This window comes from Paenarthrobacter sp. UW852 (assembly GCF_024608385.1).
Classification (GTDB): domain Bacteria; phylum Actinomycetota; class Actinomycetes; order Actinomycetales; family Micrococcaceae; genus Arthrobacter.
This window is the reverse complement of the sequence record NZ_JAMSGY010000008.1, coordinates 171,307-228,977: the sequence shown is the minus strand read 5'-3', so window position 1 is coordinate 228,977 and position 57,671 is coordinate 171,307. Positions and strand designations below refer to the sequence as shown.

The window sequence follows — 57,671 nt, the reverse complement described above, 5'->3', positions numbered from 1 at the left end:
TGTCCCGTCCGGGGAACCGCGACATCGACATCGAGACTCACGCGGACATCCAGCGCAGGATGCGGGCTAAGAACGTCACCGTGTGTGGACAGTTCACTGCCGAGGAAGCGGCCACCCTGACAACACAGGCTGAGTTCGTGGTCGCCAGCCGCTATCACCCCATCGTCTTTGCGCTCGGAGCGGGCGTTCCTTGCGTCGCCCTGGCCGTGGATTATTACGGAGAGGTTCGCCTCGGCGGCGCCTTGGCGAACTGGGGCCTGGGCCACACGATGCGGTCGCTCCGGCATGTAGTCACTCCTGAATTCAATGAGTTCGTGGACGAACTGTGGCGTCGTCGCCGTGACATCAGGGATTACCTGAACACCATTAGCCCATCACAAGCCGACTTCCAAAGTGCTTGGTGGGACACCGTCGTCGAAACCTTGAAGGGAGCGACACCGGTCGCTCCGATTCTTGACATCCCCGAACCGATTTTCCCGGAGCTTCACTCTGGTGAACACCCCGAAGCAGCGAAGCTCACGGCCAACAACGAGGCACATATCGGGCACCAGTCCGTGGAGCTCTACCGACTGACGCACGCTCTGGAGGACACCACGGGAACCCTGGCCGCGGCTGAGGCCGAGCGTGAGCGTTTAAGGCAAGCGTTGGAAGACATGTCCTCGGCAATATCTGCTGTGGAACGCGAGGTTGAGTCCCTGCAGGGCCGGCTGGGCAACCTTAATTCCTCGATGTTGGTGCGGATAGGCCGCCGGTTGGGCCTGCTTCGCGCTTAGGCATCTTAGCGGTGGCTTCCTAGGCCGAATCCCTGTTGAACTGAGTGCTCGGCGCGCTGTGGAGTCAAGTCATAAACGGCGTTCGTTGCCTTCCGCGGCCTCCGGCTTGTTACATTCTTCTCAGTCTGCGTCCGCAGGCAATATGGGGGGCGGCGCGCTGTCGTGGCCCGGGGAAAAGGGTCTTCAATGTTCAAACGGAACAGAACATGGCGGCTGACTACCGCCACACTTGGAATTCTGGTAGCACTCATTTTCGGCGGGGTTGTATCAACCCCTGCGATGGCGGCTCAGACGGCCTCCATCAGTGGAACGATCTCCGCGCCAGCTGGAACGGACCTCAAGGGTTTTTTCATCTCGGCCAAAATCCAGGACGGCAATGCTGAAAGGGTCTACGGAACTATAAACCCAGATGGAAGTTATGCGATTACCGGCCTGCCGGCAGGAACGTACGAGGTCTTGGTCTACGGCTCCGACGAATTTCTCCAGAACAGCAAGGTTGCTGCTGTGGCCGACGGACAAGCCCTCAACGGAATCGATTTTTTGATGGTTAAGGGCGCCTTCATCAAAGGCAAGGTGGCAGTTCCGGCTGGAGTGAATTCAACGGAGGTCCTGGTCACGGCCTTCGACACTAAGAACGGCAAAACGGGCCCAGCGGACAAGTCATTCTTCGTTGGAAGCGATGGCCAGTACACCTTATGGGGCCTCCCGGCGGGCACATACAAGGTTCGCTTTAGTCACAATGCCATCAATAACCGCACGTTGGCCACGCAGTGGTACACAAACAAGTCTAGTTACGAAGCGGCGACAGCCGTTCAGCTGAGGGCTGGTCAGACTGCTGACGGGATAGACGCCACTATGGTGGTTGGCGCCAAAATCAGCGGAAAGATCACTGGGCCGGATGCATCCTTACTGCCGCATATCTGTGTAGGCGCTTTTCCCGAGGACGTGCCTTTACCAGCGATCAACTCAGTTCCCGAAGAACCTGCAAGTGTTCAGCCCTTGGCGGCAGTGGGCTGGTCATGCCCGAACTATTGGTTCGCCAACGTAGTTTCCTGGACGTACCCGGCGCCCGATGGAACCTACACGATTCCGGCACTGCCAAGCGGGAAATACAAGGTTGTTGCCCTTCCGACGAAGACCTTCGAAGGGGCTACCACCACTCCCGTTCCTTTTGCCGCCAAGTGGTACGCGAATAAACTGCTCCGAAGTTCTGCGACGTTGACGTCGGTGACAATGCCACAAAACCTTACGGGAGTAGATTTCGCCCTGGCGAAGTTCAGTTCGTTCAAGGACGTGGCCGTGGGCGCGCAGTTCTTTGACGACATCACATGGCTGGGAACAACTGGAGTCAGTACCGGCTACGCCAACGGCGACGGCACCTTCAACTATTCACCCCTCAGTTCCGTGAATAGGGATGCCATGGCGGCTTTCATGTACCGGTTGGCAGGGTCCCCGTCGTTTACTCCACCCACGGTTTCCCCGTTCATTGACCTTGCTCCCAGCAGTCAGTTCTACAAAGAAATCACATGGCTGGCAGCGCAAAATATTAGTACCGGTTGGACTGAGCCGGGCAACACAAAGTCCTTCCGGCCACTCCAGGCCGTAAATCGTGATGCCATGGCCGCCTTTCTCTACCGGTTTGCCGGTAGCCCAGCATTCACTCCGCCCGCGGTGTCTCCTTTCGCAGACGTAGCCACCGACAACCAGTTCTATAAGCAGATCACCTGGTTGGCCGGTACGGGTATCAGCACGGGGTGGGCCCAATCAGATGGCACGAAGCTTTTCCAGCCCGTGTCGCCTGTCGCTCGTGATGCCATGGCAGCGTTCATGCACCGCTACCAGTACTTGGATAGCCCGGAACTAAGAATCCCCTAGCGGAGATCCATGTGGCCGGAGGGCACGCGAAGGCGTTGTCCTCGGCCACATGGGTTTTTTGGCTGTCAGCCTCCCCGACCGCAGCAAGCCGTTCTGCTGTTTCACAGCTTCCCGTGGGTAGAGTAGAGGCCTGAACATCGCCGGATTGCATTGGATACGGAGAACGCATTGTCAGCTTGGCTAGAACTCGGACCGGACAACTACGTCTTGAAAACCGAGGGTTCGTTACTCAATACCGGGCTCGTGGTGGGCTCCGAGCTCGCTATGGTCATCGACACCGGCTGCGGCCCGCGCCAAGGCCGCGAGATCCTTAATGCCGTGCGGGAAAAGACCCAGCTGCCGCTGGTAGTGGTGAACACCCACGCCCACTACGACCACTTCTTTGGGAATGCAGTTTTTGCGGACGACGGCGTTACGGAGTTTTGGGCCCACGCCAACTGCGCGGCGGCCATTGAAAAAGACGCCGACAATCAACGCCGATTTGTCGCCACAAACGAACCGGAGATGGCAGCAGGGGAGGGGGACGCCGTCGAGGTCGTTGTCCCTAATGCACTTGTTCATGACCAGCCCGTGCTAGTTGACCTCGGTGGGATCACTGCGACGCTGTTCTACTTGGGCAGGGCCCACACGGATGGTGATTTGCTGGTAGGCACCAGCTCGACGTTGTATGTTGGCGACGTTGTGGAACAAGGCGCCCACCCGTCCTTCGAGGATTCATACCCGGAAGAGTGGGCGGACGCCTTGCGTCACATATCTGCGCTGCGGCACCGATACGAACACCTGGTTCCGGGCCACGGTGAGCCCGCGAGCGACCAGTTCGTCAAAACCATGGCCAACACCATGAGCACCGCCGTACGGCAGGCCACCCAGTCGATTCGTGACATGCCCTCGGACGCAACCAAAGCCATCCCCGTCCTGCCGTATGGTCCGGAACAATCCCGCTGGTTCATCAAGCGGCTGCAGGAGACCAACGCTGCGGGCCGTAATACTCTGGGTACCCCTGACTTCGGACCAGGAAAAACAGGCTCATACCCTTCCTGAGATAGCGCGTAGCCAATCTAGCGATAGAAGGAACGGTCCGTCACCTTGGTTGGTGACGGACCGTTCCTCGTTTTCGCTCCAGTAGCTATGGGTCTTTGGCGACTACATACGCCTAGAGTGCGACTCCCGTGCTGGAATAACCCACCCAGGCAGCCCGGACTTCAGGACTTCGACACGGAGCGCCGTGGTCGATACCCGATAGGCGCCGTTGACCAAGCGCTTATCCTGCCCGTTCAAGGTAGTCTTGCCAACCGAACCAACCAACGGCACTGAGAGATCCAGCGCCGTATTAGCGCCCGGGTTGGCCCCGACCGCGATGCCCAGAACCTTCAAGTCAGCAATGGTCGTCGTGTTCGTTCCAGCGTATGCGTCCGCGGTGTCCTTATCTGCAGAACTCTCTGACGAGATGGCGCCGGCAATGATCAACCCGCCCAAGAGGTTGGCTCCGTTGATGGTCGATTTGCTTTCGATCCGCTTTCCCGTGGCGGTCAGCAAGGTCTTGACACTGGTTGACGCCGCGCCCACATTTCCCACGGCAGGGACGGTTAGTTAGTGCCGCAGCGGTGCTTGATGACGTCTTTTCCTGTGGCACCGGTGCAACTGATGCTTGAACTCGCTGTAGGACCAGACGTCAGAGTCTTGTCGGCATTGAAAATGTAAGAACCATACGCGGTGCCGGAAAATCCGGTGGTTACCTGAGCTGGTGTAGTGGCTGCAAGAGCCGGCGAGACCGGCCCGGCAAGTGCGAGTGCTAACGCCCCCATTAATGCGACGTGCGAACGCTTCATGCAGATATCTCCCCGGAATGTCTTACACGATCTCGTAAGGTGCTTACGATTGCGCTCACGGCACAGCCCCTAAGTAGGCTAAAACAATAAATTTGTCGAATTCGGCAAAGAGTTCGCTTCGTGTTTAACCGCGCTAGGTGCTGGTGCTGCGATCATGTGCGTGTCCAACCACGGATGTTTAAGATTTCTTTACTACCAGCCATGGACTAATTGGCTGGGTGCGTCCTAGGATGAAGGCGACCGTTGGTTCGCGACTACCTGGGGGTGTCGAGATGAAGGGTTCACGCGTTTTCCCGCGTGCTACCAGCATTCTCCGCTCTGTCATGGTCGCTGGAGCCGGCACCGCCATTTGGATGGCTCTCTCTGCAACCGCGGCAAGTGCCGACTCAGGCCAACAAGACAACCATTCACTTCTTGGCGAAGTCAGCTCAGCGGTGTCGTCAGTGACAGGCACTTTGGACAGCGCCACCGCAGAGGTGAATAAGTCCCCGGGTGCAACGGCGAAAGCCGCCCCTATCGCCGTCGGCTCGGTTGCGGAAGCAGTCACGCCGAAAACTTCACCGGCCACCATTAGCATTCCGGCGCCGAAAGTGCCGTTGGCCGCAGCCGTCAAAACCGTGATTCCGGAGAAATCCATTTCTGTTCACGTGCCTGCTGTGACGCCTATCGTGCAACAGGCTGGGTCATCACTGGATGGGATCATCAGGACGATCCCGGTGGCCAATCAACTCGTCCCCGGCGACACAACTGGCGGCATCGTTCACGCCGTGATTGTGCCGATCACGGGAAGTGTTGACGACGCAGCTGAGGTGCTCGTTCCACCTGTAAACGACGTTTTGAAGCCGGTCGAACTGGAACCCGTAACGGACGTAACTGCTCCGGTTCTTCAACCGATCGTCGATGCAGTGGACAACGTTCTTCCGACCAACGGAGCCGTCATTCCGCCCCTGCTAGGCGGCGTCGGTTCAGTTTTGCCAGGAAACCCAGCCGGAAGCATGGCACCGGACTCCGCTGCAAACCCAAGTTCCGACGTCGTTGCCCCACCGCCCGTAGGTACCGGAACACAAGTGGGGCTCCAAACATCAGCGCCCACTCCTCAGCCTGTTCGTGCTTCCGTCCCGGGGGCCGCAGGCATCCCACCGGTGTTGTCGATATCCCGCGTGTTCGATTCGGCGGGGAGTGTCCCAATCAGGGAGGGCCGGCAGTCCGCTGTGCATCCTGTAGCTCCTGCTGATCTGCCGCTTGATGTCGAAGCGGTACCCGCCGGGGTTGCTGGGGCCGGATCCAATAGCTCCCAAAATGGCCCACCAAGCCCCGCCGCTGCTTTCTTGCACGACGCAATGATTGTCCCCGTTGGCGCTCTACCTGGTCTTTCTGCGGCCGGCGATGAGCAGCATCCCGAGCCGGTTTGTTTTGACCCCGGCTCCTCTCCTGACTAGTTCCCGGACCTGGCCGCGCCACTCTTCGCGGCAGACGGCTGTAAGGACGTTCGTCAACGGACGTCTCTGGGAACAAGATCCTTCAGGAGAAGATCACAATGAACACGACCATTCGCAAATGCCTTATCGGCACATGCTTTGCCGGGGGCATGATTGTCCTCAGCGCCACCGCGGCAAACGCCGCGGACACCACCAGCGGCAAGGACGGAGTCCTTTCCGGAACGCAGGTGGCAGCGCCTATAACAGCACCAACCAATCTCAGCGCCACCTCGCTGGGACTGCTGGGAAACTCAGCAGCCACAAAAACCGCGCCGTCACACGCTGTAGGTTCCGGCGCAACACCCGCCGCCAACACCAGCGGCTCCAACAGCATCGGTTCCGGGACCCAAGTGGTCGCTCCGGTCACGGTGCCCATAAACCTGGGCTCGTCGTCAGTGGGTCTGCTGGGGGGTTCCACTGCGACGAGCTCAGCTACACCTGCCGCTCCGGCGGCAACAAGCTCGACGCCGGCAGCCAGCACCAGCGGAGCTGGCGCGATTGCGTCCGGCACCCAAGTGGTTGCACCGGTGACGGTTCCCATCACGGTGGGGTCGACGTCGGCCGGTGTCCTGGGGGACTCAACCGCCACCTCATCATCAGCTCCTGCCCCGGCAGCTTCGGCGCCAGCGCAGGCAACTACGTCGGGGGGAGAGAGTCTTGCGTCCGGCGCTCAGGTAGTGGCTCCGATATCGGTTCCTGTTAACGTCGGAGCCACTGCTGTGGGTGTCGGCGGTGATTCTTCCGCCACCTCCGGTTCCCCTGCTGGCACGACGCATGGTGGTTCGTCGTCGGGTGCGTCGAGGAGTGGCTCCGATGGTGTTGGTTCGGGGACGCAGGTTGTTGCTCCGGTGACGGTTCCGGTGAGCCTGGGTTCGACGTCGGTTGGTGTGTTGGGTGATTCTGCCGCCACCTCCGGTTCCACTGCTGGCAGGACGCCTGGTGGTTCGTCGTCGGGTGCGTCGACGAGTGGCTCGGATGGTGTTGGTTCGGGGACGCAGGTTGTTGCTCCGGTGACGGTTCCTGTGGGCTTGGGTTCGACGTCTGCTGGTGTGCTGGGCGACTCGACGGCCGCTTCCGGTTCGTCTGCTGGTGCTGCGCCTGGTGGTTCGTCGTCGGGCGCTTCGACGAGTGGGTCGGATGGTATTGGGTCGGGCACGCAGGTTATTGCTCCGATTACGGCTCCGGTGAGCTTGGGTTCGACGTCTGCTGGTGTGCTGGGTGATTCTTCAGCCACGGGTACGGGCACCACAGGCGGGACCGCGCCGGGCACGACCACCGGCGGTACCACCAATGGTTCTGGGGGCATCGGTTCGGGCACTCAGCTGATCATCCCCATTACGGCTCCCATCAGCACTGGTTCCACCTCGGTGGGCGTTGGGGGCGGTTCGGTAGGCACGGTCACCCCTCCGGTTGTCACCCCGCCTGTTGTGACCCCGCCTGTTGTGACCCCGCCTGTTGTGACTCCTCCGGTTGTGACTCCTCCGGTGGTTACCCCGCCTGTTGTTACCCCTCCGACGTCCGGTGGCCCCGATAACGGTGGAGAGAACACCTCGGGTACTCCGACAACCGGTATCAATACCGCCGGTCTCATCACCACCGGCAGCGCTGGCACCCAAGCCGGCAACGTCTTAGCCGCCGTTGTAACAAAGGGTGCGACGACCACCGCGGTTCCGACCGCCGTCGGAGGCCCAAGCGTGCTGGCTAAGACGGGCCTGAACGAGACTTTCGTTCTGTCAGCGGGAGCCATGCTCCTGATGGGCCTGTTCCTGGCTGCAGCTGGGCGTCGGAAGGCAGTAGCCAGCCGCCGGTAGTCTCGGACGATCCCGCTTCGCATGTGGGTGTTGCGGTTCCGGAGCCCGGAACCGCAACACCTCCGAGGTGGTCAGTGTGCAATCGCATTGGTGCGTGCATTGCGAAACGTCATGCTGGCCCGGCTTGCGGCTACCGCAGTCCTAGGATGAAAGGGATGACCAAAACCCAGACAAACCAAGCTTTCAGCCTGCGCAGCATCGCACTCCCGGCCTTCGGGCCCGCGCTGTTGTTTTGTATTGGCGAAGGTGCCGTCCTCCCGGTCATTGCTCTCTCTGCCCGCGACCTCGGCGCCTCCGTTGCAGTATCGGCGTTGGTCGTAACTCTCATTGGCATAGGCTCCTGGCTCTTCAACATCCCGGCGTCGATCATCACGGAGAAGTTCGGTGAACGATGGTCCATCGTTGGAGCCGGCGCTTTGGGCGCTATTGCCTTGGGCGCTTCAGCTTTCGCACCGCAGGTGGAGAACGGTCTCTGGTTGTTGGCAGTGTCCATGACGTTGGTGGGTATGTCGGCGAGCGTCTTCAACCTCGCCCGGCAAAAGTTTCTCACCGAAGCCGTGCCGGTCATCTTCCGGGCACGAGCCCTCTCCACCTTGGGCGGCGTGACCAGGATTGGTATCTTCATCGGGCCTTTCGTCGGCGCCGGCGTGATGCAGTTTGCCGGCATCAGTGGGGCTTACTGGGTGGGCTTCGCGGGCATGATGGCGGCCGCGGCCTTGTCGCTCACCATCCCGGACCTGGTCGCCCCTGAAACGTCAGACGGCGGCCCCCGCCCTCCGGCGTCGACGTTACGGAGCGTCGCGGTTTCGCACGCGGGCGTGTTCCTGACTGTCGGATTTGGGATCCTCTTGCTGAGCGCGTTGAGGGCATCACGACAAGTGGTTATCCCGCTGTGGGCGGATCACCTGGGGCTCGACGCCACACACGCGTCGCTGCTCTTCGGGCTCTCCGGGGCGATCGACATGCTGGTGTTCTATCCGGCGGGAAAGCTCATGGACAGGAAGGGCAGGCAATGGGTAGCTGTCCCGTCCACGCTGATCATGGGCACAGCGCTGATATTGATCCCCTTCACGGGCGGATTCGTATCCTTGCTGCTGGCAGCCCTGCTGATCGGATTTGGCAACGGCATCAGCTCGGGGCTGATCATGACGTTGGGTGCCGACTTCTCCCCGGATAACGGCCGCAGTCATTTTCTTGGCATTTGGAGGTTCATCGCAGATTCGGGGGCAACTGGGGGACCGGTGCTGCTGTCCGGGTTGACGGCCGCGGTGTCCTTGTCCGTCGGCGTCTGGGCCACCGGAATACTGGGGTTCGCAGCGGCGGCGGTCTTCGCCGTCGCGATTCCGAGGCTGAAGCACCGCCGGAACTACTAGTGAGGTCAGCGTTCGAACTGATTCAGGGCTGAACGGATGTGACGGCTAGACTACCGGGGTGCCAGATAACCAGCCCGCTGATACACCCGTCCCGACTTCCTTCCCGGACCTTCAAGCGTTCTTGTCGTCGGAAGAAGTGCCTGCGGGGCTGTTGGAAATTCAGCACCAGGGCTTGCCCATCGAGATCCTGAACCTACCCACAAACTCGGATACAACGCTCGTGTGTTTCCACGGCGCAGCTGAAAAGGATGTTCGTCTGCCGTGGTTCCTGGGTAAAGGCGTGACTTCCGGGCTGCCCGTTAACCGGATTTTCATTTCTGACCCCAGCCTTCGGAAATCTTCAGACCTCAATCTCGCGTGGTACGCGGGATCGAGCGAACAGCCAGACCTCCAGGAAACGTTGGCGGACGTCATCAGACGCATCCTCCGGGCGACGGGAGGGTATAACGTGATCTTTTTCGGCAGCTCTGGCGGCGGTTACGCCAGCCTGGCATTGTCGAGGTACTTCACGACGTCGCTTGCGCTGGCGGTCAATCCCCAGACTTCAATCTCACGTTTCTATCCTGGAGCTGTAGGGAGATACATGACCCATGCCTGGGAGATGGAAGGCCAAGACATGTCTGAGCTACCGGGAAGTGTGGCTCACGACCTACTACCCTCATATGCTGCGGGTTTTGGACACACTGTCGCCTTGATCCAGAACGCCAAAGATTGGTTCCATATCCAAAATCACCAGATCCCTTTCTTGGATGTCGTGGGCGAATCGGCGAACCTCTTTATGCTGATGGATCGGTGGGGACCTGACGCTGGCGACGGTCACACTCCACCACCAAAGGAGCTATTGAGGGCTTGCTTCGAGGAGTTGGCTGCGTGTCGGGGGGACTGGCCAGCGGGATTGTCAGCTTGTGGGTTCCAAACCGAAACCACCCGGCATGATGTGAAACGCCGTGTGGTGGACACCGCGCCGGCTCCTGTCAAATAGCTCGCATGTAGGGCTTTTACAACCGTTACAGGGTGCGCATGTTCCCCACATCGGTGTAATTCTCAGGAAATTCACAGAAACCTTGAATTAGTAGCTAGACTCGTGCTCGCCGCACTCAGGCGGCCAATTTTGCGCTCTTTGGGGGGCGTACTAAACAGAGGGCGCAGTTTATGCAGAACCGATGGGGAGCCCACGTGCGCTCTCGAATAATCCTTTTGGGCCTGATTTCCCTCGTCGGAGTTGGCTTACCGGCTGTTCCCGCCGCCGCCGATGATGCACCCGTGCCGGCGCTTAGCAGCGCCCCACGTGCCATGACCACTGACGCCAGTGTTGCTCCCACGGATCAGTTCATTGTGAAATTTGAAGAGCGGGCCGGCATTCAGTCGGCAGACCGGCAATCGGCCTTCGGGTCGGCGGCCGAAGCCGTGGGCATTTCGCTGGAGTCTGTGCGCACTACTGCTTCGGGTGAAGAGGTGGTCAAAACAAACCGCAAGCTCGGGGCGGACGAAGCGGGGGAGCTTGTTGCTGCCCTGGCTTCTAACCCGAACGTCGAGTACGCAGAGCCGGACGTCATGATGCGGCCCTTCGCTGTGGCCCCCAACGACTCTTATTACGATGTGCAGTGGCCGCATCGCGCATTGGGTGTCTTGGAAGCTTGGGACATTACCCGCGGTGCCAACAGTGTGGTCGCCGTCGTCGATACGGGAATCGTCAGCCACAGCGATCTTGATGCCAACATATTGCCCGGCTACGACATGATCAGCTCTGCCGAGAATGCCCGGGACGGCAACGGCCGCGACCCCTACCCACAGGACAAAGGTGACGCGCGGGCAGAAGGCCAGTGTGGTGAGGGAGTGCCGGCAGAGGTATCGTCCTGGCACGGTACACACGTTGCGGGCATTGTCGCAGCGGTTGCTGGAAATAATGAGGGCGTGGCCGGAGTGGCCCCGAAGTCCAAGGTAGTCCCCGTCAGGGCACTGGGTATTTGCGGCGGCTACAGTTCCGACATCGCGGACGCCTTGGTTTGGGGTGCCGGCGGGGCCGTCGCCGGTGTTCCCGCCAACGCCAACCCCGCTAAAGTCGTCAACCTCAGCCTGGGTGGTCGTGCGGCCTGCTCCACCACCTATCAGAAAGCCATTGATACTGCCCGAGGGTTGGGAGCAGTTGTAGTGGTGGCTGCCGGCAATGAAGGGATTGATGCCTCGCAGATCAGCCCGGCCAACTGCCGTGGCGTGATAACGGTGGGTGCCAGCACCACTTTCGAGGGCAAGGCGTATTACTCAAACTTCGGTCCGACCATTGATATTTCAGCGCCGGGCGGCGACATGCGAAACGCTCCCGTGGAGGGCGTGCTGTCCACAGGGAACACCGGCCTGGACGGGCCAGCGAAACAGGGCTACTACCTGATGCAGGGCACTTCGATGGCGGCGCCACATGTAGCCGCCACCGCAGCGTTGATGTTCTCTGCCAGGCCTTCGCTCAAGCCTGACGAACTGGAAGAACGGCTGAAAGCGACAGCCAAGCCGATGTACCAGTGTCTGACGGATTGCGGGGCGGGCCTTCTGGACGCCGCCGCCGCAACGCTCGACGTGTCGTTGGCGGACGCACCCATTACGCCGTCCACGCCGCAAATTGGTGGCAACTACTTCATGGTTGGATATGGCCTGTATGTCGAGCCGGGTGTGTGGAGCCCAAAGTTCCGCGTTGCGCTTTCCTACCAGTGGAATCGCGACGGGATCGCCATACCTGGGGCCACCTATAAGGAGTACTATCTGACGGCAGATGACGTTGGTACAAAAGTCACCGCCACTGTGACAGGCACAAAAACCAACTCTCCCACCATCTCGGTGACTTCCGCGCCGACGGTGACCATTCCGCTTGGAGATCTGGGAGCCGATTACCCAAGCATTAAGGGTCAGCCCTACGTGGGCAATACCATTACCGCCCAGCCGGGCGACTGGGGGCCAGCGCCTGTAGAGCTGAGCTATCAGTGGAGCCGTGCCGGTAGTCCGATCGCAGGAGCCACCAGTCCCCAATACACGTTGGTTAAGGCCGACGAAGGACAAACAGTTTCCGTGGCCATCACGGGCACCAAGCCAAAATACAATCCTTTCGTCCGGACCACAGGGGTGACAATCCTGGCCGCCAACAAAGTCCTCACTCCCGCTCCCGTAATCTTTGCTGACGGACCCTACATGGGCGGAGATACCTACACCATTCCTGCGTCGGCGGGTATTGAGTATCAACACTGGGGCGGCGGCGTTATTGCGCCTGGAACCCATATGGCGAGAGGCCCCGTGAGGATTTGGGCAAGTGCTAAACCCGGCTTCTTGATACTGGACGGGTCCACCACAGAGTGGGCTGCGACCTTCAGCGCCAAGGGGCCGGACTACACACCGCCGACGAAGTCGCCCTTCAAAGATGTCCTCACCGGCCAGCAGTTCTACAAGGAAATGGCATGGTTGGCCGACCGCAGGATTTCCACCGGCTGGGTGGAAGCGGACAAGAGCCTCACATACCGCCCTTTGACACCTATCAACCGTGATGCGATGGCTGCCTTCCTCTACCGAATGGCTGGTTCGCCTGCCTACACACCCCCGGCGAAGTCTCCGTTCAAGGATGTGCTGACCTCACAGCTTTTCTACAAGGAAATGGCATGGTTGGCTCAAAGCGGTATTTCCTCGGGCTGGACCGAAGCTGACGGCTCAAAGACGTATAGGCCGCTGGCTCCCATCAACCGCGACGCCATGGCAGCCTTCCTTTACCGGCTGGCTGGGTCACCCCAATATGGGCCGCCGTACACTTCACCGTTCCAGGATGTAGCTGTCAGTCAGCAGTTCTATACAGAGATGGCATGGCTGGCTGAGCAGAAGATCTCCTCCGGTTGGACGGACGCCTACGGTGGCCGGACCTATCGCCCGCTCTCACCCATTAACCGCGACGCCATGGCGGCGTTCCTCTACCGCATGCCGTAGGGCGAACCGCGAATATCAACCTGAGCCGGTTGCAGGAATACCTGCAGCCGGCCCGTGTCGCCAAAACGGTCAGCTCAAAGTCCCTCAGGAGATTCGCAGGAATCTCAAATTCTTGGCTAAACTCATTTTTGGCTGCGCTCGCGGCCATTTTTCAGCGCTCTTTGGGGGGCGTTTTGAGCAAAAGGGCGACTGTATATGCGTAACCAGCGGAAAGCCGTGGTTAGTTCTCGTTTAATCCTTCTCAGTGTCGTGGCCGTGGTGGGCGCAGCCCTGCCTGCACTCCCGGCCGCAGCTGTCGACACGCCTGCGCCGCCGCTTCCGAGCGCCGTGCCTCTGCCGGTGACATCAACCATTCCGGCAACTCCGACAGACCAGTTCATTGTGAAGTTCAAGGATCGCGCGGGGATCCAGTCCGTGGACCCGCAGAAGTCCTTCAATGAAGCCGCCGACTCTGTGGGCGTACCCGTCAAGAGCCTGCGGACCACCTCCACCGGGGAGGAAGTGGTCAAAACCGACCGTAAACTCGCAGCCCAGGAGGCAAGTGCGCTGGTGGCCACACTGGCCGCCGACCCGGCCGTGGAGTACGCCGAACCCGATGCCATTATGCAGACCTTGGCCACGGCGCCCAACGATACCTATTACAACCTCCAGTGGGGCCTTGGCGCGGGAACAGGGGGCATCAATGCTTTGGGGGCGTGGGATGTCAGCCGGGGCGAAGGCAGCACAGTCGCCGTCATCGACACCGGTATCCTGGACCACAGCGACCTGAACGCAAACGTCCTGCCCGGGTATGACATGATCTCCAACGCGACGACGGCCCGTGATGGCGATGGCCGCGACCCGAATCCCCGAGACGAAGGTGACGCAACCTCCGACAACCAGTGTGCAGCTGGGCGCGCAGGTGCCCGGTCGTCCTGGCATGGCACCCACGTCGCCGGCATCATCGCCGCAGTTGCCGGTAACAACAAGGGCGTAGCCGGCGTTGCTCCGAAGGCCAAGATCGTGCCCATCCGAGCCATTGGAACCTGCGGCGGTTACACGTCAGACATCGCAGACGGTATCAGGTGGGCAGCCGGTGGTGCGGTGCCCAGCGTCCCCGCGAACGCCAACCCTGCCCGTGTGATAAACCTCAGCGTGGGCGGCCGCGGGACCTGCTCAGCCACTTACCAGAATGCCTTGGACTTCGCCCGGAGCCAGGGTTCAGCCGTTGTGGTAGCTGCTGGCAACGAGAACGTTGACGCGTCCCTGGTCAGCCCGGCCAACTGCAACAACGTCATCACGGTTGGAGCAAGCACCCGGACCGCTGAGAGGGCCTACTACTCCAACTTTGGCGCGAACGTGGACGTCATGGCTCCCGGCGGAGACATGACGAAAGACGCACTGAACGGGATCGTGTCCACGCTCAACCAGGGTGCTGATACAGCCACCATCGAGGATTACTACCTGAAATCCGGTACTTCCATGGCGGCCCCCCACGTCGCAGCTGTTGCAGCGATGATGCTGGCCACGCTTCCCGCCCTCACACCGGCAGACGTCGAACAGCGCCTGAAGGCCAATGCCCGTCCGGTAGCAGGTTGCACAGGGTGCGGTTCGGGTCTGGTAGACGCCAACGCCACGGTGAAGCAGGTGGCCGCGGACGCAGCACCGATCGTTGCAGGAACCCCGACCATTGCCGGCGAGGCCGCAGTGGGCAAGACCCTGACCGCCGACCGCGGCACGTGGTCAAATGTGGACTCAGCGGAATGGACGTACCAGTGGAACCGTTGGGGCGCACCCATTGCCGGTGCCACTGACCCCACCTACACTTTGGTGGCAGACGACCACCAAGCTGCGATAACTGTGACGGTTACTGCCACTAAGTCCTATGTTCCGGCTGTGTCAGCTACTTCCGAACCCACAGCGCAGGTCACTCCAGGTACTTTGAGTGGCGTGGTTCCCCTTATTGTTGGCAATGCCTATGTCGGGAGCACCCTGACCGTCGATGCCGGAACCTGGGAACCAGCGCCCGTGGAATTGCGTTACAACTGGACGCGCCATAAGGCGGGTACCACGGGTGACAACGTTTCCAGCCTGCCGGAATACACACTCACAGGCGAGGACGTTGGTTCCACGCTGACGGTGGAAGTAACGGGCGTGAAGACGCCGTACTGGTTGCTGCAAATGACCAGCAAGCCCACGTCCACAGTTGTCGCCGCAGACAAAGCGGTGACCCCCGCGCCTGTCATCTTCAACGAAGAGCCATACATGGCCAATGACAGCTACACCATCCCGGAGTCGGAGTCAGTGAATTACCTGGTGGACGGTAAAACTGTCGTTGCCGGTACCCGCACTGCCCGCGGCCAGGTGAAGGTCACTGCCCAGCCGAAGGAAGGCTGGGCGCTGCTTAACGGCGCCACCTCCGAATGGAAGGCCTACTTCAGCAGCAAGGGCCCGGACTTCACTGCGCCGGCCGTTTCGCCATTCAAGGATGTCCTGACCACCCAGCAGTTCTATAAAGAAATGTCCTGGTTGGCGGATCGCAAAATCTCCACGGGCTGGGTTGAAGCGGACCAGTCGGTCACCTACAGGCCGGTAACACCCATCAACCGCGATGCCATGGCTGCGTTCCTGTATCGGATGGCTGGATCTCCCGATTACACGCCGCCCGCGCAGTCGCCGTTCAAGGATGTCCTGACCACCCAGCAGTTCTACAAGGAAATGTCCTGGCTTGCCGATAGTGGCATTTCGTCGGGTTGGACCGAATCGGACGGATCTCGGACTTACCGGCCGCTGAACCCCATCAACCGCGATGCGATGGCTGCCTTCCTTTACCGTTTGGCTAACAAACCGGATTATGAAGCTCCCACGACTCCGCCTTTCAGTGATCTTGACCCGAACCAGCAGTTCTACAAAGAGATGGTCTGGATGAAGGTCACCGGCATTTCGACAGGTTGGCAGATCGGCGAAGGCAACTTCGTCTATAAGGCTCTCGAGCCCATCAACCGCGACGCCATGGCGGCCTTCCTCTACCGCATGCCATAGCTAGCAGTCCTGACCACAGAGAACGGCCGCAGAACACCCCCATCAGGTTGCTCTGCGGCCGTTTGGCTTTCAAAGAGGCTCAGGAGCCCATCGCGACCGGACGGGGCGACTTCCACGCCCGGTCAGGAACGTTGCCTGTCACCAAAGCCACAGCAACTACAAGCAACACCAGTCCCCACGTCGCGTTGACTGTATCCAACGCTGTCCGCATCACCACGAAGGGCGGGATGATCGCCACTACGGTGCCCGTCAGGATGCGCCACATCGCGGGCCGGGCCGCACCTGGAGTGAGCGCGGTGCCGGCTAGCTCCAGCCGGACCAGTGGTGTGGACACCAGGAGCACAAGCGCCCATGCAGCCACGTAGAACAGGGGACGGCTCAACCACCACTCGGCGCTCGCCGGCTCGGGGAACGGAAGCCGGAGGAGCAGCGCGATGCCAAACATCGCGATGATCAGCGGGAGGTGCCACAGGTAGATGGTCATGGCCCTGCTGCCGACCACGAACATGGTCTTCTGCACCCAGCCGACCCTCACGAACCCCTGCAAAACGGGATACACGGCCTTGACCAGGAGGACATGGGCCAGACCCACAAGGATCAGCGGGAACATCGGCGGGTTTTGGTTGGTCAGCATGTCCACCGGGTACGGACCGGCGTGGGTCAGTGGAATCAGCGCAACGTAACAGGCCACAGCTCCCAGAATCAGCTTCCAGCGCGCAAATCGATCAAAGAATCCGTCCGCATAGAAGAACCCAAGTTGCTGCAGCAACCCCCAAACGAACACCATGTTCAGCAGCCCGATCGGATTTGAGTCGAAGCCCCAGGGATTGTGCTCCAAGCCCAGGCGAACAACATCGACGACGACGCCGCCCGCGGCCAGCGCCGCAATGGTCCGGTAGGGTGCCACGCTGTGGAGTTTGGCCATGGTGGGCACCATGGCTTGGCAGATGAGGTATGCGGCCAGGAACCACAATTGAACTCCGGCGCCCGCAGCGATAACCGTGAGCAGATCGCCGGGGACGCCGGCCGCCGTCGCACTCCACAACGCAACGGCGAGGAACGCGTACAAGGCAACCGTGGGGCGGACCAGCCGCAACACCCGGTTGCGGAGGTAGTCGCCTGCGTCACCGCCGCGGCGCTGAAGGCTTCGCCACGAAGTCAGTGACGCGAAGCCGCCCACCACGAAGAAGAGTGGCATGACCTGACCGAACCACGTCCCTTGGGCGAACCAGCTCAGGGACGTCAACGGATTTCCGACTCCAATGCCGGACCCGTCAACACTGATACCCATCATGAGCAAGTGGACAGCCACGACTGCGAACATGCACGCGACCCGGATGAGGTCCACAACCAGGTCCCGGGAATCGGGGATCGCAGTTGGCCCGGCGGAGGGTTGAGTCCGCAGCTTGGCGGTGGGGGTGGAAGACATGAAGGCTCCTCGGATCTTGCACTGTTATTCCAACGATTGGATTAATAGTAATGCAAGGAATCCGGGGATGCCATGGGTAGATCTGTCGACGCGGTGAAAGGGCTGGGAGCGGGCCTTTAGCTTTTGCGTGCCGCCAGGCCGAACAGCCAAGTGCCGCCCAGGGCCGAAAGGTAGCCGGCGATCACGATGAATGCGGTGCCGGCCCAGAAGTAGTCGACGGTACTGTCGGCGCTCAACCCGGGCATGACCTGCATCAAGGAGTAGCCGGCCACTGCGATGGCTATCAGCAGGGCGGCAACAGTGAGCCATACCCAGAGCCGGGAGGCTGCCCAGTGTTCGCCGTATCCCTTCCACGTGTTCCAGCTGCTGCCGGTCCGGAGGATGAGCCAGCCCGCCGGGAGCATTACAGCGCCCACCACCAGGAAGGCCGCAACGACGTCGGCCGGGCGATGCCACTGGTTGATGAGCGTCGAGACGCCGGTGGCAACTGCGAAGGTGCTGCCCAGGAAGCCTGCCAGCGGGCGCCAGCGCGGTGAGACCATGAGGAAGACGGCGGCCGCTGCGGAAGCGGCCAAGGTGGTGTGCCCCGAGGGGAGCGAGTTGAGCTCCAGCGTCTGCACGCCGCGGTCGGGCCTGTCTGGAATGAGGAATTTGAGGATCTGGGTGGCCGCGTTGGCTCCGATGCAGGCGACTACGGCGATTCCCGCAGCAGTCCACCGCCGCCGGGCTACCGTGACAAAGATGACCATGAGGGTGGCAATGGCCAGGGAGAGCATGGGGAGCATATCCAGCAGGCTGGTGGATGCGCGCCCCGCGTTTCCACCCAGCTCGGTTGCTTCGACCAATGCGGACTCATCAATGAACTGGCCCATGGTGGTGCGCACGAAGAAGTAGTAGGTCGCAGCAAGGCCTACGACGCTGGCGATGGTGGCCAGGATGAAAAGGAATCCTGTGCCGGAGCCGGCATCGCGTGCTTGGAGCGGCCGTTTGCTTGACCTCCCGCTTGTGCGGAATTGCTGGGAACTCATTCTCTCAAGACTGCCACAATTCGCTGGACGCCTCGTGTGAAGTGTGCACCGGCGCGGCGGGCCGACGTGAGACCCTTGCAACATTTCTGTGACGCTTGACACGTGTTAGGTGCCGAGCATAGTCTACCTAACACGTGTTAGGAAAGGGAATCTACATGTCGGGAACCAATGGGGCTTTGCGTCAATTCACACGCAGAAGTGCCCTCACAGCCCTCGGCGCCGGGATTGTTGGAGTAACTGCGGCGTCGTGGCCGCGACTCACAGGAGCAGACATTCCGGGCAGGGGAGACAACAGCCTCAGTATCGCCATCATGGGCACCGCCGCAGACGCCGCAGCCCGCCAGAAGGTCATCGACGCATTCGCCAAAGTCCACCCCGAAATCAAGGTCAAGGTCCAAGCCATCCAGGCCGTGGACTGGAAGGACTTCTTCACCAAGATCCTCACCATGGTGGCAGCGGGAACCCCGCCGGACGTGGTCTATGTGGCCACCGAAGGTGCCCAGCTGTTCGCGGAAAAACTGGCCCACCCGCTGGACGAATATCTTCGCCGCGACGCAACGGACATGAAGGAATACTTTGCGGACGTCCACCCCAGCCTGGTGGAAGCGTTCATGTACAAGGGCAGCCTGTTCCAGCTCCCCATCGACTGGAACGCCGCCAACATGTACTACAACACCACGGCGCTCACTAAAGCCGGACTCGAGCGGCCCGCCGACAACTGGACGCACACCGACTTCCGGAGCACCCTGGCCGCCATGAAGAAGGCCAACCCAAAGGACTTCACTCCTTACTACTGGACCAACCGTCTCTTCGGCGGAGTGGTGCCGTGGCTCTACGCCAACGACACCAGCTTCCTCAAAGAGACCAAGTCACCGGGCGGGGAGTGGTTCTGGGACGGCTTCTACGCCAACGACCCCACCCGTAGCCTCCGCTCCGGCGGCTACCAATGGCTCGAACCAAACGCCGACGATCCCCGGGTTTTCGAATCCTTCGACTACCTCCGCGGACTGGTCAAGGACGGACTCGGTGTTCGGCCCGAAGAAGGCGGCGGCAGTTCGCTCATCGGCCTCTTCGCCTCCAACAGGATAGGTACGACGCCGGCAGGCGGCTATTGGGTGCAAGGCCTCCACGAAGCGGGGATGACAGAGAACGACTTCGACGTCCAGTTCTTCCCGAAGTGGCGGTCCCAGCGGCACCAGTTCGGTACGGCCGGGTACGCGATCATGAAGACCGCCAAGGATAAGGACGCCGCCTGGGAATGGGTGAAGTTCAGCTCCAGCCTCGAAGCCATGCAGATCGTGTTCCCCACGCCCAACACCACTCCGGCCCGGCGCTCCATGGTCAACGAGCAGCTCTACTCGGGAACCGGGCCCCGGAATTGGAAAGTCTTCTACGACACCCTGGACCGTTTCCCCACCACAGGTCCCATTCCAGCGCCACCCCAGCAGGCCGCCGTCGAGACCGCCCTGATGAAAAACGTCAGCCTTGCCGTCAGCGGCGATGAGCGCCAACTCAAAGACGCCCTCAGCTCCATGCAACGCGACCTTGAACTTGCCTTGAGGAGGCAGCCATGAGCACCGCAACCAGCACGCCCACTGGGACGGGACGCGAACCAGGACGCAAAACAACCCACAAGCACAGCCAGCCGTCCAAGCGCGGCCGCGTCCAACAACGGTGGCTCCCGTGGGCCTTCCTTGCGCCAACGATCGTGGGCATGGGCATCTTCACCCTGCTTCCGATCATTGCCTCCATTGCGCTGGCGTTCTTTCGCTGGGACATCATCTCGGCACCGACGTTCGTGGGATTCGACAACTTTGCCGAAGTAGTCCAGGATCCCACCGTCCGCGTCTCATTCGTGAACACCATCGTGTTTGTGGTGGTGGCCGTGGCGCTGCAGCTGGGTTTGGCCCTCGGGCTTGCGATCATGGTGCAGGAGAAACTCCCGGCATGGCTCAGGGTGTTCTTCCGGTCCGCCTTCTTCTTCCCGCTGATCCTGTCCGCGGCGTCGGTCTCGATCTTCATGCGCTACCTCTTCAACGAGCAGTTCGGCGTCGTGAACTGGATGCTCTCGTTGATCGGAATCCCGGCAGTCCCGTGGCTGACGACGCCGGGAGGGTCGGCCGCCGTCGTCATCCTTGTCTACGTGTGGCAGAACTTCGGGTTCTCGTTCCTGCTGTTCATCGGCGGCCTGGCGTCGATTCCCGTGGAGACGTACGAGGCTGCGTCGATCGACGGTGCCACGGGTTGGCGCAAGCACTTCTACGTCACGCTTCCGCTCCTGAGTCCCACCACCCTGGTGGCCTCCGTCATGGCCATCATCAACGCCCTCCAAGTGTTCGACCAGCCCTACGTCCTCACCCGCGGTGGGCCCGGCGACTCGACGCGGACGGCGGTGATGGTGATTTTCGAGTCCGCGTTCCAGCGCCTCGAGTTCGGCCAGGCTTCAGCGATCGGCGTGATCCTGACGCTCATCATCATGGCCATCACCGCCGCGCAGTTCCGGCTCAGCAAACGATTCGTCTTCTACCAGTGAGGCCCGCCATGACCACCATTCAAGAACGTGTCACCACTGCGCCCGCAGTCACCCGGAAGAAACGGGACTGGTCAGTGGCCGGCCGCATCATCGTCCTGCTGATAGCGTCCGTCTTTGTCCTTGGCCCGGTGTTGTGGACGCTGTCCACCTCGCTGCGGCCGCCGTCGGAATCCTTCAAACTTCCGCCCGCGTTCCTGCCGCTGAACCCGGACCTCACCTCCTATACGCAGGTCTTCAAGCAGCTCAACATCGTGCTGCTGGTGGTGAACAGTGCCCTGGTAACGGGGCTGATCGCCGTCGGACAAATGGTGACGGCGGCGCTGGCCGGCTACGCCTTCGCGCACCTTCGCTTCAAGGGGCGGGGTGCCCTGTTCTCAATTGTGCTGGCCACCATGATGGTGCCCGCGCAGGTGACGATCGTGCCGGTGTTCATGCTCATCCGCGGCGTGGGGCTTTCCGACACACTGCTCGCGCTGATCATTCCGGCTATCCCCACGGCGTTCGGTACCTTCCTGATGCGCCAGTACTTCATGGGGTTGCCGGGTGAGCTCGCTGAAGCGGCTGCGATCGACGGCGCATCGCCGTGGCGGACCTTCCGGTCCGTGTACGCGCCGCTGGCCATGCCGGGCTTGGCGATCGTGGGCATCCTGGCGTTCAACTTCCACTGGAACGAGTTCTTCCGGCCTCTCATCATGACCATCTCGGAGCAGAACTTCACGCTGCCCCTGGGCCTTGTCTCGCTTCAAGGCAACCTCGGCACTGGAAGCATCTCCGTGGTGCTCGCCGGTGTTGTCCTGTCCATGATTCCCGCACTGGTGGTGTTCATGTTCGGCCAGCGCGCGCTGCAGGACGGACTCACCGCAGGCACGGGCAAATAGTCTCCTCTTCATCTTTCTGAAAGGGGTTCCGTTGACGGACCTTGCACTCTCTTCCTCCCTGTCTCTGGCGGCCACGCACCCGGATCCGGCCTTTCCACGCTTCCACCCGCGTCCGGCGCAAGGATGGATCAACGACCCCAACGGGGTCAGCTACATCGACGGCCGGTACCACGTGTTTTTCCAGTACAACCCCTTGTCCGCGCGGCATTCCCAGATCTGCTGGGGCCACGTGAGCTCCCCGGACCTGGTCCGCTGGGAAGAACACCCGATGGCGCTATCGCCACAGCCGGGCGGGCCGGACTCAGCGGGCTGCTGGACAGGTGTGGTCACCTCCGACGACGGCGTGCCGACCGCTGCTTACTCCGGAGTCAAGGATCACGGCGGGCATTCGCAGGTGGTCATTGCCCGGGGTTCCTCGGACTTGGTGACCTGGTCCCAGGAGGGGCATGTTGCCGCCTCCATGCCGGCCGATCCTCTTGTCACCGCCGTTCGCGACCCCTTCATCTTCCGCTTCAACGGTGCCCGCTACGCCATGCAGGGGGCGGGACTTGCTGACGGTCGAGCTGCCCTGCTGCTGTACACGGTGGATTCCCTCGATGACTGGATGTACCAGGGAATCTGGCTGTCCACGGCTGATACTGTCGCTGGGGAGCACACGCCAGCAGAAATCTGGGAGTGCCCGCAACTGGTCCAGGTGCCGACGGGGGAATGGGTCATGATGTTCTCGCTGTGGCTCTCCGGGGACGACCATGAGCACGCCAACGGTGTGGGCCACTTGATCGGTTCGCTCACCGCGGACCCAGAGACCGGGCTGCCGGTCTTTACGCCCGTTACTGGAGGAAAGTCCGATCTTGGACGGGATTTCTATGCGCCCCAGATCCTGCAGCTTTCCACCGGTTCCACGCCGTCTGCCCTGCTGTGGGGCTGGGCCAACGAGGGGCCCGGGCGCGATGGTCGCCGGGGCCGCACCCAAGAGGAAATCGACGACGCCGGATGGTCGGGTGTGCTGACACATCCTCGCGTCTTGTCCGTGGTTGATGGTTCCTTGGTTGTCGCTCCTGCGCCTGAGGTCCTCGCATACCGTGGTGCTGCCCTGGCGGTCGGCGCTGCAGGATCGGTTGCCGTGCCTGGGTTTGCCGAGGTTCTGGTGCGGGGTGACGGTTCACTGGCCGGTTCCATCGACCTGGTGCTTGGCTCAGGTCCCGCGGCCCAGGCGGTTTACTCAGGTTCCCTGGCTGAAGGGGAGGAGCTGAGGATCTTCGTCGACGCCTCCCTCGTGGAGGTATACCGTACCGGGTCCGTGGCTACGACGGTTCGTGCCTACCCCGCTCCCGGGGAGTCGTGGGAGCTCACCCTGCCCCCGGGCGCGACTGCCGACGTGTGGGAGTTGGCGCTGCCCCGCTAAGGCGGCAGGCCGGCGTCGTTCGCTGACCTGCGTTGTGAGGCCCGCTCTGCAGGGTATTTCGCCCTTTTAGGGTGCAGAGCGGGCCTCACAACGTGGCAGGTCAGCGGGTTGGCGCCGGGCCAGTGGATTCGCGGATGACAAGGCGGCAGGGGACCATCGTTTCCTTCGTGGCTTCCTCCGCCGCGCCTTCGGTACGTTCCAGGGCGTCCAGCAGCGTGGTCATCGCCGCGCGCCCTACCTCCCGCAACGGCAGGGCCATGGTGGTGAGGGCGGGGACCATGGTGTCGGCGATCCGGGTCTCGTCGTCGTAGCCCATGATGGACAGGTCCGCAGGGACGTTCAATCCAAGGCGTGCGGCGGCGAGGGCTACCCCGACGGCCAGCCGGTCGTTCGCGCACATGATGGCGGTGGGTCGATCAGCCGGGGACACGCCGTCGAGCAGCTTCATGGCCCCGTGGAAACCGGCATCGATATCCCAGCCCGCCATGTGGATCCGCCCCTCGCTCGCTGCGAGCCCCGCAGTGGCGAAGGCGTCCCGGTAACCCTGCACGCGCAGGGGAGCCGCGGGAGAGTCCAAGGAACCGGCAAGCAGGGCAATATCCGTGTGGCCCAGTTGCAGGAGATGCTCCGTTGCCTCCCTGCCGCCGGTGACCTCGTCCGGGATGACATGGTGGAGCTGCGGCTCAGGGTGTGCGTCATAACAATTTGCCAGGACCGACGGGACACGAAGCATGCCTTGTGGCACCTCGATCGGCTTCAATCCCACAGTCACGTACATGAGCCCGTCTACTTGGCGATCCAACAGTGTCTCGATGGCGCTCGCATCACGGGCAGTATCGCTCTCTGTGTCCATGACCACCGTCACGAAACCGCGGCTCCGGGCGACGTCGTCAGCGCCGCCGATGATGTTGCCATCGAAGGGGCTCACCACCACCTCGTCGGACAGGATGCCGATGACTCGGGACCGCTGGTTGCGCAGGCTCAGCGCAATGGCGTTGGGGGAGTAGTTGAGTTCCTGGGCCGCCTGGCGGATCCGGTCCTGGCTGTCCTTGGCCACATTGCCGTCGCCGCGGCCGTTCAGTACCAGCGAGACCGCGCTCCGGGAAACTCCCGCCCTCTTGGCGACGTCCAGGGCGGTGGCCTTGCGGTTCATGGGAACGTCCTTCCGTGCTCTGTTCCCTGAAGTCTATCTAACGCGTGTGAGGCTTCGGTTCTGCGGGACAGGCTCCGTTGATAGGGGGTACAGGTTGTGGCCCCCATAGTGTGGCGCGGCAGCGATACTGTAAATCCATGAACAACCTGCCTGACAACCGTGCCGACATCAAGGATTTCCTCGCTACGCGCCGCGCGAAACTCCTCCCGGAACAGGTTGGGCTTCCATCGGGCAGCAGGCGTCGGGTGCCGGGCCTTCGGCGCGAGGAAGTAGCCGTGCTGGCAGGCGTCAGCCCGGAGTGGTACGCCCGCTTGGAAAAGGGGAACATCAGTGGCGTTTCGGATGACGTCCTCTACGCCGTAGCCAGGGCGTTGCAACTGAACGAAGAGGAGCGGACGTACCTGTTCGAGCTCGCCAAAGCGGCCAGGACCACGAATCGCTCCGCTCCCAGGCGCAAGGACACGGAAGTGGCCGCACCCGTCCAATGGATGGTGGACTCCATCACCATGTCCGCGGCGTTCATCAGGAATGGCCGCCTGGACATCGTCGCATCCAACGCCTTGGGACGGGCGCTGCACGCTCAGATGTTCGCCAGCGAAACCACCACGGCGAATGGCCGCCCCAATTTTGCCCGCTTCCATTTCCTCGATCCGGCGTCACGGGACTTCTACATCGACTGGGAAGCCGGCGCCGCTGCCACGGCGGCTCTTCTACGCGCAGAAGCCGGACGGGAGCCCCACGACCGGGCCTTGCGCGAACTGGTGGGCGAGCTCTCCACCCTGAGCCCCGAATTCAGGGAGCTTTGGGGATCACACGATATCCGGTTCCGCCACGAGGGCATGAAGCGGTTGCAGCACCCCGTGGTGGGGTATCTGGAACTCACTTACCAGTCCCTCGCCCTGCCCACCCTGCCTCGGGCCGTCAACGAACTCAGCGTCTACACAGCGGAGCCAGGCACCGTCCACGAGGAACACATCAAGCTCCTGAGCAGCTGGGCGGCCACCACGGCTACGTTGTGAGCTGCGGGTGAGCTACGTGGTGACCGAGTAGCCGAGCTGGTTGTACATGGACTGCATCATGTTGGACGTCCAAATACCTGCAACCACCATGGTGAGCACGAACACGGCGATGGTGACCCAGATCGGCCACAGCCCCCGTTTCGGGGCAACCTTGTTGACGATCACCGAGCGGCCAATCACGTACACAGCGGCGTTGAGGAACGCCCACGCCCAATGGAACGGACGCTCGACGCCGGACTTCAGCAGGCGCTGACGGTCCAGATAGGCGAAAAACACCGAGAGGCCATAGGCGATGAAACCCGATCCCAGGCTGAGGAAATACGCCGGGGTATACATCGAGAACGGGTCCACAGTGGTCGCGCCACTGCGGGTGGTGATCATCCGGAACTCCGGCTGCCAGAACAGCAGGAAGATGACCGAGACCAGCGGCAACAGCGTGATAGCCCAGATGAAGGGGTTGTAAACAGGTGTCCCCTCACTGATCCGCGGGCGTTGCGGCGTGAAGGCTGGCTGGTACTGCCCCTGGCGCGGGGCCTGGTTGGCTGTCCACGCGTGGCCGTCCCACCACCGGACAAACCTGGGGTCCGAAGGGTCCGGATACCAGCCGGCAGGTGTTGGTGAACCGGGCATAGATTGAGTCATGTTTCCCCCGCATTGAGTCGTGACTTTGAGAATATCGCGGTTGCCGTCCCTTAGTTGCCAGATGGCCCTCCCCAGGCGCCGCGTGGCGGTGTAAGCATGGAATATGAGCTTCTTCGACGACGTCCCTGAATTGCCGGAACGGCCACGCCAACCGCAGCCCATCCGGCCCGGATGGTTCGGCCCGCCGTCGGACGAGCTGCCGGGCATCCTGCCCATCGGAGCTTTTGTGTACCAAAGCGCCCACGTGGTGGTGGCGTTGAAGATGGCGGAGGTGTACTCCACTGGCTGTTTGCTGGACCTCAAGTGGTCCGTGCGACGCGTAGACGAGTCGGCCCAGGAATGGCGGGACATTCTGGAGCAAAGCTTCAGCCGTCCGGGACTGCCGGGAATCAAGGTCGGAGTCTCGCTCGCCGATGGGAGCAAGGCGATTGCCTCGCATCCCACGCCGGCAATGTTGGAGGACACCGAAGACGTCTCAGGGCCGGTCCTCACCCACCGGGGCGGCGGCGGAGGCAGTGCCGGGGATGAGCAAGTGGACGGATCTGCGCAGTTCTGGCTATGGCCACTGCCCGGGGAGGGCGATATCCGCATCGTGGCCAAATGGGACGAACTGGGGGTACCCGAAAGCTCTGTGGTCCTTTCCGGAGCCCGGTTGGCTGATGTCCTTGGAACTGTCCAAAACTACTGGGCCGTTTGAGATGTCCACATAGGCCAACTGCCGCCGTGTGGCCCGCAAAGCCGCCGGTACAGTGGCACTATGCCTGCAAGCCTTCCTGCCCTCGAAGAACTCCTGGACTCCGCCCACGTTGTGTCGCTGCCCATGCGCGTGAAGTTCCGGGGCATCATGCAGCGCGAAACCCTGCTGCTTCAGGGACCTCGCGGCTGGGGCGAGTTCTGCCCGTTTCCCGAGTACGACGACGAAGAGTCCTCCCGCTGGCTCGCTGCCGCCGTGGAGGCAGGTTGGGTGGGGTTTCCTTCGCCACTGCGGCATGTGATTCCGGTTAACGCCACAGTTCCGGCAGTTCGGGCCGAGCGGGTACCGGACGTCCTGGCCCGCTTTGGCCGGGTCGATGCTGTCAAGATCAAGGTCGCCGAGAAGGGACAGGAACTCGCCGACGACTTCGCTCGGGTAGCAGCAGTACGTCGGGCCCTTCCCGAGGCCGCCATCAGGGTGGATGCGAACGGTGGATGGAACGTTAACCAAGCTGTGGAGGCGCTTGGGGCGCTGTCATCGCAGGGCCTCGAGTACGCCGAGCAACCCGTTCCCACCATTGAAGGTTTGGCCGAGGTCCGCCGTCGTCTTGCCGACGCAGGTACGCCGGTCTTGATCGCCGCCGACGAAAGTGTTCGCAAAGAGGATGACCCCCTCCGTGTAGCCAAGACGGGGGCTGCGGACCTCATTGTCGTCAAGGTAGCACCGCTCGGGGGAGTCAGGCGGGCGTTGGACATCGTCGGGCAAGCCGGGCTGCCTGCCGTCGTCAGTTCCGCGCTGGACACCTCGGTGGGAATCCGGGCCGGGCTCGCGCTCGCAGCTTCCCTTCCGTCCCTTCCCTACGCCTGCGGCCTGGGCACGGTGTCCCTGTTTGCCTCAGACGTCACCTTGGATCCGTTGGTAGCCGACGACGGCGCCATACCGTTGCGTGACACGCACCCCGATCCCGGACTGCTGGAGCAGTACGCGGCTTCGGCGGACCGCCGGGATTGGTGGCTGGACCGGCTCCGACGGGTGCACGACGTCCTGGCGCGGGACCACCACCCTTTGTTCACTCAGTCTTAACCCGAGCGACCTCCCGGATTCGGATTCCGCTGAAAAGCTCAACGGGAATCCCGTACACCCTCTGGAAGGTCATCCCCATGTCTGAAACCACCGGACGCACGTTCCCGCTGCTCCCCATGCTCGGCCATACCAAAGGCAAGCGCAGCCCAGTCACGTGTGCTCTGAAATGCGACAACGCCTGCTCTGGCGATGTCTGTAACACCAGCACCAACGGCTACTTCAGGGACATCGCCTCCACGGCCATGTCACGCCGCGCGGCTCTTGGCCTCGGCGCTGCGGGTGCACTCGCCGTCGTTCTTGGCAGCGCAGTGACCGGCACCGATGCCGCAGTCGCCGACTCCGGGAACGGACTCTCCGACGCTGCCAAGAAGGGCTTCGATAAGTCCAAGCTCAAGTTCACCGCGATCAAGCCGGTCGACGCCGCCGTCGACGAATTCACCGTCCCTGAGGGGTTCGGCTGGAACCCAATCATCCGCTGGGGTGATCCGCTGTTCAGCGACTCGCCGGCCTTCGACATCACCAAGCAGACCGCGGCCGCGCAGGCACGCCAGTTCGGCTACAACAACGACTACACGGACATCCTTCCGATCCCCGATTCCAAGGATCGCCGCGCTGTCCTGTTCACCAACCACGAGTACACCAACGAGAACATCATGCTGCCGGTCGGCTTCGATGCTGCCGAGGGCCGTGCCATCGGCCGCGCCGCCCACGGCCTCGCAGTGGTGGAGCTTGAGCGCAAGAACAAGAACAAGCCGTGGAGCTACGTCCAGGGCGCACCCTTGAACCGCCGCTTCCTCACCAACACCGTCTACGAGCTGACCGGCCCGGCTGCCGGTACGAACCTGGTCAAGACCATCGATGACCCAGCCGGCCGCTGGATCAAGGGCACGCTCGGAAACTGCTCCGGCGGCACCACCCCGTGGGGCACCATCCTCTCCGGCGAAGAAAACTTCAACGGATACTTCGTTGCGCCCGGCACGAGCGACTCGGACAAGCGCTACGGCCTGTCTGCCAAGCCCACCGCTCGGCAGTGGGAGCTGGACGAGCCCCGCTTCGACACCCGCAACGCCGGGTTCGCGAACGAAACCAACCGCTTTGGCTGGATCGTGGAAGTGGACCCCTTCGATCCCACATCCACCCCGAGGAAGCACTCGGCCATGGGCCGGTTCAAGCACGAGGGCGCCAACGTGATCGTTGCCCCCGACGGCCACGTAGTTGCCTACATGGGTGATGACGAGCGTTTCGACTACCTTTACAAGTTCGTCTCCAAGGGCAAGTACCAGCCCGGTGATTCGAAGGCTGCCCGCCAAAACAACATGAACCTTCTCTCAGAAGGCGACCTGTATGTGGCCCGCTTCACGGGTGACTCGCCCGCCGCCGAGATCGACGGTACCGGCAAGCTCCCGGCCGACGGCGCTTTCGACGGTTCGGGCGAATGGCTGCCCTTGGTGGTTGGTGGCGTCTCCGCGGTTCCGGGTATGTCCGTGGCCGAGGTCCTTGTGTACACCCGCCTGGCCGCTGACAAGGTCGGACCCACCAAGATGGACCGTTGCGAAGACGTCCAGCCCAACCTGCTCACGGGCAAGATCTACGTGGCCTGCACCAACAACTCCGACCGCGGCAAGGCCGGTAAGGAAGGCGCGACGGAGGTCAACCCCCGCACCCAGAACCGTGACGGCCACATCGTGGAGATCACTGAGGCGCCGGGGCAGACCGGCACCAAGTTCAACTGGACCCTCCTGCTTGTTGCGGGCGATCCCGCCAAGAACAAGTCCGCTTACTTCTCCGGCTTCCCGGCGGATAAGGTGTCGCCCATCTCCTGCCCCGACAATGTGGCCTTCGACTCGGTGGGCAACCTCTGGATCTCCACCGACGGTGCCCCGTCCACCATCGGCTACAACGACGGTCTGTTCAAGGTCACGTTGGAAGGCCCGGAGCGCGGCAAGGTGGAGCAGTTCCTGGCCGTACCCCGCGACGCCGAAACCTGTGGCCCGATCGTCCACGACGAAGAGCGCACGGTGTTTGTCGCCGTCCAGCACCCGGGTGAGGAAGGCACGTTCGACGCGCCGCACTCGTACTTCCCGGACTACGTTGCTGCAGGCGCCCCCGCTCCGGCCGGTGCAGTGCGGGCCCCGCGCCCTGCGATCGTGCAGGTCTTCCGCAAGTAGCACTGACCTTTCCTAAAACCACGAATGCTCTCCCGCCCGACCCCCGGGTGGGAGAGCATTCCCACACTGTCCCTCTCTCACATCCCGCCCGGTTCCGGCGGACGCTCCCTCACGTCCCGCCCGGTTCCGGCGGACGCTCCATCACCGCCCCAATAGACTGGAGCGGTGACTTCCCAGGACTCTCTGACATCCATCGCCGCCGCACGGATCGCCGTAACTACGCTGCTCGACGGCGGTGTGCGGCATGTGGTGGTGGCGCCGGGTTCGCGGTCGGCCCCCATGGCCTACGCCCTCGCGGAAGCCGAAGCTGCGGGCCGGGTCCGGCTCCACGTGCGGATCGATGAACGCGACGCCGGATTCACGGCCCTGGGGCTGGCGCTCTCAACGGAAGCTCCCGTCGCTGTCGTCACCACCTCCGGGACGGCCGTGGGCAACCTTCTTCCGGCCGTGATGGAGGCCAACCATTCGGCCGTGCCCGTGGTTGTCATTTCAGCGGACCGGCCCGAAGAACTCCACGGGACCGGGGCCAACCAGACCACCATCCAACTGGACCTTTTCGGCGAGCACGTGCGATTCGCCGTCGACGTCCCCGCGGGTGACGATCCGCAAAAGGCTGTTGCCACTGCACTTTATGCCGCGACGGGCGCCCTCGAAGACACCCCGCCCGGCCCCGTCCAGCTGAACCTTGCGTTCCGTGATCCTTTGGTTCCAGCGGCCAACGACGCCCTCCCGGAAACGCAGGGACACGGCGTGTTCCATTACGACGCCGGTCCTCAAGCACTGGACTTGACGGCGGCATCCAGCGAACTCCCCGAGCGACGCACCGTGGTCCTCGCCGGTCACGATGCAGGACCCGTGGCCGAAGCTTTCGCGCGGGCACATGGCTTGCCGTTGCTTGCAGAGCCATCATCCAACGCGCGCTTCGGCCCTAATGCAGTGGGCCCGTATCGCGTGCTGCTTCAGCACTTCGGGCCCGAATCTTCAACCCCGATCGAACGTGTGGTCCTGTTCGGCCGGGCAACGCTGTCGCGTCCCGTCGCGTCACTGCTGGCGCGTATGTCCGTACAGTCCGCCATCTACCAGCCGGTCCCGGTTGCCTGGTACGAGGCGGGCCGGCGACGCGAAACGCCCATTGAAACACTCCCGGAGCTCGCGGATTTCGCGGGCCGTGGCTCCGCGGAATGGCTCGACTCCTGGCTCCTCGCAGCCGCCGCAGCCCAACATGGCTTGGACAGTGTGTTGGCGGGGGAGAGTGCTGCCAATGGCCCGTCCGTTGGGGCAGCGGTTTGGGAACACGCCCGGGGCCAGCTGGTCCTCGGCTCCTCCAACGGCATCCGCGACGTCGACCTCGCGGGGCAACCACACACCGCGCCTATCGCAACGGTTTACGCCAACCGCGGCTTGGCCGGAATCGACGGCACCATCGCCACAGCCACGGGAATCGCGCTGGGCAGCGGCCGCGAAACCACTGCGCTCCTGGGCGATGTCACGTTCCTCCACGACGCCGGCGGATTGCTCATCGGCCACGGCGAACCAGTTCCGGATCTTCGCATCGTGGTCCTCAACGATTCCGGCGGAGCCATCTTCAGCCTCCTGGAGCACGGCGCCGTCGAAGACTCGGGCGCATACGGCACCGCCGTTGAACGCCTTTTCGGTACCCCGCACTCAGTGGACATCGCGGCACTCGCGGCGGCCTACGGCGTCGGACACCAAGCGGTAAGTACGACGGCGGAACTTGCCGAAGCGCTGAAGTCGCCGCTGAAGGGGCGCACCATTGTGGAGGTGCGCGTGGACCGGGTGGGCTTGCGTGGACTCCATGCCCGGATCAAGGAAGCCATCAACGCCGCCGTGGGCCACTGAAACTGACGAGAGCCACCGAAACTGACCAAGGCTACCCACATTCGGGTGTCGTCAGTCCGTTTTCCGGGCACCGGGCAGTTCGCGTGGCGATCGGGTGGTTATCCACATAGGACAACTCTTCCCTCGAAGTGCAACAGCGTCCGACGAAGACTGTTGGAATGCGAAGGCTACCCAAACTCATCCTTGCCAAGGATCTGACCATGCTCAGAGGCGATGCCAGGCCACTTTCCGTCGATGCGAGGGCCGGAAAGCTCGTTCGTATCAGGCACGGTGTCTACGTCGATGCCACGCAATGGCAGAAGCTGGAGAGCTGGGAAAGGTACGCCCTGAACGTAGAAGCGGCAGCGGAGTGCTTGGCTGCTCCGACTATCTTCTCGCATCACTCGGCGGCGTCGATCCATGGAATCCCAACCATCCTGCGCCAGCAGCCTGTCCATGCCCTGACCACTTATGCCGGAGGTGGCCGTTCGCGTGCAGGGGTGAGACGCCACTTAGTAGTCGAAGGAAGCGAGCAGGTCCAGGAGGTCAACGGGTTCCTGGTCACGGACCGGGTTCGGACGGTATTGGACATCGCTGCGTCGGTTCCCTTTGCCGAGGCCGTTGTTCCGGTGGATTTCCTGCTGAACAGAAATCGAAACTCCCAGCCTGTAACCAAGGAGCAACTCTTGGACGGCATCAAGGGGACATACTCCAAAGCAGCGGACAGGCGAATCACGGCGGCGGTGGAGTTCGGTGCCGGAGACTCTGGTTCGCCCGGAGAGTCCTATGCCCGGGCCTTGATACACGTCCTCGGATTCGAGGTGCCTCTGCTGCAGTATGCGGTGAAAACCATGAGGGGAACGGTATACACGGACTACTACTGGAAGAGCGTTGGCTTGGTTGGAGAATTCGATGGCCGCGAAAAGTACATGAAGCCGGAGTACTTGAAGGGACGTACGCCTTCCCAGGTTGTGATCGAAGAGAAGGCCCGTGAAGACGCCATACGCGCCACCGGCCGAAGAGTGTTCCGGCTGGTGTGGAGCGACCTGACGGTGAGCAAGCTGGAACGCGCACTTGAGGCCGCGGGGGTTCCCCGCCGCCGTCGTGCTTCTGCAGGCCACCCAAAATCGTAGCTGAACCAGAAACGGGAGGGCGACACCCAAATGTGGGTGTCGCCCTCCCGTTTCTGTGGCGCCAATCAGTATGCGTGGAGCCAGCGTATATGCGTGGGCAGAAAGTTACGCTTCCTCGACGCCGATGTGTGTCGGATCCAGGACGCGGCGCAGGAATTCCTTGGTGCGCGGCTGGGTAGGAGCACTGATGACGTGCTCGGCCGGGCCTTCTTCCACCACAACACCGGCGTCCATGAAGACAACGCGGTCGGCGACTTCGCGGGCGAAGCCCATCTCGTGCGTGACCACCAACATGGTCATGCCTTCCTGCGCGAGTTTGCGCATGACTGCCAGGACATCGCCGACGGTCTCGGGGTCCAACGCAGAGGTGGGCTCATCGAAGAGCATCAGTTGCGGGTCCATGGACAGTGCCCTGGCGATTGCGACACGCTGCTGCTGCCCGCCGGAGAGCTGGTCCGGGAAACGGTCGGCCAAGTGGCCCAGCCCCACGCGCTCCAGGTTGTGGCGGGCCACATTGGCGGCCTCGGACTTGGAGCGCTTGAGGACCTTCATCTGCGAGATGGTGCAGTTGTCCAGCACGCTGAGGTGCGGGAACAGGTTGAAGTGCTGGAACACCATGCCCACGCTTTGGCGCATCTTGTTCAGGTCAACATCGGGATCCGTTGCTTCGAACTTGCCCACGTTGATCGTGCCCGCATTGGGCTGCTCCAACAGGTTGACGCAGCGCAGGAGCGTGGACTTGCCCGAGCCGGAAGGCCCGATCAGGCAAACCACCTGGCCCGGTTCCACGGTCAGCGAGATGCCCTTGAGGACTTCGTTGCTGCCGTAGGACTTGCGCAGGTCCTTGATATCCACGCCAGCGGCGCGAACGGTGCTGTTTACGACGTCGTTCATGACTGTCCTGCCTATCGCTTCGTCCGCGCGGAGCGGCTTTCGAACTTCCGTGCCAGGAGGCTCAAGGGGATGGTGATGACCAGGTAGAAGGCGCCGGCCACGAGCAGCGGAGTCAGGCCCGCGCCGAGGCTGGAGATGCCGTCGCGGCCGAACTTGGTGAGCTCGTACTGGGAAGCCGTGAGGCCCAGGACGTAAATCAGCGAGGAGTCCTTGGTGAGCAGGATGATCTCGTTGGTCAGCGGGGGCAGGACGATCTTGAACGCCTGGGGAATCACGATCGAAACCATGGCGCGCCAGTGCGGCATGCCAAGTGAACGGGCGGCTTCCATCTGGCCCTTCGGCACGGCCTGAAGACCCGCGCGGAGGGTTTCAGCGATGTACGCCGATGCCACCATGCCCAGCGAAACCATGACCACGATGTTGACGTCCCACTGGACACCGAAGGCCAGGGGAACGCCGTAGCCGAAGGCGATGAAGACCAGCAGCGCAGGGACACCGCGGAAGAACTCGATGTAGCCCGTTGCGAGCCAGCGGTACAGCGGGAAAGAGGAGAGTTTCATCAGGGCAAGCAGAAGGCCGCCTGACAAACCCACTACGAAGGCCAACGCCGTGTAGATAAGGGTGTTCTTGAGGCCCACCAGGAAGATGTCCGGGAACATCGGCCCGATCTTGGCGAAGTTGAAGACGCTGTTCCCAACAGTCTTCCAGTCGACGGCAAGGATCACCGCGGCCAGGACCACTACGAAGATTCCGGCTTGGACGTACAGGCTGACTTTGGCTCGTTGACGTGCAGTCATTGCCATGGTGTTCTCACATTCGTGTTGCGCAGGTGGGCCCCGAAACAGCGTGTAGTTTCGGGGCCCACCTGTGTGGATGTCGGGAGCTACTTGGAGGTTTCGCCGAACCAGGTGCTCTGGAACTTCTTCATGGAGCCATCGTCCGTGAGGCGCTTGAGCGTGGCGTTCACGGCATCTGCCATGGCCGTGTTGCCCTTCTTGATGGAGATGCCCAGTTTCTCGCCCGTTGCGTAGTCTTCGACGCGCTTGAGGTTGGAGTCATCCTTGATGGCGTAGCCAAGGACGGACTGGTTGCCGATGGCGGCGTCGATGGTGCCGGCCTTGAGTGCCTGGACCAGGAGGCCGGAGTCCTCGAACTGCTGGGCGTCAATTCCTTTGTCCTTGGCGTACTGTGCGCCGGTGGTGGCCTGCTGCACGCCAACCTTCTTGCCCTTCGCGCTGTCGATGTTGCTGATGCCCGAGGAGGACGTGGCAACGAGGGTCAGGTCGTCATCCAGGTACGGGTTGGAGAAGTCCATGACGTTCTTGCGGACGTCGGTGATGGAGATCGAGGAGATGGAGACGTCGCAACCGGTCAGTGCGGTGCCGGTTTCGATGGCCTCGAAGGAGCTGTCCACCACGTTGAGCTCGGTCTTGGTGTCCTTGGCAATTTCGGCCGCGATGTCCATGTCGAAGCCAACGATCTTGCCGTCCTTCTGGAATTCAAACGGCTCGTAGGGAACATCCGAGCACACCGTGAGCTTGCCGGCGTTGATGAGCTTGAGGCCGGAGTCGTTGGAGGCTGCCGGAGTGGACGAGCCGCCACAAGCGGTCAAGGCCAGGGCGCCGGCTGCGAGCACGGCGGCCATCTTGGTGCCGGACAGAACCGAACGGGAGATCTGCATGTTGTTTACCTTTTGTTGCGGTGGATGCTGAACTGAGTCGGTTTTAGTGTAGCGCCGAACATGAGATGTGCATCACAGGAAACTAAGTTTCACTATTTGATAACTAGTTTACGCACTTATCAACCGCCAAAAGGGATGTGCTGTCCGGGATCCCAGATTCAGCGCCGGATACCTAAAGCCTCGAGCATTGGCCGGAATTTAGCCCAGGTTTCCGCCAGCTCGGCCTCCGGCTGCGATCCCTCCACAATGCCGCAACCTGCGTACAGGCGGACCGTGTTGGCATCCTCAATAACGGCTCCGCGAAGGGCGATGCCCCACTCGCCGTTCCCCGCAGCATCCAGCCACCCGACGGGCCCGGCATACGGGCCCCGGTCCAGGTGCTCAAGCTTGCGGATCAGTGCCCCCGCTACCAGCGTTGGCGTTCCGCACACAGCCGCAGTGGGGTGGAGCGCATTGATCAAGGCCAGGCACGTGGGGACGTGTCCCTCGATATCGGCCAATTCCGCCTTCACGTCGGAGGCCAAATGCCACACATTGGGCAGCTCCAGGATGAACGGCTCGCTATGCGAATTCATGGCCTCGGAGAACGGGGCCAACTGTCGCGTCAGGGAGTCGATCGCAATCTCGTGTTCGTGCCGCTGCTTCTCCGAACCGGCCAGCACCCGCTCGGCGTACTCCATCGGAGAACCGTCCATCCCGTCAGCGTCGCGACGGTCCAAGGTGCCAGCCAGCACGCGGGCCTGCGCCGTGCGGCCTTCGACCTGGATGAGCATCTCCGGTGTCGCGCCCACCAGGCCGTCAACGCCGTACGTCCAGCATTCGCGGTACCGGGCTGCGAGCTGGCGAAGAACCTCCGCAGCGTTGACGCCGTCCGGAAGGGTGGCTACGACGTCGCGGGCCAGCACGAGCTTCTCCAATTTGCCGGCGCGGATCTCCTCCACGCCATCGGCCACCGCCTGCATCCAGGCTTCTTCGCTGAGCGAGCCGTGGCTCAGGTAACCGTCCGCGGCAACAGCGTCCGGTGAGAGTCCGACGCCGGACCCGCCTGCCGCTGAATCCTCGCCGTTCGGCTCGCCGCCGCTCAGCCAGTGGTCAACAGAGGCTAGGACACCGGCCTCGGTGAGGTCGCCGTCGTCGAACGTTAGTTGGGTGGCCCAGGCGCGGCCATCACGGATGCCAACCACCAGCTCGGGCAGGATCAGGCGCGAGACGTGCGGGGACGTTTTGGAGAAGGCGAAGGAGCCGAAAGCGACCGGCCCGGTGCCCGGCAGCTCCACCTGGTCAGTGATTTCGGCCTCAAGAATAATGTGCCGCCACCACATATCGGCCTCAAGGAAACGCTCGGGACCGGTGGCGCTGAAGCGGGTCAGCTCACCGAAGCCCACCAGGCCGGCCTCGCGGCGGGACCAGCAGAGCACGTCATCCCGCACCAGAAACGACGGCAGCCCCCCGGAGGATGATTCAACATCGAGGGGGACTGTCAAGGTGCGGAGCGTGCTGGTCATGATGGAACAACAGTACTCCCGCCCGCAGCCAGAATCTGAGCCGACTTCTACAGCGCAGCAAAGTCGGCGGAATGTCTGAGACAATTACAGGGTGAACCGAGCATCCTTGGAAAAGCGTCCGGACGAAGTTGCGACGATGTTTGATGATGTCGCCCCAAAATACGACGTCGTCAATGACGTCCTGTCCATGGGGCAGACCCGGCGGTGGCGCCGGATCGTGGTGGACGCCATGGACGTCAAGGTCGGCCAGAAGGTCCTGGACCTCGCCGCTGGAACCGGTACCTCCAGCGAACCCTACGCAGACGCCGGCGTTGACGTCGTAGCCTGCGACTTCTCATTGGGCATGCTCAAAGTCGGCAAGCGCCGCCGTCCGGACATCGACTTCATCGCCGGGGACGCCACCAACCTGCCGTTCGCGGACAACAGCTTTGACGCCTCCACCATCTCCTTCGGCCTGCGCAACGTCGTGGAACCGCGCAAGGCCCTCGAGGAAATGCTGCGCGTCACCAAACCCGGCGGCCGGCTGGTCATTGCCGAGTTCTCCCACCCCGTGGTGCCGCTGTGGCGCAACCTCTACACGGAGTACCTGATGCGCGCGCTTCCGGCCATCGCCACCAAGGTTTCCTCCAACCCGGATGCCTACGTTTACCTCGCCGAGTCCATCCGTGCCTGGCCGGACCAGGACCACTTGGCCCAGTGGCTCAGTGACGCCGGCTGGACTGACGTAACCTACCGCAACCTCAGCGGCGGCATCGTTGCCGTGCACCGCGCGCAGAAGCCCGCCGAGCACCGCGAAAGTGTCCCCGTAGCCAAGCTTCGCCGCCAGATTAAGCCGCGCCACCAGGCCGGCTAGCTCGTACTGCCTGCTGATTTAGGACGACGTGAAAGTACTGATTGTTGGCGCGGGCCCGGCCGGGTCCACCGCCGCGTATTACCTCGCCCAGGCGGGCATTGACGTCACGGTGCTGGAAAAGACCTCCTTCCCCCGTGAAAAGGTCTGCGGCGACGGACTCACCCCAAGGGCTGTCCGGGAAATCCAAAAGCTCGGATTGCCGCACGCCGTCTCTGAAGGTTGGAGGCGCAATAAGGGCCTCCGCCTCATTGCCGGCGGCCGCACCATCGAGCTGCCATGGCCCGAGGTCGCCGACTTTCCCACGTACGGCCTGATCCGGACCCGCCTCGGTTTCGACGAGGACCTGGCCCGTCACGCGCAGGCCGCGGGCGCCGTCGTCCTTGAACACCACAGTGTCACGTCGGCCCTGAAATCGGACGACGGCCGAGTCGTCGGCGTACGTGCCGCCATCCTTGACGAGTCCGGACGCAAGACGGGCGAAACGCGCGACTTCCATGCCGACGTCGTTCTTGCCGCAGACGGTAACTCCACGCGGACCGCTGTGTCGCTGGGTATGCACAAGCGGGATGACCGTCCGCTGGGTGTCGCCGTGCGCACCTATTTCACGTCGCCGCGGCACGAGGACGACTGGATGGAAGGCTGGCTTGAACTGCCGGATAAGTCAGGCAAGCCGCTGCCCGGTTACGGCTGGGTTTTTGGTGTTGGGGATGGCACCTCCAACGTTGGCCTTGGCATCCTGAACTCCTCCAAGCAATTCGGCAAGCTCGACTACAAGCAGGTCCTGCGCGAATGGACCGCCGGGATGCCCGCTGACTGGGGCTTCACGCCGGAGAACCAGGTGGGGGAGATCCGTGGTGCCGCGCTGCCCATGGGCTTCAACCGCACCCCGCACTACTCGCCGGGGCTGCTACTGCTGGGCGACGCCGGCGGCATGGTGTCCCCCTTTAATGGCGAGGGCATTTCCTACGCCATGGAGTCCGCCCGGTTCGCGGCCGAGTTCATCATTGATGCGTCCTCCCGCTCCGCTTCAGCCGGCTGGAACACGCACGACGCCGATGCGCACCTTTCGCGGTACGCGGACTATGTGCGGGACCAGTGGGGATCGCACTTCACGCTGGGACGGCTCTTCGCTTCCTTGATTGGCAAGCCGGCTGTCATGAAGCTGGCACTTCGCACGGGAATGCCGATTCCGGTGCTGATGCGGTTTGTGGTCCGCATGCTCGCGAACCTCACCGATCCGTCAGCGAAAGGCTTCGAGGACCGCGTGATCCGGGTACTCGAAATGCTGGTTCCAGCGACGTCCAACACTTCTTCGTCCGGCGCGCTGACCGCAGCCGGCTCCGACACCGCGGTTTCCGCAACAACTAGTTAGGGTTAACCCGTGACGAACTCTGCCGAACACAGTTGGACGCATGCCGGGCACGGCCTGCCTGACTCCAACGAGCCTTCCCTGAACACCACAGCGATTGCTACGGGACTGCAACTGCCCGCCGGTTTCGCTGCCATCGCAGGGGACGCCGAACTCGGCCCCGCCATCACCAACAACCTTGCCCGGGTGGAGAAGAAGCTTCGCGAAGCCATATCCAACTCTGACCCCTTGGCTGACGCGACGTCCCGTCACCTGGTGGAAGCCGGTGGCAAGCGCATCCGACCGCTGCTCACACTGCTGTGCGCCCATCTCGGTGATGCTTCGCGCCCCGAGGTTGTCCAGGCTGCCGTGGTTGTTGAGCTCACGCACCTGGCCACGCTCTACCACGACGACGTCATGGACTCGGCTCCGTTCCGTCGCGGGGCTCCCACAGCACACGAGGTATGGGGCAACTCCGTGGCCATCCTCACCGGCGACCTCATCTTCGCCCGAGCCTCCATCCTTGTCTCCGAACTCGGCTCTCGTGCCCTCGGTATCCAGGCCCGGACTTTCGAACGCCTCTGCCTGGGCCAATTGCACGAAACCGTGGGGCCGCGCGAGGACGAGGACCCCGTGGAGCACTACCTTTCCGTCATCGCAGACAAGACCGGATCGCTGGTTGCGGCGTCCGGGCAGCTTGGAGCGATCTTTGCCGGCGCCGATGAGTCCTTCGAGGACTTGCTGGTTGAGTACGGTGAAAAGGTTGGCGTGGCTTTCCAGCTTGCCGACGACGTCATCGACGTCACCGGAGTGAAGGTCAAGTCCGGCAAGTCCCCTGGCACCGATCTCCGCGAAGGCGTGCCCACCCTCCCCGTGCTGTTGCTGCGCCGCGATGCTGCCGCAGGGGACTCCTCTGCTGCCGAACTCCTTGAACTGATCGACGGCGACCTGTCCTCCGATTCGGCTTTGGCTGAGGCCGTTGCAGGCCTGCGTGAACACCCCGTCACCAGTGAGTCCTGGAAGATCGCGCGCCAATGGTCTGCCGAGGCCGTTGCTGCACTCGCTCCGTTGCCGGAAGGCGTGGTGAAGGCGTCGCTGACCAACTTTGCCCACGCTGTGGTGGACCGCAGCAGCTAAGTTCTTCCGTGCTGTGGCTTCCTGACCCGCTTTAGGCGCTTGACGGCCGCTTTGCACCCTTTTCGGGTTGCAAAGCGGCCGTTTTCGTTCCAAAGAAGCTCGGATCGCCACGGCAGACGGTCGAATCACGACGCCGGCACCCACTTTGGTGTCCACCGCGACGGTCCGAAGTGCCCGGCTTCCCTGTTACCCAGCACGATGAGCACTTCAGCCACCATCTTCCCCGGATGGCGGACGTGGGTACCGCCGTCCAGCTCGATCACCAGGCAATCGTTGATCAGGCAGTCGACTTCACCAACCCCGGGTAGCTGCACGTGCATCTTCGCCCTGAGTCCTGCCCTGGTGAAGTGGACATGAGCCAGGACTTCCAGCAAGGAATCTGCCCTGGGAAGGACCAACCCCACAACAGCCCGCGCCCGGCCATTGCGGGGACCCGCCAGTTTGGACCTTAGGTAATCCGGGCTGAGCAGCGCCTGGCTCACAGCACTCTGGACCATGACCAGCGACTCCAGCTCCGGCCGGCAACGAAGGGCGTGAATGAGAACGTCAGCCACGCCTGCAACAGGTAGATAGGGATGCGGGGGATGGGTCATGCAGGCGTGGTCAACAACCTGCGGCTTGGGCAGACCGTTGCCGCAGCTTAAGTGCGAAGTTTCTGGTTCGCGAAGTATCCAAAGTCCGTAGAACCTCGCTGCCGAGATACAGGTCAGGCGGCCATTCGCGCGAAAGGCGGCTACGACGTCGGGGTCTGCTCCTTTGGTGACGTAGACGCCTCGCTGCAATCGGGTGATCACCCCGTTGTTCAACGCCGATGCCAGTGTTCGTTCAGAGAACCCGGCCCGCTTCAAGTCTGCGGTTCTGGCCGCGCCGAGTCTGGATCGGAGGAATTGGGTGAGGTCCATCAGGCTATGGTTGCGGCGTTGGAGACTCTCCAGAGCCTGCTTTTCGGCCTATGTGGATAACTACACCGGGCCGTAAAAACGCAACGGCATCTTTGAATTTACGTTGACGCTAAGAGTTGCGCTTGTGACAGGCTTGTCATAAGCTATTCACGGATCCACTAAATGCCTCCGGTGGGTCTGATGCGAACGGAGATTGTGGTCCCGGTTCGGTGCAGCGTATGACTCGTAACGTTGCAGCGAGCCGGGGCCATTCCGTTTAAGCCCGGAAACCCGTGTCTTTGTGACCTTCTTTCAATGCAAAACAGCCCCTATGCAATCAATCAAGGTTGCATAGGGGCTGCGTGTCGTTCAAACAGGGTCAGGAAGCCACGGGGGCGCCCTGAAAAAGGACCTAGTCTTCGTCGTTGAACGCCCACTCGAACATGTCGAACACGAACTCGGAGAACGTTCCTTCTTCGCTCTTCCACTGCCCGCGGGCGTTGTTGCGGCGCCAGACAATGGGATCGGGGATGCCCAGATCAGCGGTGCGGAAGCCCCAGGTGAATTGCTCGTCCTCGTCCTCCAGGAACATGAGGAAACCTTCGTCATCGACCTCGAGTTCCTCGGGATCCCAGAAGTAGTGGTAGGCCTCCATGAGGTCTTCGCAACCGCCCACGGCGAGGTAGAACTCGCGGAGAACCAGCGGGATGGTGAAGGAGTGGTCGGCAAGGGCCTCGTCCAGCTCGGAGGGCGTGAGGCCATCCTCTTCCTGCCATTCATCCTCGAGATACTTTGGGACCAGCGCGCGGAACTTCTCGAGGAACATGTCAGTCATGCTCTTATCCTAGCTAATCCCGGGCACCCGAAATTGCGCCCGTTCCCCGGCTGGGCCGGTGCCATCCACGGACCGCGAGCGGCACGCGCCAACTGCGTCGCCAGGCAGTGACGCGGAAAGCGAAAACGACGGCGGCGACAACGCAGGCAGAGAGCCCGGTGAACAGACCCAAATGCCACAGCAACGTGGTGAGGCCTGCCCCCACAAACGCCGGCAGCGCATACAGGTCCCGTGCATTGAACAGTGTGGGGACCTCGTTCGCCGTAATGTCGCGCAGCAGTCCGCCACCCACGGCAGTGGTCACACCCAGCAGGATCGCGGCCACAGGATTTACGCCCGCGGTCAGGGCCTTCAGCGTCCCGGTGATGCAGAAGAGAGCCAGGCCGCCGGCGTCGAACAATGTTAAAAGGGAGGTGAAGCGCTGAACCGAGGAGAACAGGAAGTACACCAGCATTGCCGCCAGCAGGGGCGGAACCAGATAAGCGGGGTTGGTGAACGCGATGGGGGGACCGGCGTTGATGATGATGTCGCGGATCACGCCGCCGCCCAGCGCCACAATCGAGGCCAGGAGCACGGAACCCACAATGTCGAACTGTTTGCGGGCCGCCAACAGTGACCCGGAGACCGCGAAGAAAAACACGCCGAACAGGTCAAGCCACAGAAGAAGGATGTCGATGGAAATCAAGTGGACGGTTTCTTTCTGGGTACGGCTCTCAACAGATGCTGGCTCAACGTTACGCTAGCTCCCATGAACAGCCCCGTTTTGATCGCGTGCGCCCACGGAACCCGCAACGCCGAAGGCCAGGCAGCCATCCGCCAGGTCATGGCCGACATCGAGGCCCTTCGCCCCGGCTTGCGGGTGCTCGAGGCCTACGTGGACGTGCAGGAACCTGAGCTGGGGGGAGTGGTGGAGGGCCTGCCCGAGGGGACTGCCGCCGTCGTCGTCCCGCTTTTGCTGTCCACCGGCTTCCACATCAAAGTGGACGTACCCAAGGCGATCAAGACTCGGCCCGAAGTGATCTCGGCCAGGCCGCTCGGCCCGGATCCGCGGCTGGCTGAGCTGCTTGCCGCGCATCTGCGGGCCGCAGGCCTGGAGGAGAACGACGGCGTGCTGGTGGCTGCCGCCGGCTCCTCGCTTCCGGACGGGTCGGTGGACTCGGAAGAGCAAGCGCGCCTGCTCGCTGAGCTGCTCCCCAACAAGGTCCGGGTCGCCTATGGTGCCAGCGCCAAGCCGACAGTGCCCGACGGCGTCGCCTCCTTGCGTGCGGAGCTCGCCGCCGATGGTGGGACGGGACGGGTGTTCATCGCGTCCTACCTCTTGGCGACCGGCTATTTCCACGATCAGCTGGCCAAGGCTGGAGCTGACGTTGTCGCGGCTCCGCTGCTGCCTTCACCGGTGCTCGCCGAGATCGCGTTGGAACGCTACGACGCAGTGCTGGCGAGCTGATTGCCTCCAAAGCCGCCTGCATATGTGGCGCCGCCGGACAAGGCCACTGGCGTGTTCGTGACGAAATGTTTCCCTAGGTGACTCAACATTTCCAGACCTTTGCTGGCTAAATCTGGCCAGACCTACCCTCGATATATGACAGATACAGCTGTAGCCGGCGCGTCCGCGGAGACCGCCAAGCGCCCGGCGCGCACCCGCCCTGCCGCCAAGCCCCACGGCCAGTGGAAAGTTGACGGCACTGCCCCGCTCAACGCCAACGAAACCTGGAAGCAGGAAGACAACGGGCTGAACGTCCGTGAGCGCATTGAGTCTGTCTACTCAAAAGAAGGCTTCGACTCGATCGACGGCACCGACCTTCACGGCCGTTTCCGTTGGTGGGGCCTCTACACGCAGCGCAAGCCCGGGATCGACGGCGGCAAGACGGCAACGCTTGAACCGCACGAGCTCGAAGACAAGTACTTCATGCTGCGCGTGCGCATCGACGGCGGAGCGCTGACCACCGAGCAACTGCGCGTCATCGGTCAGATCTCCGTGGACTTCGCCCGGGGCTCCGCCGACCTGACGGACCGCCAGAACATCCAGCTGCACTGGATCCGCGTTGAGGATGTTCCGGAGATCTGGCGTCGCCTTGAAGGTATCGGCCTGTCCACCACCGAGGCCTGCGGTGACGTTCCCCGCGTCATCCTGGGCTCCCCGGTCGCCGGCATCGCCAAGGACGAGATCATCGATCCCACCCCGCTGATTCACGAGCTCGCCGAGCGTTTCATCGGCGACCCCGAGCTGGCCAACCTGCCGCGCAAGTACAAGACGGCGATCACCGGACACCCGTCCCAGGACGTGGTCCACGAAATCAACGACTTCGCCCTGGTTGGCGTTGTCCACCCTGAGCTTGGTGCCGGCTACGACCTCTGGGTGGGCGGTGGCCTGTCCACCAACCCGCGCCTGGCCGAACGCCTGGGTGTGTTCGTCTCCGCCGATGTTGCCGCTGAAGTATGGCTGGGAGTCACCAGCATCTTCCGCGACTACGGCTACCGCCGCATGCGCACCAAGGCCCGCCTGAAGTTCCTCATGAACGATTGGGGTCCGGCCAAGTTCCGCCAAATCCTCGAAGACGAATACCTCGGCTTCAAGCTTCCCGACGGCCCTGCGGCCCCGAAGCCGAACGCGCCGGGCGACCACATTGGCGTGCACGAGCAGAAGGACGGCAAGTTCTTCATCGGCGTCACACCCACTGTGGGCCGCACGTCCGGCGAAGCACTGGTCACCTTGGCCGACACGTTGGAGAAGCACGGTTCCTACCGGCTGCGCACTACTCCTCACCAGAAGCTGGTGATCCTGGACGTTGCCAAGGAACAGGTGGAACCCCTGATCGCCGAACTGGACACCCTGGGCCTCTCCGCCCGGCCGTCCGTATTCCGCCGCGGCACCATTGCCTGCACGGGCATTGAGTTCTGCAAGCTGGCCATCGTGGAAACCAAGGTCACCGCAGCAACGGCCATCGCTGAGTTGGAACGCCGCTTGGCCGACCTCGTGGAGACCAAGCAGCTGCCGTCGGCACTGTCCCTCCACATCAACGGTTGCCCCAACTCCTGCGCACGCATCCAGACGGCCGATATCGGCCTGAAGGGCATGATGCTGCCAACGCCCGACGGCGACCCCACCCCGGGTTTCCAGGTCCACCTCGGTGGCGGGCTGGCCAACAACGAGCGCGAGGAAGCCGGCTTGGGACGTACCGTCCGCGGCCTCAAGGTCACGGTGGAAGACCTGCCCGATTACGTGGAGCGTGTGGTCCGTAAGTTTGTCGCCGTTGGCGCCGAGGGCCAGACCTTCGCTGAGTGGGCACACTCCGCCGACGAAGGAGACTTACAGTGACCGTAGCTGTAGCACTCAAGCGCTCCAACGAGGAGCTCAAGGCCCTGGCTGAAGCCGGCGCCGCTGAGCTGGGTTGGAACGCCAGCGCCACCGAAGCGATCGCTTGGGTGGCCCGCAACTTCGAACTGCCCGCGGTGACGGTGGCCTGCTCCATGGCCGACGCCGTCCTGCCGGCTTTGGTGGCGGACCAGCTTCCCGGCGTCGACGTCTTGTTCCTGGAGACCGGCTACCACTTCAAGGAAACGCACCAGACCCGCGACGAAGTTGCAGCGAACCTGCGCGTCAACGTCGTGGACGTCCTTCCGGAAACCACCGTGGAACAGCAGGACCGCCTGTTGGGCAAGGACCTGTTCGCCCGCGACCCCGCCCAGTGCTGCGCGCTGCGCAAGGTCCAGCCGTTGCGCCGCTCCTTGGCCGGCTACGAGGTCTGGTTCACCGGTGTCCGTCGCGACGAGGCACCCACCCGCACCAACACGCCGATCATCACGTGGGATGAAGGCTTCGGGTTGGTCAAGGTGAACCCGATGGTCGACTGGACCTTCGATCAGCTGATCGAGTACTCCGAGGACAACATCCTTCCCGTCAACCCCCTCCTGAGCCAGGGTTACCCGTCCATCGGCTGCCAGCCCTGCACACGCCAGGTTGCCCCGGGAGAAGACCCCCGCGCCGGCCGCTGGGCAGGATCCGACAAGACAGAATGCGGACTACACACATGAGCAACTTCAGTACGACGACGGAAGCCTACGCAGCAGATGCCGCCCCCGCCCCTTCGCTGGACGGCAACGCTGCAAGCAGCATTGCGTCCAGCTACGACAGGCCCGATGCCACTCCCGGGGCGGCATCTGCTGCTGCGGCTCTGCAGTCGACTCGCCTTTCGTCTTTGGACACACTCGAGTCCGAGGCCATTCACATCATCCGCGAGGTTGTTGCCGAGTTTGAGAAGCCTGCGTTGCTGTTCTCCGGCGGCAAGGACTCCGTGGTCATGCTGCACCTGGCCACCAAAGCTTTTTGGCCGGGCAAGGTTCCTTTCCCTGTGCTGCACGTGGACACGGGCCACAACTTCCCGGAGGTCATCGACTTCCGTGACCGTACGGTGGAGCGACTGGGCCTGAAGCTGGTTGTGGGCTCGGTGCAGGAGTTCATCGACCGCGGTGAGCTTGCTGAGCGTGCCGATGGCACCCGTAACCCGTTGCAGACCGTTCCGCTGTTGGACGCGATCCAGCGCAACAAGTTCGACGCCGTTTTCGGCGGCGGCCGCCGCGACGAGGACAAGGCCCGCGCCAAGGAGCGCATCCTGAGCCTCCGCGACGAGTTCGGCCAGTGGGACCCGCGCAACCAGCGCCCCGAGTTGTGGAACCTGTACAACGGCCGCCACACGGTGGGCCAGCACGTCCGTGCGTTCCCCATCAGCAACTGGACCGAGCTGGACATCTGGCGGTACATCGAGCGCGAGAACATCGAGCTCCCCAGCCTGTACTACGCCCACGACCGCGAGGTCTTCGCCCGCGATGGCATGTGGCGTGCAGTGGGCGAGGTTTCCCAGCCGCTGCCGCACGAGGAAGTCATCACCAAGCTGGTCCGCTACCGCACGGTGGGGGACATGTCCTGCACCGGTGCTGTCGAGTCCGATGCCCGCACCGTGGCCGACGTCGTCGTTGAAGTCGCTGCCTCCACCCTGACCGAACGTGGCGCCACCCGAGCAGATGACCGCATCTCCGAGGCAGCCATGGAAGACCGCAAGAAGGACGGCTACTTCTAAATGAGCACCGAAACTTTGACTGCCGGACTGGAGACAGCCCTGCCCACTACTCTGTTCCGTTTTGCCACTGCCGGATCGGTCGACGACGGCAAGTCCACTTTGGTGGGCCGCCTCCTTCACGATTCGAAGGCGATTCTTGCTGACACGCTCGACGCCGTTGCCCGCACCTCCGCGGACCGTGGCTTCGGCGGTGAAAAGGGCGGGATCGACCTCGCCCTCCTGACCGACGGCCTGCGTGCCGAGCGTGAACAGGGCATCACCATCGACGTGGCATACCGCTACTTCGCCACCGACCGCCGCAGCTTCATCCTGGCGGACTGCCCCGGCCACGTTCAGTACACCAAAAACACGGTGACGGGCGCGTCCACTGCGGATGCCGTCGTCGTGCTTATTGACGCCCGCAAGGGTGTCCTGGAGCAGACGCGTCGTCACCTTTCTGTGCTGCAGTTGCTGCGGGTTGCCCACGTGATCGTGGCGGTCAACAAGATCGACCTGGTCGATTTCAGCGAGCAGGTGTTCCGCGACATTGAAGCGGACGTGCAGAAGGTTGCCCGCGAGCTCGGCCTTGGATCTGATGGTGTTGCCGATCTGCTGGTTGTTCCCGTTTCGGCCCTGGACGGCGACAACGTGGTGGACCGCTCGGATCGCACCCCTTGGTACACCGGTCCTGCGCTGTTGGAAGTCCTCGAAACCCTCCCCGCTGCTGACGAGCTGGAGGCCGAACTGGAGAGCTTCCGCTTCCCGGTCCAGCTGGTGATCCGTCCGCAGGGTGCCCTTGCTCCGGACGCTGTTGCTGCCGGGCTCGATGTGGAGGCGTACCGCGATTACCGTGCCTACGCCGGCCAGATCACCGAAGGGTCGGTCAAGGTTGGCGACGAAGTGAGTGTCATCAGCCCGGGCCACGAACCGCGCACCACCACGGTGATCGGCATTGACTTCGCTGGTCAGTCGTTGGACGAGGCCGCAGCTCCGCAGTCTGTGGCTGTTCGCTTGGCTGATGAGATCGACATCGCCCGTGGCGACACCATCGCCGCTGCGGGTACGGTCCGCGAAAGCACTGCGGACCTGTATGCGTCGCTGGCCTGGCTCTCGCCGAAGCCGCTCCGCGAAGGCCAGAAGGTCCTGGTGAAGCACGGTACGCGCACGGTCCAGGCACTGGTCCGCAACGTCACGGGCAAGCTGGACCTGGCCACGTTCAACGTGGAGCCGGCGTCCATCCTGGACCTTAACGACATCGGACACGCACAGCTCCGGCTCTCTGCTCCGCTGCCGTTGGAGAACTACCTGCACCACCGCCGCACGGGCGCGTTCCTGGTGATCGACCCCATCGACGGCAACACCCTTGCCGCGGGCTTGGTCAAGGACCACCCGGGCGACCACGAGGACGAACGTTACGTCATCTAGGGTCACACGTAGTCACAAAACCGCAGCTTGTTCGCGACTCCTCACGCTGTACGGCGGGATTTTCGAACAAGCTGCGGTTTTCTTTTTGGGGAAGGACCCATGCCACAGAACACCACGCTCAGCACGCACTTGGCCGCCGGCAAGGACCTGGTCCTGGACGGCGCGTTAGCCACGGAATTGGAAGCCCACGGCTGCGACCTGGAAGACGCCTTGTGGTCCGCCAAGGTCCTGCTGGAACAGCCGTACCTGATCAAGCAGGTCCACCGCGACTATTTCGACGCCGGTGCGTCCGTGGCCATTACAGCCAGCTACCAGGCCACTCCGCAGGGCTTTGCGCGGCGTGGGCTGTCCGTGGAGGAATCGTTGGAGCTGGTGGCGTTGAGTGTCCGGCTGGCCGACGAAGCCCGTCAGGAATACCTAGCAGCCAACCCCGGATCCCGTCCGCTGCTGGTGGCCGGATCTGTTGGCCCCTACGGCGCGTACCTTGCCGATGGCTCGGAGTACCGCGGCGATTACACGCTTTCAGCCGCGGAATTCCGGGACTTCCACCGCCCCCGCGTCGCCGCCCTCGTGGAGGCAGGCGCGGATTTCCTGGCCTGCGAAACGCTTCCGTCGTTTGCCGAAGCTGAGGCGCTTTTGGCGCTCGTGGCGGAGTTCGACGTCGAATCCTGGTTCACGTTTACGCTGCGGGACAGCGGCCACATCAGCGACGGAACGCCGGTTGCAGACGTGGCTGCGCTGCTCCGCGCGGAACCGCGGGTCGCCGCCGTCGGGGTTAATTGCGTGCCGTTGGAGTTGGTGACACCAGCACTGGAGTCCTTCCAGGGTGTGAGCGACAAACCCCTGGTGGCCTACCCGAATTCGGGGGAGACCTACGACGCCGTGACCAAAACATGGGGTCCGGCTGTGGGTGTTCAGGGGAGCGGAACCCTGGCCGGCGCCGCTGCAGATTGGCACGACAGGGGAGCCCGTCTCATAGGTGGATGCTGCCGCACAACTCCGCGTGACATTGAAGGCCTCGTGGCCAATATGACGCCACGTGAACCTGCGTGAACCTTGATTTCTACGGGATTGAAGCCGAAATATGACAGTCCCTACTGTGAAGGCATGACCTCTCCGGAATGGTCCTTGCTTGCCCTCGACGGGCGATGTCACGGGGCCTGATCGTCGCCCCACTCGCATCCCACATCTCCGAAGGACCCCTCATGTCGAACAACCCCGAGTCACCCAACACCGGTACCACCCGCATCGTCGCGGGTGAGACCGCCAAGCCCAAGCGCCGCCGCACCGTTGAGATCGCACTGGCCGTCGGCCTAGTGCTGCTCATCGGCGCAGGCGCCGCCGTTGCTTCCGCTGTTTCGCAGAACAACAACCAAGCCGCCCCGGCCCCCGCCACGACGCCCGCCGCCGAACTCAAGCTCGGCTACTTCAGCAACGTCACCCACGGTCCGGCCCTGGTAGGAATCAGCAAGGGCATCATCGCCAAGGAACTTGGTGAAACCAAGCTCAGCACCCAGGTCTTCAACGCCGGTCCCGCCGCTATCGAAGCCCTGAACGCCGGCGCCATCGACGCCACGTACATCGGCCCGAACCCGGCCATCAACTCCTTCGTCAAGAGCAACGGCGAGTCCATCAGCATTATCGCCGGTGCGGCTTCCGGCGGTGCCCAGCTGGTGGTCAAGCCGGAGATCAACTCCGCTGCTGACCTCAAGGGCAAAATCCTCAGCTCGCCGCAGCTCGGCGGCACGCAGGACGTAGCACTCCGCGCCTGGCTGGGCGCGCAGGGTTTCAAGACCAACGTTGACGGCAGCGGTGATGTGAACATCAACCCCACCGAAAACGCCCAGTCGCTGAAGCTCTTCCAGGACGGAAAGCTCGACGGCGCGTGGTTGCCTGAGCCGTGGGCGTCCCGCTTGGTCCTCGAAGCCGGAGCGAAGGTCCTCGTTGACGAAAAGGACCTATGGGAGAAGGGCGACTTCACAACGACCATCCTGATCGTGAACAAGAAGTTCGCTGCAGAACACCCTGAAACTGTGAAGGCACTGCTCAAGGGCCACGTGGAATCCGTGAACTGGCTCAACTCCGCCTCAGCGGCAGACAAGGCAACCACCATCAACGCTGTCCTGAAGGACACGGCCGGCAAACCGCTTCCAGCCAACGTGATTGAGCGGGCGCTGCAGAACATCAAGTTCACCACCGACCCGCTGGCCGGAACGTACAAGAAGCTCCTGGATGACGGAGTGAAGGCCGGAACCACAAAGCAGGCCGACATTAACGGCATCTTCGACCTCCGCACCTTGAACGAGGTTGAAGGCAAGAAGACCTCGGCTGCAGGTCTCGGCCAGGACTAAGCATTAACAGGCTGGTCCGCTTTCCTCCCCTTGGGCGGGAAGCGGGCCGGCCTTCAGCCACATCAGCTCTACCAATCAACATGAAGGACGGGACCATGCCAGTCGTACTCGAGAACCTGGGCAAGCGCTTCGGCGACGGCGCTCCGGTGCTGGACGACGTCAACGCCACCATCGCCCAGGGCGAGTTCGTGGCCCTCCTCGGTGCGTCCGGCTGCGGCAAGTCCACCCTGCTGAACATCATGGCGGGACTGGAAAAGCCGACGTCGGGCGCCCTTGAAGTCCCCAGCGACGGCGCCGCCTTCATGTTCCAGGACGCGTCCCTCTTTCCGTGGTTGACCGCCCGCGGCAACATCGAACTCGCGCTGCAACTGGCCGACAAGTCCAGCACCAAGGCGAGCCGGCGTGCCCGCGCCACGGAGCTGCTCGATCTGGTGCACCTGGGCGGCGCCGGCGACAAGCGCCCGCACGAACTTTCCGGTGGCATGAGGCAGCGCGTGGCTTTGGCCCGTTCCCTGGCCCAGGACCGGCAGTTGCTGCTGATGGACGAGCCGTTTGCTGCCCTCGATGCCATCACCCGCGACCTCCTGCACGATGAGCTCGAGCGGATCTGGAAGGAAACCGGCCGGACCATCGTGTTCGTGACGCACAACGTCCGCGAAGCCGTGCGGCTGGGCCAGCGCGTGCTGCTTTTGTCCTCCCGCCCCGGCCGTGTGGTGGCCGAATGGGACGTCACCGAGGAACACCGTACCGATGCCGGTCGCGCTGGGGAGCTCACTGGTGTCATCACCCGCCGACTTCGCGAGGAGATCCGCCGCCATGCCAAGTAACCCCATCACCACCGAAGAGCGGACCCTTCCCGTGACCGAATCCAAAGAGCACATCACTTCCCCGTCGCTGAAGGGCAGCGCCTCCGAGCTCCGCGACCTTGAAGCCGGGCTGGACAACCTGCAGTCGGACAATGGCCGAAAGCGGGGCATCGAGTGGAATCGAGTGCTGCTGCCTGTTGCCGCGTTGGTGGTCCTGATCCTTGCGTGGCAGCTCTACGTTTCCTTGGAGTTCAAGCGGCGCGACCTCGTGCCCGGGCCCCTTGACGTGCTCACCCAGTTCGTGACGATGTGGGGAGAAGGCAAAGTCCAGGAAGCGGTGTGGACTTCGCTGCAGCGTGGCCTGATCGGCTTCCTGATCTCCGTGGTGATCGCGACCCCCATTGGTCTTTTGCTCGCCCAGGTCGCTCCTCTGCGCCGCGCGTTTGGGCCGTTGATTTCCGGGCTCCAGGTTCTGCCTTCAGTGGCATGGGTTCCAGCCGCCATCATCTGGTTCGGCCTGACCGACGCCACCGTCTACTTCGTTGTCTTCATGGGCGCCATTCCGTCCATCATCAACGGCCTCATCTCCGGCGTGGATCAGATCCCGCCGCAGTACCGGAGCGTCGGAACGGTGCTTGGCGCCAGCCGGCTCCAGATGGCGTTGCAGATTGTGCTGCCCGCAGCACTTCCCGGCTACATCAGTGGTCTGAAGCAGGGCTGGGCTTTCTCCTGGCGCTCCCTCATGGCCGCCGAGATCATCGCGGTGGGCGGCACCATTGGCTTCGGGCTGGGCTCACTGTTGGATCAGGGCCGGCTGTTGTCTGACATGACCATCGTGATGTCCGCGATCCTGCTCATCCTGTTCGTAGGCATCCTGATTGAGCTCCTGGTGTTCGGACCGATCGAGAAGCGCCTCCTGCAGCGCCGGGGCTTGCTGGCGGGCAGTTCCCGCTAAGGCTCCTTTGGTCGGCGCGCCCGACCTAAACGCAAGGGCCCGACGGCGACCTACCGCCGTCGGGCCCTTGCGTTACGTTGGCGTGAGGCTAGAGTCCAGCCAAGAGATCCTTCATTTCCTGGATCTCCTCTTCCTGCGAGGCCACAATATCCTTGCTGAGCTGGACGGCCTCAGGATTCTGACCCTGACTCGTTTCGGTTTTGGCCATGGTCACGGCACCTTCGTGATGCGCGATCATCTGCGTCAGGAAGAGTTTGGCAGCTTCTGTGCCCTGTGCCGCTTCGAGTTTTTGCAGGTCGGCGTCGCTCATCATGCCGTCCATGCTGTGGGAGCTGTGATCGCCGGCAGCCATAGTGGCCGATTCATTCCAGCTTGTAAGCCAGCCGGTCATTTTTTCGATCTCGGGGGCCTGTGCGGCCCTGATCCTGGTTGCCAGCTCCGTTACGGCCGCCGGGATGTCCTGCTTGGCCAGCATCGCGTCGGACATTTCCACGGCTTGGGCATGGTGGGGAATCATCATCTGCGCGAACATCGTATCCGCCGCGTTGTGGACCGGATCCGTGCTGCCCGCCGACGGGTTTGCCGATGCACTGGAGGTGCCGTGATCCATGCCCGGCATCGAGCCCAAGCCGGAATTGGATCCGCAGCCGGCCAGTGCGAGCAGGGTTGCCAAAGCGGTTCCCGTGACAATGTAGCGTGTTTTGTTCATCAGTGATTGGTCCTTTGCCAATTCAGGCGGCACCATCGTCTGCCGCCAAGGGTAAGCAGTTGGGCGCCCGGAGCCATAGGGGTCCGGGGTGTGGCGAAGGGCCCGCATGTTGGCGGCCCCTACCAGTGCTTACGTCCTGCTGATGCTGAGTTGCCCGGGCGTGGGCTGGTCTGGTCGGTAGGACCAGGATGGCAATGGATCTTGGTACCCGGTGGCAGTGAGAGTGTAGGTAGCCGCGCTGGCTGGGAGCGGCGCAACCAAGGAACCGGTTTTTAGCGACGGTGTGCAGGTAGCACCTACCGCCCCGGCGCAGGAACAGCTTCCGGACGTACACTGTTCCGCTTCCGCAGGATGACCGGCAGGGAGGGGTTGCGAAGTGTCGTGCACATGATGTGAAGCGCCCTGCCCGTGAAGGGTGATCGCGTCAGTGGCTGTTGGCGTGACGGAATGTTCCCCATGGGATCCGCTCATCACATGCATTCCGAACAAGCCCGCAATGATGGTAGCCACGAGCATCAAGAGCGATCCTCGTCTGAGAAGGGGCGATGAAACCCGCGACGATGACCCGCTCACGCGCACTCCTCCTTTGCGTCCATTCGCAACACTATACCCCTGGGAGGGTATCGGTCTTTGCAATGCAAGAATAAGCACACTACTGCGGCAATCCCGCTGCGCTAACGCCGGCAACGGCCTAGAATCGGCGAATGGGCCTTCTCACGTTCAGCATCAACGTCACTCTGGATGGCTGCGTCGACCACCGGGAGGGGATCGCAGATGATGAGACCCACGCCCACTTCACACGCCTCCTGGATCAGAGCGGTGCGATGCTCTGGGGGCGCACCACTTACGAAATGATGGAGGAGTACTGGCCCTTGGTGGCCCGGGGCGAGGTGGAAGCGCCGCCAGCCCTTCGTGAGTGGGCGATTACCTTGGAGGGGAAACCTAAGTACGTCGTTTCCACAACGCGGAGCGACTTCCCCTGGACCAACAGTCATCGGCTGGTCGGCGAACTGGGTACGGCCGTTCAGGAACTCAAGGACAGGACTCCGAAGGGGGTACTTGTTGGCAGCGGGAAACTAGCAACAGAGCTGGACCGGCTGGGCTTGATCGACGAGTACAAATTTCTCATCCACCCCATGATCGCCGGTCACGGCCCCACCCTGTACCAAGGCGGGCTGCCCAGCACCCGGCATCTTGAGCTGATATACGCCGAGCCGCTAAGTAACGGGGCGGTGTCCATGCATTATCGCCGGGCTGTTTGACGATTGTAGAGGCGACGTGAAAACGCCGAACCATCCTCATCAGCTCTGGTTTAGAAGTCCCCGCCCGGGTAGATGCCCTCGGGCAAAGTGAAGCACGGCGAGCCCGAATCGATGTCAATCTGGTTTGGGGCCAATCCTTCGGAGGCGATGTAGTTCTCCCCAGGCGCAGGCAGGTCGATCTGGATTCGGTAGTTTCCGCTTGGATTCCAATCGGCGGATACTTTGGTTCCTTTCGCCCGGTAGTGGGCCTCGATGGCTCTCACGATGGGCTCGATTTTGGTTCCCTCGGCAACGGTGATGGTCGTGAAACCCTTCCAGTTGTGCTGGGTCTTGTTGCACGACAGAAGCATGCCCTTCTTCTTCTGATCAATTGAGACAACAGCATCTTTTGGGATCAGGGCGGCGAGGTCCAGTTCCATCGCTTGGGTGTGGGCTTTGGCTTCCTGCCAGGTCAGTTCAGCATTCATCGGTTCACCCTGTGTCTTTGCTGCGGTGGGCGCTGCTGGTTCGATATGTGTCCCTCCGGGGCTTCCGGAACAGCCTGCCAGAACCATCGCACCCACCAGCAGCAACGACGCCATGGCACCGCGACGCGCCCTCATCGAGCCACAATTCCCAGCATGTTGTTGAGCGCATGCTCGTTGTCTTCACTGTTGGAGGCGATGAGATCACGGTTGCTCAAAAGCATCTAGAAATCCCCACCCGGGTAGGTACCCTCGGGCATTGTGAAGCAAGGCGAACCTGATGCAATGCGAATGACGCCGGGATCGTCCTCCCTGATGAGATACATTTCCGAGGTGGCCGGATCGCTTATCTCAACACGAAAGGTGCCTTGTATGGTCCGGTCGCTTGAGACCTCAAAACGATGATCCGTGAAGTGTGCCCGTGCAGCGGTCTCAAGTTCTTTCACGACAGATTCAGCTTCGCTTCCCTCAGCCAGCGTGATCGAAGTCGAACCGTTCCAGTTGTGTTCTGTCTTGCTGCAGGATAGGAGAACGCCCGTCTCTTTCTGGACTATGGAAGTAATCTTGTCCTTCGGGATCAAAGCCGCTATCTCCAGCGCTTCCTTTTCTGTGTTTGCTTTAGCTTCCTGCCAGGTGAGTTCCGTGGTCATCAGTTCCTCATGTGTATCAGTGGCAGTTGGCACGGTTGACTCGGTCGAACTCACGCTTGGGTTTCCGGCGCAACCGGCGAGCCCGATCGAACCCGCCAACAGCAACAACGCCATGGCTCCTTGTCGCGCCCTCATTGAGGCACAATTCCAGGCATGACTCTGAGTACTTGCAGGTTGTCCTCGTAGTTTGAGGCGATGAGGTTGTAATTGTTCATGGTATCTAGAAATCCCCACCCGGGTAGATACCATCGGGCAATGTGAAGCACGGTGAACCCGAATCGATCCAAATCTCGTTAGATTTGACGCCTCCACCGACGAGGTAATTCTCACCGGGAGCAGGTGGATCAATTTGGACAAGAAGCTTTCCGTCTACATCCGTATCGGCTGATACATTGAGTCCGCGCGACCGGTAGTGGGCTTCGATGTCCTTCACGATGGGTTCGATTTTGGTCCCTTCGGCAACCGTGACCGTGGTTGAAGCATTCCAGTTGTGCTGGGTCTTGTTGCAGGACAGCAGCACGCCCTTCCTTTTCTGATCGATCGAGACAACAGCATCCTTTGGAATCAGTGCGGCGATCTCCAACTCCATTGCTTGTGTGTGTGCTTTCGCTTGCTGCCATGTCAGCTCAGCATTCATCGTTGCCTCCTGTGTCATTGTTGCAGTGGGCCCCGTTGGTTCGATTGGAGTCCCTTCTGGCCTTCCGGCGCAACCTGCGAGCCCGATCGAACCCGCCAACAGCAACAACGCCATGGCTCCTTGTCGCGCCATCATCGAGTCACATTTCCAAGCATGACCCTGAGTGCCTGCTTGTAGTTCTCGCGGTCGGTTGCGATGAAGTTCTGGTTGTTCATGAGGATCTAAAAATCCCCACCCGGGTAGGTATCCTCGGGCAATGTGAAGCAAGGCGAACCGGATGCAATGCGGATCTCGTTTGGGGAGAATCCTTCAGAGACAATGTAACTTTCCCCCGGGGCGGGCGGGTCGATTTGGACACGATATCTTCCATTAACATCAGTATCGATGGATACTTTTGTTCCTATTGTCCGGTAGCGAGCTTCGAATGATTTAACGATAGGCTCTATTTTGGTTCCTTCATGAACTGTGACTGTCGTTGAGGCATTCCAGTTATGTTGAGTTTTGTTGCAAGATAGAAGCACGCCCGTCTTCTTTTGATCAATCGAGACAACAACATCTTTTGGGATCAGTGCGGCGATCTCAAGTTGAATAGCTTGGGTGTGAGCCTTAGCTTCCTGCCAAGTGAGTTCAGTGGTCATCGGTTCCTCTTGTGTTTGCGTAGCAATTGGCATAGTTGCCTCGGTCGAACTCACGCTTGGGTTTCCGGCGCAGCCGGCAAGCCCGATTGAAACGACCAGCATCAACACCACGGCGCCGCTCCGAATCCTCACCGAGTTGCACTTCCCAGCATGCACTTGGGTACGTGCACATTGTCCTCGCTGTACGAGGCGAGGGGGTTCTGGTTACTCATGAGGATCTAAAAATCCCCACCCGGGTAAATACCTTTTGGCAACGTGAAACACTCAGAGCCTGAATCAATGCGGATCTGGTTTGGGGCTAACCCTTCGGCGACAATGTAGTTTTCATCGCTCGTATTGTGAGGGCTTATCTGGACTTCGTATGATCCTCTGATATCAAGCCTGTCCTCGACGACGTATTGTCCACTCTGGTAGTGGGTTTTGATTTCTTTCAGGATCGGCTCGATTTTGGTTCCTTCGGTG

At 62.2% G+C, this 57,671-nt stretch carries 50 protein-coding genes and 1 pseudogene (2 of these 51 only partly in view); 32 read left to right on the top strand and 19 right to left on the bottom strand.

Going from position 1 to position 57,671, the window contains the following annotated elements; translation table 11 throughout:
• From NEK97_RS15475 to NEK97_RS15465, 3 genes are all read left to right on the top strand, one after another.
• Positions 1 to 773, top strand: the 3' end of a protein-coding gene (locus NEK97_RS15475) for a polysaccharide pyruvyl transferase family protein (protein ID WP_257370691.1). Its footprint begins 781 nt before the window's first position; the window shows 773 of its 1,554 coding nt (coding positions 782-1,554); its start codon lies off the left edge, out of view; its stop codon occupies positions 771 to 773.
• A 279-nt stretch (positions 774 to 1,052) separates the two neighbouring features.
• Positions 1,053 to 2,648, top strand: a complete 1,596-nt coding sequence (locus NEK97_RS15470; RefSeq protein WP_257370690.1) for a carboxypeptidase-like regulatory domain-containing protein — start codon at positions 1,053 to 1,055, stop codon at positions 2,646 to 2,648.
• A 168-nt stretch (positions 2,649 to 2,816) separates the two neighbouring features.
• Entirely contained in the window at positions 2,817 to 3,689 is an 873-nt protein-coding gene (locus tag NEK97_RS15465) for an MBL fold metallo-hydrolase (RefSeq protein ID WP_257370689.1), read from the top strand.
• 102 nt (positions 3,690 to 3,791) lie between these two features.
• Here the strand turns inward: NEK97_RS15465 and NEK97_RS15460 are convergent, their stop codons facing one another.
• Positions 3,792 to 4,223 carry a choice-of-anchor P family protein gene (locus NEK97_RS15460; RefSeq protein ID WP_257370688.1) on the bottom strand — a complete coding sequence of 144 codons (432 nt, stop codon included), beginning with the start codon at positions 4,221 to 4,223 and terminating at the stop codon, positions 3,792 to 3,794.
• Between the two features lie 709 nt (positions 4,224 to 4,932).
• Between NEK97_RS15460 and NEK97_RS15455 the strand changes: the two genes are divergently transcribed.
• The 6 genes from NEK97_RS15455 (at position 4,933) to NEK97_RS15430 (ending at position 16,117) form a co-directional block, all read left to right on the top strand.
• Positions 4,933 to 5,916, top strand: coding sequence for a hypothetical protein (locus NEK97_RS15455; protein ID WP_257370687.1), 984 nt, complete (start codon positions 4,933 to 4,935; stop codon positions 5,914 to 5,916).
• 98 nt (positions 5,917 to 6,014) lie between these two features.
• Entirely contained in the window at positions 6,015 to 7,766 is a 1,752-nt protein-coding gene (locus tag NEK97_RS15450) for a cell wall anchor protein (protein WP_257370686.1), read from the top strand.
• 155 nt (positions 7,767 to 7,921) lie between these two features.
• A complete protein-coding gene (locus NEK97_RS15445) occupies positions 7,922 to 9,139 on the top strand; it encodes an MFS transporter (RefSeq protein ID WP_257370685.1) in 1,218 nt (405 codons plus the stop codon).
• A gap of 58 nt (positions 9,140 to 9,197) precedes the next feature.
• Positions 9,198 to 10,121, top strand: coding sequence for a hypothetical protein (locus NEK97_RS15440; RefSeq protein WP_257370684.1), 924 nt, complete (start codon positions 9,198 to 9,200; stop codon positions 10,119 to 10,121).
• A 170-nt stretch (positions 10,122 to 10,291) separates the two neighbouring features.
• On the top strand, positions 10,292 to 13,096 hold the full coding sequence (locus tag NEK97_RS15435) for a S8 family serine peptidase (protein WP_257370683.1): 2,805 nt from the start codon (positions 10,292 to 10,294) through the stop codon (positions 13,094 to 13,096).
• Between the two features lie 195 nt (positions 13,097 to 13,291).
• Positions 13,292 to 16,117, top strand: coding sequence for a S8 family serine peptidase (locus NEK97_RS15430; RefSeq protein WP_257370682.1), 2,826 nt, complete (start codon positions 13,292 to 13,294; stop codon positions 16,115 to 16,117).
• Positions 16,118 to 16,196: 79 nt separating this feature from the next.
• On the opposite strand, the gene NEK97_RS15425 is transcribed toward NEK97_RS15430, so the two are convergent.
• Positions 16,197 to 17,546, bottom strand: a complete 1,350-nt coding sequence (locus tag NEK97_RS15425; protein WP_257370681.1) for an acyltransferase — start codon at positions 17,544 to 17,546, stop codon at positions 16,197 to 16,199.
• Positions 17,547 to 17,662: 116 nt separating this feature from the next.
• Positions 17,663 to 18,676: a phosphatase PAP2 family protein gene (locus NEK97_RS15420; RefSeq protein WP_257370680.1), complete on the bottom strand. Its 1,014-nt coding sequence runs from the start codon at positions 18,674 to 18,676 to the stop codon at positions 17,663 to 17,665.
• Positions 18,677 to 18,729: 53 nt separating this feature from the next.
• Between NEK97_RS15420 and NEK97_RS15415 the strand changes: the two genes are divergently transcribed.
• Genes NEK97_RS15415 through NEK97_RS15400 form a run of 4 tightly spaced genes read left to right on the top strand, consistent with a single transcriptional unit; the run spans position 18,730 to position 23,390 of the window.
• Positions 18,730 to 20,148 (top strand): sugar ABC transporter substrate-binding protein, encoded by a 1,419-nt coding sequence (locus NEK97_RS15415; protein ID WP_257370679.1) that lies wholly within the window; start codon positions 18,730 to 18,732, stop codon positions 20,146 to 20,148.
• Positions 20,145 to 21,107 carry a carbohydrate ABC transporter permease gene (locus NEK97_RS15410; RefSeq protein WP_257370678.1) on the top strand — a complete coding sequence of 321 codons (963 nt, stop codon included), beginning with the start codon at positions 20,145 to 20,147 and terminating at the stop codon, positions 21,105 to 21,107. Before NEK97_RS15415 ends, NEK97_RS15410 begins: the two co-directional genes overlap by 4 nt.
• An 8-nt stretch (positions 21,108 to 21,115) precedes the next feature.
• Positions 21,116 to 21,985, top strand: coding sequence for a carbohydrate ABC transporter permease (locus NEK97_RS15405; RefSeq protein ID WP_257370677.1), 870 nt, complete (start codon positions 21,116 to 21,118; stop codon positions 21,983 to 21,985).
• 31 nt (positions 21,986 to 22,016) lie between these two features.
• The gene (locus tag NEK97_RS15400; protein WP_257370676.1) at positions 22,017 to 23,390 is read left to right on the top strand and encodes a glycoside hydrolase family 32 protein; all 1,374 of its coding nucleotides are present in this window, start codon (positions 22,017 to 22,019) and stop codon (positions 23,388 to 23,390) included.
• A gap of 100 nt (positions 23,391 to 23,490) precedes the next feature.
• Here NEK97_RS15400 and NEK97_RS15395 read toward each other — a convergent pair whose 3' ends face one another.
• Complete coding sequence (locus NEK97_RS15395) at positions 23,491 to 24,543, bottom strand: LacI family DNA-binding transcriptional regulator (RefSeq protein ID WP_257370675.1); 1,053 nt, start codon at positions 24,541 to 24,543, stop codon at positions 23,491 to 23,493.
• 137 nt (positions 24,544 to 24,680) lie between these two features.
• Here NEK97_RS15395 and NEK97_RS15390 point away from each other — a divergent pair, with 137 nt between their 5' ends.
• On the top strand, positions 24,681 to 25,562 hold the full coding sequence (locus tag NEK97_RS15390; RefSeq protein ID WP_235517255.1) for a helix-turn-helix transcriptional regulator: 882 nt from the start codon (positions 24,681 to 24,683) through the stop codon (positions 25,560 to 25,562).
• A gap of 12 nt (positions 25,563 to 25,574) precedes the next feature.
• Here the strand turns inward: NEK97_RS15390 and NEK97_RS15385 are convergent, their stop codons facing one another.
• Positions 25,575 to 26,204 carry a DUF2510 domain-containing protein gene (locus NEK97_RS15385; RefSeq protein WP_257370673.1) on the bottom strand — a complete coding sequence of 210 codons (630 nt, stop codon included), beginning with the start codon at positions 26,202 to 26,204 and terminating at the stop codon, positions 25,575 to 25,577.
• 103 nt (positions 26,205 to 26,307) lie between these two features.
• On the opposite strand from NEK97_RS15385, the gene NEK97_RS15380 reads away from it, so the two are divergent.
• The 5 genes from NEK97_RS15380 to NEK97_RS15360 all read left to right on the top strand — a co-directional run bounded on the left by NEK97_RS15380 (position 26,308) and on the right by NEK97_RS15360 (position 33,121).
• A complete protein-coding gene (locus NEK97_RS15380) occupies positions 26,308 to 26,901 on the top strand; it encodes a hypothetical protein (protein ID WP_257370672.1) in 594 nt (197 codons plus the stop codon).
• A 60-nt stretch (positions 26,902 to 26,961) separates the two neighbouring features.
• Positions 26,962 to 27,981, top strand: coding sequence for an o-succinylbenzoate synthase (locus tag NEK97_RS15375; RefSeq protein WP_257370671.1), 1,020 nt, complete (start codon positions 26,962 to 26,964; stop codon positions 27,979 to 27,981).
• Positions 27,982 to 28,058: 77 nt separating this feature from the next.
• Positions 28,059 to 30,149: a PhoX family phosphatase gene (locus tag NEK97_RS15370; RefSeq protein WP_257370670.1), complete on the top strand. Its 2,091-nt coding sequence runs from the start codon at positions 28,059 to 28,061 to the stop codon at positions 30,147 to 30,149.
• A gap of 165 nt (positions 30,150 to 30,314) precedes the next feature.
• The gene (menD, locus tag NEK97_RS15365; RefSeq protein ID WP_257370669.1) at positions 30,315 to 32,009 is read left to right on the top strand and encodes a 2-succinyl-5-enolpyruvyl-6-hydroxy-3-cyclohexene-1-carboxylic-acid synthase; all 1,695 of its coding nucleotides are present in this window, start codon (positions 30,315 to 30,317) and stop codon (positions 32,007 to 32,009) included.
• Between the two features lie 158 nt (positions 32,010 to 32,167).
• The gene (locus NEK97_RS15360) at positions 32,168 to 33,121 is read left to right on the top strand and encodes a hypothetical protein (RefSeq protein WP_257370668.1); all 954 of its coding nucleotides are present in this window, start codon (positions 32,168 to 32,170) and stop codon (positions 33,119 to 33,121) included.
• A 105-nt stretch (positions 33,122 to 33,226) separates the two neighbouring features.
• On the opposite strand, the gene NEK97_RS15355 is transcribed toward NEK97_RS15360, so the two are convergent.
• From NEK97_RS15355 to NEK97_RS15340, 4 genes are all read right to left on the bottom strand, one after another.
• Positions 33,227 to 34,015 carry an amino acid ABC transporter ATP-binding protein gene (locus NEK97_RS15355; protein WP_235517248.1) on the bottom strand — a complete coding sequence of 263 codons (789 nt, stop codon included), beginning with the start codon at positions 34,013 to 34,015 and terminating at the stop codon, positions 33,227 to 33,229.
• A gap of 11 nt (positions 34,016 to 34,026) precedes the next feature.
• The gene (locus NEK97_RS15350) at positions 34,027 to 34,818 is read right to left on the bottom strand and encodes an amino acid ABC transporter permease (RefSeq protein WP_211711986.1); all 792 of its coding nucleotides are present in this window, start codon (positions 34,816 to 34,818) and stop codon (positions 34,027 to 34,029) included.
• A gap of 80 nt (positions 34,819 to 34,898) precedes the next feature.
• Positions 34,899 to 35,696 (bottom strand): ABC transporter substrate-binding protein, encoded by a 798-nt coding sequence (locus NEK97_RS15345; protein ID WP_257370664.1) that lies wholly within the window; start codon positions 35,694 to 35,696, stop codon positions 34,899 to 34,901.
• 158 nt (positions 35,697 to 35,854) lie between these two features.
• Positions 35,855 to 37,201 carry an isochorismate synthase MenF gene (locus NEK97_RS15340; RefSeq protein ID WP_257370662.1) on the bottom strand — a complete coding sequence of 449 codons (1,347 nt, stop codon included), beginning with the start codon at positions 37,199 to 37,201 and terminating at the stop codon, positions 35,855 to 35,857.
• Between the two features lie 91 nt (positions 37,202 to 37,292).
• Here NEK97_RS15340 and NEK97_RS15335 point away from each other — a divergent pair, with 91 nt between their 5' ends.
• The 3 genes from NEK97_RS15335 to NEK97_RS15325 are packed head-to-tail and all read left to right on the top strand — an operon-like array spanning position 37,293 to position 40,539.
• Positions 37,293 to 38,054: a demethylmenaquinone methyltransferase gene (locus tag NEK97_RS15335; RefSeq protein ID WP_211711989.1), complete on the top strand. Its 762-nt coding sequence runs from the start codon at positions 37,293 to 37,295 to the stop codon at positions 38,052 to 38,054.
• Between the two features lie 28 nt (positions 38,055 to 38,082).
• A complete protein-coding gene (locus NEK97_RS15330) occupies positions 38,083 to 39,426 on the top strand; it encodes a geranylgeranyl reductase family protein (RefSeq protein WP_257370661.1) in 1,344 nt (447 codons plus the stop codon).
• A gap of 9 nt (positions 39,427 to 39,435) precedes the next feature.
• The gene (locus NEK97_RS15325) at positions 39,436 to 40,539 is read left to right on the top strand and encodes a polyprenyl synthetase family protein (RefSeq protein WP_257370660.1); all 1,104 of its coding nucleotides are present in this window, start codon (positions 39,436 to 39,438) and stop codon (positions 40,537 to 40,539) included.
• Between the two features lie 125 nt (positions 40,540 to 40,664).
• On the opposite strand, the gene NEK97_RS19915 is transcribed toward NEK97_RS15325, so the two are convergent.
• The 4 genes and pseudogenes from NEK97_RS19915 to NEK97_RS15310 all read right to left on the bottom strand — a co-directional run bounded on the left by NEK97_RS19915 (position 40,665) and on the right by NEK97_RS15310 (position 42,940).
• Entirely contained in the window at positions 40,665 to 41,093 is a 429-nt protein-coding gene (locus NEK97_RS19915) for a hypothetical protein (RefSeq protein WP_308292494.1), read from the bottom strand.
• Between the two features lie 219 nt (positions 41,094 to 41,312).
• Positions 41,313 to 41,441: pseudogene (locus tag NEK97_RS19910) on the bottom strand (type IV toxin-antitoxin system AbiEi family antitoxin domain-containing protein); the annotation flags it as partial.
• Positions 41,442 to 41,832: 391 nt separating this feature from the next.
• Positions 41,833 to 42,255, bottom strand: coding sequence for a hypothetical protein (locus NEK97_RS15315; RefSeq protein WP_211711993.1), 423 nt, complete (start codon positions 42,253 to 42,255; stop codon positions 41,833 to 41,835).
• Positions 42,256 to 42,268: 13 nt separating this feature from the next.
• The gene (locus NEK97_RS15310) at positions 42,269 to 42,940 is read right to left on the bottom strand and encodes a trimeric intracellular cation channel family protein (protein WP_257370658.1); all 672 of its coding nucleotides are present in this window, start codon (positions 42,938 to 42,940) and stop codon (positions 42,269 to 42,271) included.
• On the opposite strand from NEK97_RS15310, the gene NEK97_RS15305 reads away from it, so the two are divergent.
• The 9 genes from NEK97_RS15305 (at position 42,941) to NEK97_RS15265 (ending at position 52,849) form a co-directional block, all read left to right on the top strand.
• A complete protein-coding gene (locus NEK97_RS15305; protein WP_257370657.1) occupies positions 42,941 to 43,702 on the top strand; it encodes a sirohydrochlorin chelatase in 762 nt (253 codons plus the stop codon).
• Positions 43,703 to 43,837: 135 nt separating this feature from the next.
• Positions 43,838 to 45,574, top strand: a complete 1,737-nt coding sequence (locus NEK97_RS15300) for a nitrite/sulfite reductase (RefSeq protein WP_257370656.1) — start codon at positions 43,838 to 43,840, stop codon at positions 45,572 to 45,574.
• Positions 45,571 to 46,290 carry a phosphoadenylyl-sulfate reductase gene (locus NEK97_RS15295; protein ID WP_235517238.1) on the top strand — a complete coding sequence of 240 codons (720 nt, stop codon included), beginning with the start codon at positions 45,571 to 45,573 and terminating at the stop codon, positions 46,288 to 46,290. Before NEK97_RS15300 ends, NEK97_RS15295 begins: the two co-directional genes overlap by 4 nt.
• Entirely contained in the window at positions 46,287 to 47,333 is a 1,047-nt protein-coding gene (gene cysD / locus NEK97_RS15290) for a sulfate adenylyltransferase subunit CysD (RefSeq protein WP_257370655.1), read from the top strand. Before NEK97_RS15295 ends, cysD begins: the two co-directional genes overlap by 4 nt.
• Positions 47,334 to 48,737 carry a sulfate adenylyltransferase subunit 1 gene (locus NEK97_RS15285; protein ID WP_257370654.1) on the top strand — a complete coding sequence of 468 codons (1,404 nt, stop codon included), beginning with the start codon at positions 47,334 to 47,336 and terminating at the stop codon, positions 48,735 to 48,737.
• Between the two features lie 99 nt (positions 48,738 to 48,836).
• On the top strand, positions 48,837 to 49,790 hold the full coding sequence (mmuM, locus tag NEK97_RS15280) for a homocysteine S-methyltransferase (RefSeq protein WP_257370653.1): 954 nt from the start codon (positions 48,837 to 48,839) through the stop codon (positions 49,788 to 49,790).
• A gap of 152 nt (positions 49,791 to 49,942) precedes the next feature.
• Positions 49,943 to 51,088: an ABC transporter substrate-binding protein gene (locus NEK97_RS15275; RefSeq protein WP_257370652.1), complete on the top strand. Its 1,146-nt coding sequence runs from the start codon at positions 49,943 to 49,945 to the stop codon at positions 51,086 to 51,088.
• Positions 51,089 to 51,183: 95 nt separating this feature from the next.
• A complete protein-coding gene (locus NEK97_RS15270; RefSeq protein WP_257370651.1) occupies positions 51,184 to 51,915 on the top strand; it encodes an ABC transporter ATP-binding protein in 732 nt (243 codons plus the stop codon).
• Positions 51,905 to 52,849: an ABC transporter permease gene (locus NEK97_RS15265; RefSeq protein WP_257370650.1), complete on the top strand. Its 945-nt coding sequence runs from the start codon at positions 51,905 to 51,907 to the stop codon at positions 52,847 to 52,849. Before NEK97_RS15270 ends, NEK97_RS15265 begins: the two co-directional genes overlap by 11 nt.
• Positions 52,850 to 52,937: 88 nt before the next feature.
• Here NEK97_RS15265 and NEK97_RS15260 read toward each other — a convergent pair whose 3' ends face one another.
• Positions 52,938 to 53,558 carry a DUF305 domain-containing protein gene (locus NEK97_RS15260; protein ID WP_257370648.1) on the bottom strand — a complete coding sequence of 207 codons (621 nt, stop codon included), beginning with the start codon at positions 53,556 to 53,558 and terminating at the stop codon, positions 52,938 to 52,940.
• A gap of 704 nt (positions 53,559 to 54,262) precedes the next feature.
• Here NEK97_RS15260 and NEK97_RS15255 point away from each other — a divergent pair.
• Positions 54,263 to 54,820, top strand: coding sequence for a dihydrofolate reductase family protein (locus tag NEK97_RS15255; protein ID WP_257370647.1), 558 nt, complete (start codon positions 54,263 to 54,265; stop codon positions 54,818 to 54,820).
• 50 nt (positions 54,821 to 54,870) lie between these two features.
• Here the strand turns inward: NEK97_RS15255 and NEK97_RS15250 are convergent, their stop codons facing one another.
• The 5 genes from NEK97_RS15250 to NEK97_RS15230 form a co-directional block, all read right to left on the bottom strand.
• The gene (locus tag NEK97_RS15250) at positions 54,871 to 55,422 is read right to left on the bottom strand and encodes a hypothetical protein (RefSeq protein ID WP_257370646.1); all 552 of its coding nucleotides are present in this window, start codon (positions 55,420 to 55,422) and stop codon (positions 54,871 to 54,873) included.
• A gap of 86 nt (positions 55,423 to 55,508) precedes the next feature.
• Positions 55,509 to 56,048 (bottom strand): hypothetical protein, encoded by a 540-nt coding sequence (locus NEK97_RS15245; protein WP_257370645.1) that lies wholly within the window; start codon positions 56,046 to 56,048, stop codon positions 55,509 to 55,511.
• 106 nt (positions 56,049 to 56,154) lie between these two features.
• Positions 56,155 to 56,571, bottom strand: coding sequence for a hypothetical protein (locus NEK97_RS15240; RefSeq protein WP_257370644.1), 417 nt, complete (start codon positions 56,569 to 56,571; stop codon positions 56,155 to 56,157).
• Positions 56,572 to 56,792: 221 nt separating this feature from the next.
• Positions 56,793 to 57,320, bottom strand: a complete 528-nt coding sequence (locus tag NEK97_RS15235; RefSeq protein ID WP_257370643.1) for a hypothetical protein — start codon at positions 57,318 to 57,320, stop codon at positions 56,793 to 56,795.
• A gap of 107 nt (positions 57,321 to 57,427) precedes the next feature.
• Positions 57,428 to 57,671 carry the 3' portion of a hypothetical protein gene (locus NEK97_RS15230; RefSeq protein ID WP_257370642.1) on the bottom strand. The gene runs 176 nt beyond the window's last position, so only the last 244 of its 420 coding nucleotides appear in the window; its start codon lies beyond the right edge, outside the window; it ends in the stop codon at positions 57,428 to 57,430.

Bases quoted from the DNA above. Each gene is read 5' to 3' on its own strand.
- NEK97_RS15470 (WP_257370690.1), top strand. From the start codon at position 1,053: ATGGCGGCTCAGACGGCCTCCATCAGTGGAACGATCTCCGCGCCAGCT.
- NEK97_RS15450 (WP_257370686.1), top strand. From the start codon at position 6,015: ATGAACACGACCATTCGCAAATGCCTTATCGGCACATGCTTTGCCGGG.
- NEK97_RS15445 (WP_257370685.1), top strand. From the start codon at position 7,922: ATGACCAAAACCCAGACAAACCAAGCTTTCAGCCTGCGCAGCATCGCA.
- NEK97_RS15435 (WP_257370683.1), top strand. From the start codon at position 10,292: ATGCAGAACCGATGGGGAGCCCACGTGCGCTCTCGAATAATCCTTTTG.
- NEK97_RS15430 (WP_257370682.1), top strand. From the start codon at position 13,292: ATGCGTAACCAGCGGAAAGCCGTGGTTAGTTCTCGTTTAATCCTTCTC.
- NEK97_RS15425 (WP_257370681.1), bottom strand. From the start codon at position 17,546: ATGTCTTCCACCCCCACCGCCAAGCTGCGGACTCAACCCTCCGCCGGG.
- NEK97_RS15415 (WP_257370679.1), top strand. From the start codon at position 18,730: ATGTCGGGAACCAATGGGGCTTTGCGTCAATTCACACGCAGAAGTGCC.
- NEK97_RS15410 (WP_257370678.1), top strand. From the start codon at position 20,145: ATGAGCACCGCAACCAGCACGCCCACTGGGACGGGACGCGAACCAGGA.
- NEK97_RS15405 (WP_257370677.1), top strand. From the start codon at position 21,116: ATGACCACCATTCAAGAACGTGTCACCACTGCGCCCGCAGTCACCCGG.
- NEK97_RS15395 (WP_257370675.1), bottom strand. From the start codon at position 24,543: ATGAACCGCAAGGCCACCGCCCTGGACGTCGCCAAGAGGGCGGGAGTT.
- NEK97_RS15390 (WP_235517255.1), top strand. From the start codon at position 24,681: ATGAACAACCTGCCTGACAACCGTGCCGACATCAAGGATTTCCTCGCT.
- NEK97_RS15385 (WP_257370673.1), bottom strand. From the start codon at position 26,204: ATGACTCAATCTATGCCCGGTTCACCAACACCTGCCGGCTGGTATCCG.
- NEK97_RS15380 (WP_257370672.1), top strand. From the start codon at position 26,308: ATGAGCTTCTTCGACGACGTCCCTGAATTGCCGGAACGGCCACGCCAA.
- NEK97_RS15375 (WP_257370671.1), top strand. From the start codon at position 26,962: ATGCCTGCAAGCCTTCCTGCCCTCGAAGAACTCCTGGACTCCGCCCAC.
- NEK97_RS15370 (WP_257370670.1), top strand. From the start codon at position 28,059: ATGTCTGAAACCACCGGACGCACGTTCCCGCTGCTCCCCATGCTCGGC.
- NEK97_RS15360 (WP_257370668.1), top strand. From the start codon at position 32,168: ATGCGAAGGCTACCCAAACTCATCCTTGCCAAGGATCTGACCATGCTC.
- NEK97_RS15355 (WP_235517248.1), bottom strand. From the start codon at position 34,015: ATGAACGACGTCGTAAACAGCACCGTTCGCGCCGCTGGCGTGGATATC.
- NEK97_RS15350 (WP_211711986.1), bottom strand. From the start codon at position 34,818: ATGGCAATGACTGCACGTCAACGAGCCAAAGTCAGCCTGTACGTCCAA.
- NEK97_RS15345 (WP_257370664.1), bottom strand. From the start codon at position 35,696: ATGCAGATCTCCCGTTCGGTTCTGTCCGGCACCAAGATGGCCGCCGTG.
- NEK97_RS15340 (WP_257370662.1), bottom strand. From the start codon at position 37,201: ATGACCAGCACGCTCCGCACCTTGACAGTCCCCCTCGATGTTGAATCA.
- NEK97_RS15315 (WP_211711993.1), bottom strand. From the start codon at position 42,255: ATGACTGACATGTTCCTCGAGAAGTTCCGCGCGCTGGTCCCAAAGTAT.
- NEK97_RS15300 (WP_257370656.1), top strand. From the start codon at position 43,838: ATGACAGATACAGCTGTAGCCGGCGCGTCCGCGGAGACCGCCAAGCGC.
- cysD (WP_257370655.1), top strand. From the start codon at position 46,287: ATGAGCAACTTCAGTACGACGACGGAAGCCTACGCAGCAGATGCCGCC.
- NEK97_RS15285 (WP_257370654.1), top strand. From the start codon at position 47,334: ATGAGCACCGAAACTTTGACTGCCGGACTGGAGACAGCCCTGCCCACT.
- mmuM (WP_257370653.1), top strand. From the start codon at position 48,837: ATGCCACAGAACACCACGCTCAGCACGCACTTGGCCGCCGGCAAGGAC.
- NEK97_RS15275 (WP_257370652.1), top strand. From the start codon at position 49,943: ATGTCGAACAACCCCGAGTCACCCAACACCGGTACCACCCGCATCGTC.
- NEK97_RS15270 (WP_257370651.1), top strand. From the start codon at position 51,184: ATGCCAGTCGTACTCGAGAACCTGGGCAAGCGCTTCGGCGACGGCGCT.
- NEK97_RS15265 (WP_257370650.1), top strand. From the start codon at position 51,905: ATGCCAAGTAACCCCATCACCACCGAAGAGCGGACCCTTCCCGTGACC.
- NEK97_RS15260 (WP_257370648.1), bottom strand. From the start codon at position 53,558: ATGAACAAAACACGCTACATTGTCACGGGAACCGCTTTGGCAACCCTG.
- NEK97_RS15255 (WP_257370647.1), top strand. From the start codon at position 54,263: ATGGGCCTTCTCACGTTCAGCATCAACGTCACTCTGGATGGCTGCGTC.
- NEK97_RS15250 (WP_257370646.1), bottom strand. From the start codon at position 55,422: ATGAGGGCGCGTCGCGGTGCCATGGCGTCGTTGCTGCTGGTGGGTGCG.
- NEK97_RS15245 (WP_257370645.1), bottom strand. From the start codon at position 56,048: ATGGCGTTGTTGCTGTTGGCGGGTTCGATCGGGCTCGCCGGTTGCGCC.
- NEK97_RS15240 (WP_257370644.1), bottom strand. From the start codon at position 56,571: ATGAATGCTGAGCTGACATGGCAGCAAGCGAAAGCACACACACAAGCA.